This is a genomic window from Streptomyces sp. NPDC002776 (assembly GCF_053592195.1).
Window position 1 is genome coordinate 56751 of the sequence record NZ_JBSFVG010000001.1, and the last position, 54742, is coordinate 111492.

The window sequence follows — 54742 nt, forward strand, 5'->3', positions numbered from 1 at the left end:
AGCACCCACCAGCCGCCCTCGCGGCGCTCCGCGGCCCGCTTGACGACCAGCAGGTCCTGCTGGAAGGGATGACGGAGCACGACCACGTCACCGGGCCGGATCCGGGCCCCGTACTGCACCAGCAGCCGGTCCCCGTGATGCAGCGTGGGCACCATCGACGGCCCGGTCACCTCGGCCGGCCCGAAGGGCAGCAACGACCGCCCGCGCTCGGTCTCCTGCGACAGTTCCGGCATCACCGGCACCTCCCCGGTCCTATCCTCCACCAGTCTCAGTCTGACCCTGGACTTTTGTCCTAAGCCCATGGGGGCACTCGCGAAAACCCGTCCCGCAGGGAGTAATGTCCCACCTGAGAAGACGATCACGAGGAAGGAATGCTCCATGCTTTCCCGCCTGTTTGCCCCCAAGGTGAAGGTCAGCGCGCACTGCGACCTGCCCTGCGGTGTGTACGACCCGGCCCAGGCCCGCATCGAGGCGGAGTCGGTCAAGGCCGTGCAGGAGAAGATGGCCGCCAACGACGACCCGCACTTCCAGGCCCGTGCGACCGTCATCAAGGAGCAGCGCGCCGAGCTCGCCAAGCACCACGTGTCGGTCCTGTGGAGCGACTACTTCAAGCCCCCGCACTTCGAGAAGTACCCGGAGCTGCACCAGCTGGTCAACGACGCGCTCAAGGCCCTGTCGGCCGCGAAGGCGTCCACCGACCCGGCCACCGGCCAGAAGGCGCTGGACTACATCGCCCAGATCGACAAGATCTTCTGGGAGACCAAGAAGGCCTGATCCAGGACCTTTTGGGATCGCCCGGACCGGCGGTCGGTGCACCATCGCAGGTCGACGGGCATCCCCGGAGGGGCCCGGCCGCAGTACGCGGCCGGGCCCCTTCGGCCGTCCGTGCCATGCTGGCGGGGTGCACACCGAGGATCTGGTCCGGCTGCGGCGGGCCCGCGACCGCATGGACCGCGAGTACACCGAGCCCCTCGACATCACCGAGCTGGCCCGGACCGCGCTGATGTCCCCGGGCCACTTCCAGCGCAGCTTCCGCGCCGCCTACGGCGAGACGCCGTACGGCTATCTCATGACCCGCCGGATCGAGCGCGCCAAGGCGCTGCTGCGCCGCGGGGACCTGAGCGTCACGGAGGTCTGCATGGCGGTCGGCTGCACCTCCCTCGGCTCCTTCAGCGCGCGCTTCACCGAGCTGGTCGGCGAGACCCCGAGCGCCTACCGGGCCCGCTCGCACGAGGACGGCGCCGTGATCCCGGCCTGCGTGGCCCGCCGCTTCACCCGGCCGAAACGCTCGTAGCGGCCTAGCCTGCTGTCATGGAGATCAGACTCAAGAACTGTTTCCTGGCCGTGGACGACCATGACAAGGCGATCGCCTTCTACCGGGACGTCCTGGGCATGGAGGTCCGTAACGACGTCGGCTTCGAGGGGATGCGCTGGGTGACCGTCGGATCGCCGGCGCAGCCCGACGTGGACATCGTGCTGGAGCCGCCCGGTGCCGACCCGGACATCTCCCCCGCCGACCGGGAGGCGATGGCCGGTCTGCTCGCCAAGGGCGTGCTGCACGGGGTCAACTTCACCACCGACGACTGCGACGCCCTGTTCGCCCGGGTGCGGGAAGCCGGCGGCGATGTCATCCAGGAGCCGATGGACCAGCCGTACGGGGTGCGCGACTGCGCGTTCCGGGACCCGGCCGGGAACATGCTGCGGTTCATGCAGCCGAACAGCTGACCTACGATCGCGTCCATGACCATCCGCTGGACGTACGCCTTCGTCGACCGGCCCGCCGCCGGCTTCGCCGCCGCCTGTGACTTCTGGACCGCCGTCACCGGCACCCGGCTGTCCGAACTCCGGGGCGAACAGGGCGAGTTCGTGACCCTGCTGCCCGAGTCGGGAGACGCCTGCGTCAAGGTGCAGGGGGTCGTGGACGGACCCGGCGGCGCGCACCTGGACTTCGCCGTCGAGGAGGTGCCGGGCTTCGTGCGGACGGCGCTGCGCACCGGGGCGGAACTCGTCGCCGACCACGGCGACTGGGCCGTACTGCGGTCCCCGGCAGGGCAGTTCTTCTGCGCGGTGCCCTGGCACGGGGAGGCGACCCGGCCGCCGGTGGTCCGGGGGACGCGCCTCGACCAGGTCTGCCTGGACACCCCGCCCTCCCGCTACGACGCCGAAGTCGCCTTCTTCAGCGCCCTGTTGCCCGAGTGGACGTCGGCGCCGGGTTCCCTTCCGGAGTTCCACGTGGTCCGGCCCCCGGCGGGCCTGCCGGTCCGCATCCTGCTGCAACGCCTCGGCGAGGAACGCCCCGCCTCGGCCCATCTCGACCTCGCCTGCGCCGACATCGAGGCGAGCCGGGCCGCCCATGAACGGCTCGGCGCGCGGCTCGTGCACCGCGGCACCCACTGGCGTGTGCTGCGCGACCCGGCGGGCGGCACGTACTGCCTGACGGGCCGGGACCCGCACACCGGCGGCCTGCCCGCCTAACGCCACACCCAGGGCTCCACCCCGACCACCGCGGCCACCGGCAGCGGCCCGTAGATGTGCGGGAACTCCTCGCCGCCGGGCTCGGCCGCCTCGTACCGCACGGGCGCGCCGAGGCGGCCGGGGTCCACCACCAGGACCACCAGATCACTGAGGTCCGCGAACATCGCCTCGGCGATGCGCGGGAGTTGCACGCGCGTGGAGCAGTGGATGAACCCCTCGTCCTGGAGGGTCTTCCCGCGCGTCGAGATCTCGTACGTGCCCGCCGCCCGGGCCTCGTCCCACAGGGACCGCTGGGTGAGGTGCAGGATGGGTTCGCTCATGCGGTCACGTTACGGCGCCAGCCGCGCCGCCCGCCCCCGCAGACAGCGCTGCTCGGGCAGGCTCATGGTCTGCGCCGCCGCCGACTCGTGGGCGGCCCGGGCGGCGGCGTGATCCCCGGCGCGCTCCAGCGGATGCCCCCGTACGGCATCCCGCCGGTGCTCCAACTCCCCCTTCAGCGCCTCCACTTCCTCACGTCCCGCCTCCGGACCGCGCACCATGGCGACGGCGACCGCGCGGTTCAGGCGCTCGACGGGGCCGGGGACCAGGCGCACCAGCACGTCGTACAGGCCGAGGATCTCCCGCCAGTCCGTGGCGTCCGCGGACGGTGCCTCGTCGGGGACGGCGGCGATGGCCGCGCGGAGCTGGTACGGCCCCGCCGGGCCCGCGCTCAGCGCCCCGGTGACCAGCGCGGCGCCCTCCTCGATCGCCGCCTTGTCCCAGCGCTCGCGCTCCTGCTCGTCGAGCGGCACGAGGTCGCCGCCCCGGCCGGTGCGGCGTCGCGGCCGGAGGTCGCCGCGTAACCCTCGTTGAAGATCAGACAGAGGGTGTGCAGGACGGCGGGGAGCCGTTCCGCCCAGTTGTCGGGGCGCCCGAAGCCGGCCCCGCGCACCTTCTGCTTGGCACGGCTGATGCTCCCCCAGTGGGGGCACCCCCAGGAAAAGGCCGTACCGCCGCACGAGCGCACCGAGGACCTGCGGCGCGTGGTGGCGCAGCAGGTCCTCGAGGTGTCGCTCATGCGGTTCAGACGTCTCCGGTGCCCTCGTCGACGGGCCGGATCACCACCGGGTACGGGTCCTGGAGTGCGCGAGCCTGGAGCGGGTCACCGAGGTCGCCGCCCGAATCCTGGAGTGCCCGCAGCCGGCGGGCGCCCCGGTGTCTCCGACGCGCCGCCCTTCATCGCCTCGTAGTCCGCCTGGCTTCCCTGCACCATGACCAGGTACTTCATGACTCGCTCCTTTGTCTCGCGCCGCCCGTCGGGGCGGCTCTCACGGGGGACGTCGGAGCCGGGCCCGGGTTCTCGACATGGTGCGGGCCGACCTTTTCAGGAACTGCTCGAGGCGGGTTCCTCGGGCTCCTCCCGGCGCTCGGGATCTTCGGGGTGCTCGTGGCCTGCCGCGCACGTGGGGTTACGGCAGGGGCCGGCCACCCAGCGCGGTACCCATGCGCCCAGCGTCTTGTGGCGCCGGACGACCGTTTCGACGGACTGTCCGCAGACGGGACAGGCATGTTCGTCGCTGCTGTCCATGTCCCAAGGGTAGGCCGGTCAGCGCTTCCGTGCGTAGGTGCGGACCAGCACTCCGTTACCGAACGTGCGGACGCCTTCCAGGGTGAAGTCGCTGACGGCGAACCCGGTGCCGCCGAACATGGGCAGGCCCGCGCCGTAGACCTGCGGGTACGTCTTGATCACGAGTTCGTCGATCTCGTCGAGCAGTTGGCCCGCGATCTGGGAGCCGCCGCACAGCCAGATGTCCAGTTCGCTGTCCTCGGCCTTGAGCTCACGGACGCGGGCGACCAGGTCGCCGTCGATCACGGTGACGTTCGGGTCCGGGGAGGCGCCGAGGGTGCGCGAGGCGACGTATTCGCGCAGATGGCCGTAGGGGCTGGTGATGCCGAGATCGAGGGCGAGCTGGTAGCTGGCGCGGCCCTGGATCACCGTGTCGAAGCGGAGGTTCTCGGCGTCCTGGAGGCCGAGGTGCTCGCGGCCCTGCACCGCGACCGTCTCCGGCCAGGTCGAGGCGAGGTAGCCGAGGAACTCCTCGTCCAGGAACGCGAACATCGAGGAGGCGTCGCCCTTCGGGTCGCCGATGAACCCGTCGATGGAGCAGGCGATGAAGTACGTGAGCTTTCGCAAGCCGGGGCTCTTTCCGTAGGGTGTCGTTGAACAACTGCAGTTGTAGTACTTCGCTCGTAGTGGTTGCAAGTGTTTTCGGGGACGGGATTTAAGTGGGAGAGGAGATTCCGCATTGGCCAGGAATCCGGAACGGCGGGCGGCGCTGGTGGACGCCGGGGTGGCGGTGCTCGCGCGGGAAGGGGCGCGCGGGCTGACGTTCCGCGCGGTGGACGCCGAGGCGGGGGTGCCGGTGGGCACGGCCTCCAACTACTTCACCGGGCGCGACGACCTGCTGCGGCAGATCGACGCCCGGTTGCACGTACGGCTGGCCCCCGACCCCGAGGTGATCGCCGAGCTGCTCGAACGGCCGAAGGACCGGTCACTGGTGACGGCGTTCATGCACGACCTGATGGGCCGGGCCGTCCGCGACCGCACCGGCTATCTGGCGCTGCTGGAGATGCGCCTGGAGGCGACCCGGCGCCCGGAACTGCGGGCTTCCTACACGGAGTCGGTGCGCGGGGACCTCACGGAGGGCATGGAGTTCCACCGCGCCGCCGGGCTCCCGGGCGGCGACGAGACCGTCACGGTGCTCTATCTCGCCATGCTCGGCCTGATCCTGGAGCATCTGACGCTGCCGGGGGTGCTGGAGGGTGTACTGCCGGGTGTGGGGGTTCCGGAGGGGCTGATCGAGCGGATCGTGGAGATGGTGGTGCCGGGGCCGGTGCCGGGGCCGGAGGCGGGGGCGTAGGCGGGCTCAGCGCGGTTCGCGCCACATGGGGAACATCTGGGGGCCGCCGGGCAGGGTGAGCGGGGTGCCGAGGAGTTCGAAGCCGAGGCGTTCGTACAGCTTGCGGCTGCGGGCGCTGCTCGCCTCCAGGTAGGCGGGGACGCCGTCGCTGTCGCAGCGGTCGAGTACGGCGCCGATCAGGGTGGAGCCGAGGCCCTCGCCCTGCCGGCCGGGGGCGACGCCGATCATCCACAGGTATTCGTGGGCGCGGTCGGCGGGGTGGATGTCGGCGGTCAGGCGGGCGATCAGCTCGACGCGCTCGTTCTCCGGGTCCACGGCGTTCCGCAGTTGCACGGGGCCGTCGTCGTCGGGGTCGTGCTCCCCGGCGGGCGTCGGCAGCCACAGGGCGCAGGCCGAGCCGTCCTGGGTCAGGTCGATCCGCCCCTCGGCGAGCACGATGTCGGTGAAGGCCGCCATCAGCCGGTGATGGGTCGCCCGGCGGTACTCGGCACCGGGAAACACCCAGCCGCTGACCGGGTCGTCCTGGAACGCCTCGTCCAGCAGCCGCACCACCAGGTCCCGGTCCGCCTCACTCGCCGCCCGGATCACCACACCCATGTCCCGCCCCTTCATCTCGATCGGCCGTGATCGGCCTTGATCGTATGGCGGTCGGGCCACGCGGGGCGGTCATGGCCAAAGATTGACGGAATTCGACTCAGCACTGCGCGGTCATCGGCGCCGGGAAGAGCCTGGCGAGCGAACAGGCGCCGCACGCCAGGGGGTTGCTCGGGTTCCGGGTGGCCGGGACGGGGGCTGCACGGCCGCCCGACCCACCGGCCTACGGCTCCCCCGGCACCCTGGCGGCCCCGGTGAACCGCTCGCGGCGAGGATGCACGGCACCCCGGCGCGACGGTCGGACGAGCCCGCACGACCCGACGGGATACCGCTGCCCCGGCGCCCGGGCAGGCCTGGTGAACGAACCCCGGACATGCCTGGTGAATGAACAGGCCCCGCACACCCTGATGTGCGCAGGTGACCCCGGCGGCCGGGGCGGCGTCGTAGGAGCCCGCACGACCCGACGGGATACCGCTCACCCGGTGAATGAACAGGCCCCGCACACCGTGAGAATGCGCGCGTGGCCCCGGCGGCCGGGGCGGGCGTCGTACGAGGCCGCACGACCCGACGGAAGAACGCTCGGCCGGTGCATGAACAGGCCCCGCGCACCGTGGGGATGCGCGGGACCTGGCCGGGCCGGCGGTCGTGCGGGGTCAGGAGCCGCGCGATCGCCGGTCCGGGGTCTTCAGGTGCTGCGCCGGGTGACGAACTCGGCCAGCGCCAGCAGCCCGCCCGCCGCCTCCGGTTCGGGCACCGCGCGGGCCAGCTCCTGCATCGCGCGGGCCATCCGGTCGGCCGCCTGGACCTGCGCCCAGTCACGGCCGCCCGCCTGTTCCACGGCCAGCGCGGTGCGGGCGGTCTCCTCCTCCCCCGCCAGACCGCCCGTGCCGTACGGCACTTCGTACAGCTCGGCGAGCTCCCGCGCCGCCGGGGTGCCGGAGGTGAGCGCGGCGACGACCGGCAGCGACTTCTTGCGGGCGGCCAGGTCCGCGCCGGCCGGCTTGCCGGTGCGCCGGGGGTCGCCCCATATGCCGATGACGTCGTCGATGAGCTGGAAGGCGAGCCCGGCCTCACGGCCGAACGCGTCCATCGCCTCCACGTCCTCCCGCGGCGCGCCGGCATACAGCGCGCCGAGGGCACAGGCGCAGCCCAGCAGGGCTCCCGTCTTGGCCTCGGCCATCGCGAGCGCCTCGTCGAGGCCGATCTCGGCGCAGGCCCGCTTCTCCAGGGCCGTGTCCGCGTGCTGCCCCTCGCACAGCTCGACCACACAGGCGGCGAGCCGGGCGGCGGCCCCGGTGGACGCCGGATGCGGGTCCCCGGCGAGTAGTCCGAGGGCGAGGGCCTGGAGGGCGTCCCCGGCGAGGATCGCGTCGGCGTCCCCGAACACCGTCCAGGCGGTCGGCCGGTGCCGTCGGGTGGAGTCCCGGTCCATCACGTCGTCGTGCAGCAACGTGAAGTTGTGGATCAGCTCCACCGCCGCGGCGGCCCGTACGGCGGCCTTGCGGGCGGCCGGCCCGCCGAGCGCCTCCGCCGCGGTGAGGACGAGCGCGGGACGGATCGCCTTGCCCGCGTTGCCCGCGGCGGGTGTGCCGTCCGCGTGCTCCCAGCCGAAGTGGTAGAGCGCGACCCGGCGCATGGCCTTGGGCAATGAGTCGATGGCGGCGCGCAGTTCGGGGTCGACGGACCCCCGTGCGCGTTCCAGGATGGCCATCGCCTCCTGTCCGTCGAGCGCATCCGGCCCGGCGTGTGTCTGGGTCCCGATGGGCCTCCGCCTTTCCCGCGTCTCGGTCGGTAGCCGCCCTCCGGCGGGGTGTTGCTGCGTATCGGTCATGAACTCACCCACCGATCACCCCAGTTGGCCGACGCTGGCACTGGTCCCGCGGCCGGGCGCGTACTCCGAGGATGTACCCGCCCCGGAGGGCGGGGACACCGGTTGCCGGCGGGAGGCTCACTGCCAGCGCCCGATCTCGACGTTCTCCAGTACACCGAGCGCGTCCGGCACGAGGACCGCGGCCGAGTAGTAGGCGGTCACCAGGTACTTGATGATCGCCTGTTCGTTGATGCCCATGAACCGCACCGACAGGCTCGGCTCGATCTCGTCCGGGATACCGGCCTGCTGGAGCCCGATGACCCCCTGCTCGGCCTCACCGGTACGCATGGCGATGATCGAGGTCGTGCGAGCCTCGCTGACCGGGATCTTGTTGCACGGGAAGATCGGCACCCCGCGCCAGGTGGGCAGCCGGTTGCCGGCCATGTCGATGCTCTCGGTCACCAGTCCGCGCTTGTTGAGCTCGCGGCCGAACGCGGCGATCGCGCGCGGGTGGGCGAGGAACAGCTTGGTGCCGCGGCGCCTGCTGAGCAGCTCGTCCATGTCGTCGGGCCCGGGCACGCCGTCGTGCGGCTGGATCCGCTGGTCGTACTCGCAGTTGTTGAGCAGCCCGAACTCGCGGTTGTTGATGAGTTCGTGCTCCTGACGCTCCTTGAGCGCCTCGACGGTCAGCCGGAGCTGCTGCTCGGTCTGGTTCATCGGCTGGTTGTAGAGGTCAGCCACCCGGGAGTGGATGCGCAGGACGGTCTGGGCGATGCTCAGTTCGTACTCGCGGGGCTTGGCCTCGTAATCGACGAAGGTGTGCGGGATGTCCGGCTCCCCGCTGTGACCGGACGCGAGGTCGATCTCCTTCTCGCCGTGCCTGTTGGTGCGCTGGGCCGGGATCGAGCGCTGCCGGTCGAAATGCTCGCGCAGGGAGTCGGAGCGCTCGGCGACCTGCTCCACATCCTCGCGGGACAGGACGAGCACGGTGCACGCGGTGACCGTGCGGACCGTGTACTCCCAGATGGCGTCCGTGGCGAGCAGCGCCTGGTCGCCGACGTAGGCACCGTCGGCCAGCACGCCGAGGGACTCGTCCTCGCCGTAGGGACCGGTGCCGACCTTCTCCACCCGCCCGTGCGCCAGCAGGTACACCTCGTCGGCGGGGCTGCCGAAGGAGACAAGCACCTCGCCCGCGGCCAGCTCCCGCTGCTCGCAGCGCCGGGCGAGCTCGGTGAGCACCTCCTGGTCCTCGTAGTCGCGCAGCGCGGGCAGTTCGCACAGCTCCCCGGGGATGACCTCGACCCGGTCGCCGGTCTTCACAAAGGTGACCCTGCCGTCCCCCACGGCGTAGGTCAGGCGGCGGTTCACTCGGTACGTACCGCCCTGGACGTTCACCCACGGCAGCATGCGCAGCAGCCAGCGGGAGCTGATCTCCTGCATCTGCGGCGCGGACTTGGTCGTGGTGGCCAGGTTCCGCGCGGCGCTGGTGCCGAGACTCTGCTGCGGCCTGCCCTCATCAGTGCGGATCTCTTCGCCTACCGACATAAGGAATTGCCCTCCCGGTCATGCACCGGCGCCGTTGTGCGCCGGGCATCGAATCGCAGGGCCAAGCCTTCCTCACGGAGCGTGCCGGTGCTATTACACGAACGAGCGGGAATGGATCACGGGGTGACTGGGCACGTGAGCGGTTCCTGTCCAGCGGCCCGCTTCCGTTTGCTGTCCGAAACCAGCCGGTTGCCGCGGCTACGGCCGGGGTGCCGCCGACGCGGGGCGAGAATGGTCCGGTGACCAGTCCCGACGCCCTCCGCCCCCGGCTTCCCTCGCCGCTCCAGGAGCTCGTCGACGACCGCCTCGCCCGCTCCGGCACCCGTCTCCTCCTCAAGCGGGACGATCTGATCCACCCGGACCTCGTCGGCAACAAGTGGCGGAAACTCGCCCCCAACCTCGCCGCGGCGGCCGGCCGGACCGTTCTCACCTTCGGCGGCGCGTACTCCAACCACCTGCGGGCGACGGCCGCCGCCGGCCGTCTGCTGGGTCTCCGCACGATCGGCGTGGTCCGGGGCCAGGAACTGTCCGACCGCGCTCTGAACCCCTCCCTGGCCCGCTGCGTGGCGGACGGCATGCGCCTGCACTTCGTCGACAGATCGACGTACCGTCAAAAAGCGGAACCGGACGCCCTGGCGGCGATCCTCCGCACGGCGCACGCCGAGGACGCGTACGTCGTCCCGGAAGGCGGCAGCAACGCCCTCGCCGTGCTCGGCTGCCAGTCCCTCGGCCACGAACTCCGCGGCCACGCCGACCTCGTCGCCCTCGCCTGCGGCACCGGCGGCACCCTCGCCGGGCTGGTCGCCGGCCTCGCCCCCGGCCAGCGGGCCCTCGGCATCCCCGTCCTGAAGGGCGGCTTCCTCGGCGACGACATACGCGCCCTGCAGCACCGCGCCTTCGGCGGCCCCCGCGGCAGCTGGACCCTCGACGACCGCTTCCACTTCGGCGGCTACGCCCGTTCCACCCCCGAACTGGACGCCTTCGCCGCGGACTTCGAGCAACGCCACGGCGTCCCGGTGGAACGCCTGTACGTGGCGAAGCTGCTGTACGCGCTGGTCACCCTCGCCGGGGAAGGCGCCTTCCCGCGCGGGACGACGATCGCGGCGGTGATCACCGGCCGCCCGTTCCCGTAGGCCCCCTCACGCCGCTTCCCGGAACGCCGCCGCCTCCTCCAGGTCCAGCCTGCGCAGCAGCGTGCGGAGCATTTCGTCGTCGATGTAGCGGCCGTCCCGGAGCTTCACGAAGACCGCTCGCTCGGCGCTGATCATTTCCCGAGAGAGGCGCCGGTAGGTGTCGTCGACCGTTTCGCCGGTGACCGGGTTGACCTGGCCGAGGCGTTCCCAGACGGCGTTGCGGCGGCGCTCCAGGACGGTGCGCAGTCGGTCCGCGAGCGGGGGCGGGAGGGCGTTGCGCTCGTCCGAGAGGAGCTCGTCGAGGCGTCGCTCGGCGGCCCGGGACGCCTGCGCCTGGGCGTTGGCCTCGGCGAGGGTTTCGGCCCGCATGTCGCGGCCGGGCAGTTTCAGCAGGCGGATCAGCGGGGGCAGTGTGACGCCCTGGACGACCAGGGTGCCGATGACCGTGGTGAAGGTCAAAAACAGGATCAGATTGCGCTCGGGGAAGTCCTCGCCGCCGTGCACCGTCAGCGGGATGGAGAAGGCGATGGCGAGCGAGACCACGCCCCGCATCCCCGCCCAGGCGATGACGAACGGCCCCTTCCAGGTCGGGTTCTCCTCCCGCTCCCGGATCCGCGCCGACATCATGCGCGGCAGGAAGGTCGCCGGGTACACCCACACGAACCGTGAGACGACGACCACGAGGAAGACGGCGATCGCGTACCAGGCGGCGCGACCTCCCTCGTACTCCCCGAGTCCCTTGAGGACGACCGGCAGTTGGAGTCCGATCAGCGCGAAGACCGCCGACTCCAGGACGAAGGCGACCATCTTCCACACGGCCTCCTCCTGGAGGCGGGTGGCGAAATCGACCTCCCACGCGCGGTGTCCCAGCCACAGCGCGACGACCACCACGGCGAGCACCCCGGAGGCGTGCACCTGCTCGGCCACGGCGTAGGCGACGAACGGGATCAACAGCGACAGCGTGTTCTGAAACAGCGCTTCCTTCACATGGGTGCGCAGCCAGTGGATCGGCACCATGAGCACCAGGCCGATGCCGATGCCGCCGAACGCCGCGAGCAGGAACTCGCCGATGCCGCCGGCCCAGGTGGCGCCCTCGCCGACCGCGGCAGCGAGCGCCACCCGGTAGGCGGTGATCGCGGTCGCGTCGTTCACCAGGGACTCGCCCTGGAGGATCGTGGTGATCCTCGACGGCAGCCCCACCCGGCGGGCGACGGCCGTCGCCGCGACCGCGTCGGGCGGCGCCACCACCGCGCCCAGCACCAGGGCCGCCGTGAGCGGCAGACCGGGAACGATCAGGTACGCCGCCCAGCCGACCGCGAAGGTGGCGAAGAGCACGTACCCGACCGACAGCAGCGCCACGGGCCGCAGTTGGGCCCGCAGATCCAGATAGGAGCTGTCCGTGGCGGCCGTGTGCAGCAGCGGCGGCAGGATGAGCGGCAGCACGATGTGCGGGTCGAGCGTGTAGTCGGGCACGCCGGGCAGGTACGACACCGCGAGGCCCGCCGCCACCAGCAGCAGCGGCGCCGGAATCGGGGTGCGCCGGGCCGCCGCCGCGACCGCGGCGCTGCCCGCCACCAACAACAGCAGCGGCATCACGTCCATGAACCTCGCCCGCCCTCACCCATCGCCGTTCGCCCGCCCTCGGTTCTCCGCGCGGCCTTCCGCGCGCCCGTCGTAATCTGGCAATCATGAAACAGTGCACGCATGCCGACGGGCTGCCGCACCCGGAACCCGGCCCGCTGAGCGAGACGTGTGCCGAGTGCCTGGCGGACGGCACCCACCCGGTACAGCTGCGGCTGTGCCTCACCTGCGGTCACGTCGGCTGCTGCGACTCCTCACCGGGACGGCACGCGACCGGGCACCACAAGGATTCCGGACATCCGATCATGCGGACGTTCGAGCCGGGGGAGGACTGGCGGTGGTGCTTCGTGGACCACGTCCTGGTGTGAGGCGCACGACTCCGGATCGGGACGGTTCGACCGTCTGACCTCTGGGTACGTCAACCCGGCGCGCGCTCTTCCCATTTGGGCCCGCCGGACCCCTAGCCACGGAGCGTATCCGAAGGTTTACTATGAGTGACAGCGGGGGGTTGGGGTCCCGGGGACAGAAAGTTCGGAGCGCGATAGCGTCACCGCTGAACCACACATCGCGTTACCCCGGGGGGCGACCCTCGGCCCCGTAAAGCTTGTACCACCTTGGAGGTGAGGGTGTCCCAGATCGCAGGCGAGCCCGCGACCCAGGACTTCGTGGAAGTCCGACTGCCGGCTGCGGGTGCCTATCTGTCGGTGCTGCGTACGGCTACTGCCGGTCTCGCGGCGCGTTTGGACTTCACCCTCGACGAGATCGAGGACCTGCGCATCGCGGTGGACGAGGCGTGCGCGATCCTGCTCCAGCAGGCCGTGCCGGGCTCGGTGCTCAGCTGTGTCTTCCGGCTCGTCGACGACTCGCTGGAGGTCACCGTCTCGGCGCCGACCACCGATGGTCACGCACCGTCACGGGACACCTTCGCGTGGACCGTGCTGTCCGCCCTCGCGGGCAAGGTCTCCTCCGCCGTGGACGAGGACAAGACCGTGACGATCAGCCTCTACAAACAGCGCGGCGCGGGACCCGGGCCGGCGTGAGGGACGGGGACGGACCGGTGCGGGACGAAGAGCGCGGCACACGGGAGCTGCCGGCCGAGAACGCCGACGACGCAGTCGCTCCGGGCGGTTCCCGACACTTGGCGGACGGCATTGACGGCATTCCCGAGCAGGCCAGGCCGCATCCGGAGGACAATGCGTCCGCCGTGCGCGCGGGTTTGCCGGACACCGCCGTGCAGGGCTCGCCTCAAGAGAGGCGGATCGGGGGCACCCCCGGCCGGGCTGAGACGAGAGCTCGACAGAGGGCGACGGGCGGGACGATGAGCGAGCACGAGCGAGACGACGATCAGGGCGCGCCGGCCACGCGGCACGAGGTACAGCACCGTGAGCCGCAGGACCGCAGCGGAGCGCGCGCCCTGTTCATCGAGCTGCGCAAGATGAACGACAGCAGCCCGGAGTACGCGGAGCTGCGCAACCAGCTGGTCCGGATGCACCTGCCGCTCGTCGAGCACCTCGCCCGCCGCTTCCGCAACCGCGGCGAGCCGCTGGACGACCTCACCCAGGTCGCCACCATCGGCCTGATCAAGTCGGTCGACCGCTTCGACCCGGACCGCGGCGTGGAGTTCTCCACGTACGCGACCCCGACGGTCGTCGGCGAGATCAAGCGCCACTTCCGCGACAAGGGCTGGGCGGTGCGCGTTCCGCGCCGGCTCCAGGAGCTGCGGCTGTCGCTGACCACGGCGACGGCGGAGCTCTCCCAGCTGCACGGCCGCTCCCCCACGGTCCATGAGCTGGCCGAGAAGCTGGGCATCTCGGAGGAGGAGGTGCTGGAGGGCCTGGAGTCCGCGAACGCGTACTCCACGCTGTCCCTGGACGTCCCCGACACCGACGACGAGTCACCGGCCGTGGCGGACACCCTGGGCGCCGAGGACGAGGCGCTGGAGGGCGTGGAGTACCGCGAGTCCCTCAAGCCGCTGCTGGAGGATCTGCCGCCGCGCGAGAAGCGCATCCTGTTGCTGCGGTTCTTCGGCAACATGACCCAGTCGCAGATCGCGCAGGAGGTCGGCATCTCGCAGATGCATGTGTCGCGCCTGCTGGCGCGCACGCTGGCGCAGCTGCGGGAGAAGCTCCTCGTGGAGGAGTAACCCTACTTCTGGTCCTGCACGCTGCCGGGTCCTCGGATCCCGAGGGCCCGGGTGGTCTCGGCGTTCACCAGCAGAACCAGCGCGGTGACGGCCACCACCGCGAGGGCGATCCCGGCCGGGATGGCGATGCTGTCGGCCTGGAGCAGGTTGTAGGCCACCGGCAGCGCCATGATCTGGGTGATCACGGCGGGGCCGCGCGCCCAGCCGCGCCGGGCCAGCAGTCCGCGGGCGGCCAGCAGCGGCAGCAGCGCGAGCACGATCAGCGTCACTCCCCCGGTCACGGCCTGCTGACGATCGCCCGCGTCGCCCGTGAGACCCATGACGAGGATCCAGACCCCGCCGACCACCAGGGCGAGCCCCTCCAGCGCGGCGAGGGCCGCGGCGTAGATCAGCCGCCGCGGGAGGGGTCCGGTGTCCGGGGCGGGGTTCTGCTCAGCACTCACCCCTGAAGGGTAGCCGTCGCGGCGCCCGCCCCCTGGGGCGCCCGGGGCGCGGAACGCGCCCCCGTGGCGAGGTTCACGCACCGATTCTCCTACTGGATCACTATTCGGTGTGGGCCCGGTACCCCCCAGTAGGTACTCTGCAATCCATGCGTGCACTTCTCGTGGTCAATCCGGCGGCAACCACCACAAGCGCACGTACGCGCGACGTGCTGATCCATGCATTGGCCAGCGAGATGAAGCTGGAAGCGGTCACCACCGAATATCGCGGCCACGCGCGCGACCTGGGTCGGCAGGCGGCGGAGAGCCAGGACGTCGACCTGGTGGTGGCCCTCGGCGGCGACGGCACGGTCAACGAGGTCGTCAACGGCCTGCTGCACGCGGGCCCCGATCCCGAGCGCCTGCCGCGTCTGGCGGTGGTCCCGGGCGGCTCCACCAATGTCTTCGCGCGTGCGCTGGGCCTGCCCAACGACGCAGTGGAGGCGACCGGCGCGCTGCTGGACGCGTTGCGCGAGGGCAGTGAGCAGACCGTCGGCATGGGTATCGCCGCGGGGACACCGGGCACCGAGGACGAAGGGGTACCGGCACGCTGGTTCACCTTCTGCGCGGGACTGGGCTTCGACGCGGGCGTGGTCGGCCGAGTCGAACAGCAGCGCGAGCAGGGCAAGCGGTCCACGCACGCGCTCTACCTTCGCCAGGTGGTGCGCCAGTTCCTCCAGGAGCCCAACCGGCGGCACGGCACGATCACCCTGGAGCGGCCCGGCGCCGACCCGGTGACCGATTTGGTGCTTTCCATAGTCTGCAATACCGCTCCGTGGACGTATCTGGGCAATCGCCCGGTGTACGCGGCGCCTAAGGCGTCGTTCGATACAGGGCTGGACGTACTCGGTCTCAGCCGGATGTCCACGGTCGCGGTTGCCCGGTATGCGACCCAGTTGCTTACTTCGTCCCCCGAGCGGGGACCCCATGGAAAGCACGCCGCCTCACTGCACGACCTGGACCAGTTCACCTTGCATTCGAAGGTCCCGCTGCCCCTTCAGATGGACGGCGACCACCTGGGGCTGCGAACGAGCGTGACGTTCACAGGCGTACGCCGTGCACTGCGTGTGATTGTGTGAGCAGAAGACGCGAAAGTCCTTTCACTCGAACGTTTAGGCCAGGATCCACCCCATGGAAGTACGGCTGTGACCTAGTCGACACCGAGGAATCAAAAAAAACTTTCCAGAAGGGGTTGTATCCGCCGCTGAGGTTTGCGAGTCTCTACGTGGCGATCGGGACGGCCCGCAAGACCGGCATCCACAGATCACCGGAACCCCTCTCCACTCAAAGGACCACGGCAGGGAAACCTGACGGTCGGCCCTTCACTTGTTGAGGGATTCGTGAAAGCGTTCACATTCACAAGCAACAGCATGTAATACCAAGGAGAGGTAGCAGCCATGGACTGGCGTCACAACGCCGTTTGCCGCGAGGAAGACCCCGAGCTCTTCTTCCCCATCGGCAACACCGGTCCTGCGCTGCTGCAGATCGAGGAAGCCAAGGCCGTCTGCCGTCGCTGCCCGGTTATCGAGCAGTGCCTGCAGTGGGCGCTCGAGTCCGGTCAGGACTCCGGCGTCTGGGGTGGTCTCAGCGAGGACGAGCGTCGCGCGATGAAGCGCCGTGCCGCCCGCAACCGGGCCCGTCAGGCCTCCGCCTGATACTCCCGCCCCACAACGGCCTCAGCTTGGCGGCGCGTGCAGCGAGTACGCATCTCCCGCCCCCGAGCCGCAGCGCGCAGTACCCCCGATGCGCATAGCACGAGCACTGGCCTCGGACCGAACCGGTCCGGGGCTCTTTGCTTGTCCGGACGCGATGCGCGTGGGGCGCTGTGTACGCGGGCAGCTCCTCGCGCGGGCCGCTACTTGTGCGGCCGTACCGGAATGTCCAGGATCACCTGGGTGCCCCGCTCCGGTGCCGGGACCATGTCGAACGTTCCGCCCAACTCCCCCTCCACCAGGGTTCGTACGATCTGGAGGCCGAGGTTGCCGGCGGTGTGCGGGGCGAAGCCCTCGGGCAGCCCCACGCCGTCGTCCTGGACGGTGACCAGCAGCCGGACCTCCTTGGTGGTGCCGCCGCGGACCGCGGACACCTCGACGGTTCCGGTCTCGCCCTGACGGAAGCCGTGCTCCAGGGCGTTCTGGAGCACCTCGGTCAGGACCATCGACAGCGGGGTGGCGATCTCGGCGTCCAGGATGCCGAAGCGGCCGGTGCGCCGGCCGGTGACCTTGCCGGGTGAGATCTCGGCGACCATCGCGAGGACCCGGTCGGCGATCTCGTCGAACTCCACGCGCTCGTCCAGGTTCTGGGAGAGCGTCTCATGCACGATCGCAATCGAGCCGACCCGTCGCACCGCCTCCTCGAGCGCTTCCCGGCCGCGGTCGGACTCGATGCGCCGGGCCTGGAGGCGGAGCAGGGCCGCCACCGTCTGGAGGTTGTTCTTCACCCGGTGGTGGATCTCCCGGATGGTGGCGTCCTTGGTGATCAACTCGCGCTCGCGGCGACGCAGTTCGGTGACGTCGCGGAGCAGGACGAGGGAACCGATGCGGGTGCCCTTGGGCTTGAGCGGGATCGCCCGGAACTGGATGACCCCGTCCTCCGACTCGATCTCGAACTCCCGGGGCGCCCAGCCGCTGGCGACCTTGGCGAGCGCCTCGTCCACCGGCCCGTGGGTCGGGGCGAGTTCGGCGGTGGTCTTGCCCAGGTGGTGGCCGACCAGATCGGCGGCGAGGCCGAGGCGGTGGTAGGCGGAGAGCGCGTTCGGGGAGGCGTACTGGACGATGCCGTCCGCGTCGAGCCGGATCAGGCCGTCGCCGACGCGGGGCGAGGCGTCCATGTCGACCTGCTGGTTCGCGAACGGGAAGGAACCGGCCGCGATCATCTGCGCGAGGTCCGAGGCGCTTTGCAGATACGTCAGTTCGAGCCGGCTCGGGGTGCGCACGGTCAGCAGGTTGGTGTTGCGTGCGATGACACCGAGGACGCGCCCCTCGCGCCGTACCGGAATCGACTCGACCCGGACCGGGACCTCCTCGCGCCACTCGGGGTCGCCCTCGCGCACGATGCGGCCCTCGTCGAGGGCGGCGTCCAGCATGGGGCGGCGGCCGCGCGGGACGAGGTGGCCGACCATGTCGTCCTGGTAGGAGGTGGGGCCGGTGTTGGGGCGCATCTGGGCGACGGACACATAGCGGGTGCCGTCGCGGGTGGGGACCCACAGGACGAGGTCGGCGAAGGAGAGGTCGGAGAGCAGCTGCCACTCCGAGACCAGCAGATGGAGCCACTCGAGGTCGGACTCGTCGAGGGCGGTGTGCTGGTGGACCAGCTCGTTCATGGAGGGCACGGGTGCGAGCGTACCTGGCGGTTTGTACGGCTCCGAAATGGGCGGCCGCCGCCGGCCGGGCCCGAAGACACCCGCGGGCCGCGGCGCCTGAGAGGGACCCTCAACCCTCCCGGCACCGCAGCCCGGAGCAATATCGGCCGTGGGGTGTGCGGTCCCGGTCGGCCGAAGGATGAGGATCCGGAGCAGTCAGGGCAGAGAGCACCGGTTCCTCGGTCCGTCTTCCTGTGCGGGGAAGACGGAAGTGCGCGTCCTCGTATCACATGGACTCTTACCGCCATTGTGGACTAGACCACTCGGCGTGTCCATGCGTCTGAGGCTGTTTGTTGTTGTGCCGTTCGATGCGGTCACGCCAGATGGTCGGACGTCCCAGCATGCATCACGCAGCCTAACCCTTGCGGGTTCATGTGCGGGGCCAGATGGACAGGGCAATTTCCGCGAGCGCCGCCAACTCCGCCCGGCTCGCGCCGTCGCGCGCCTGCTGGGACATGCCCTGGATCATCGCGCCGGTGTACCGGGCGAGGGTGCCGGCATCGGTGCCGACGGGGAGTTCACCTGCGGCGACGCCGGCGCGGATACGGCTCTCCACGGCGGCGATGGTGGCGTTGCGCCGGTCCCGGAGGGTCTGCTCCACCTCGGGGCTCGCGCAGTTGGTGGCCGCGTGGATGTAGAGGCAGCCTTGAGGGAGACCCGGGGTGGTGTACCGCTCGGCGGCCTCGCGCAGGATGCGGTCCACGGCGGCCCGGGCGGTGGGCTCCTCGGCCAGGGCGCGCTCTCCGAAGGCCGCGTACCGCTTGCCGTACTCCACCACGACCTCGTCGAACAGCGCCCGCTTGTCCCCGAAGGCCGCGTACAGGCTGGGGGCGCCGATGCCCATGACCCGGGTGAGGTCGGAGACGGAGGTCGCCTCGTACCCGTACTCCCAGAAGGCCATGATCGCCTTCTCCAGCGCGGTCTCCCGGTCGAAGGAGCGGGGGCGGCCGCGGCGGGCCGCGGCCGGCTCTGAACCCTTGGTGCTCACCATGGAGTGCATTTTATAGCGGGCACTAGAGAAATGGGTCCGCACTGCCGTACAGTCTTTTCTGTAGCGACCGCTAGGTAATTCCGACGGTGGGACATGGGGGTGTGGCATGGGCGTGCTCACAGGCAGGACAGCGCTGGTCACGGGGGCGAGCAGGGGGATCGGGCGGGCGGTGGCCGAGCGGCTGGCGCGCGACGGCGCCCGGGTCGCCGTGCACTACGGCAGCGATGAGGCGGCGGCGAAGGACACCGTCGCCGGGATCGAGGCGGCCGGCGGCAGCGCGTTCGCGATCCGCGCCGAGCTGGGGGTGCCGGGGGACGCGGGGACTCTCTGGGCAGCCTTCGACCGGCACGCGGACGAGGTGGACATCCTGGTCAACAACGCGGGAGCGGCGCTCTTCGCGACCATCGGCGACACGGACGAGGAGCTCTACGAGCGGGCCCACGCCCTCAACGCCAAGGCACCGTTCTTCATCGTCCGGCAAGGCCTCGGCCGGCTGCGCGACCACGGCCGGATCATCAATGTCACGGCGGCCACGGACGCCGGCATACCCGGCATCGCCGCCACCCACATGGCCAAGGGCGCGGTCACCGCTCTGACCCGCTCCCTCGCGGTCGAACTGGCGCCGCGCGGCATCACCGCCAACTCCGTCGCACCCGGCTTCATCGACACCGATCTCACCAGCGCGGTCCTGGCCGACCCCGGCGTCCGGGCCCACGCGGAGGCGGTCTCGGTCTTCCGGCGGGTGGGCACGGCGGCCGAGGTCGCCGATGTGGTGGCGTTCCTGGCGTCACCGGACTCCCGCTGGGTGACGGGGCAGCACGTCGACGCGACGGGAGGTTCGCTGCTGAGCTTGCAGTAGCCGCCGGACCAGGGGGCGGTGGCCCTGCGCCCCGGTTCCCGGTGGGCCTGTATCCCCGTGTCCCGGTTCCCGGTGGGTCTGGGTCTGGGTGTGCCTCCCCGTACGCCGGTTCCTGGTGGGCATGGATCCCCCTAGGCCCGTTCCCGGTGGGCCTCGATCCCCGCACCCCCGTCTCCTCGCGACCTCAGCGCGTCTCCGTCACCTTCGCCAGGGCCCGCGGGGCGTCCGGGTCCTGGCCGCGGGCGATGGTGACCTCGTGGGCCAGGAGCTGGAGCGGGATGATCTCCAGCACCGGCTGGAGCTCCTCGGCGACGCCCTCGGTGGGCAGGACGAAGCCTGCCGAGGCGCGTTCGACCTGGGCCGCCGGGCCGATGACGACCAGGTCGGCGCCCCGGCCGCGGAGGCGGTCGAGGACGGGCTGCAGGGCCTCGCCACCCTTGCCGTCGGTGACGACCGCGATGACCGGGGAGACGTTGTCGACCATGGCGAGCGGGCCGTGCAGCAGGTCGGCGCCGGAGTAGGCGAGGGCCGGGATGTAGCTGGTCTCCATCAGTTTGAGGGCGGCTTCCTTGGCCGTGGGGTAGCCGTAGCCGCGGGAGGTGATCACCATGCGCTCGGCGAAGCGGTAGCGGGCGGCAAGGGCGCGGACCTCGTCCCGGCGGGCGAGCAGTTGTTCCGTGAGGTCCGGGAGCGGCTTGGCGGCGGCCCCGTCACCGCCGCGCAGTCCTTCGACGAAGAGATAGAGGGCGAGAAGGGAGGCCGTGTAGGTCTTGGTCGCGGGCAGGGCCTTCTCGGGTCCCGCCATGATGTCGATGTGGTACTCGGACACTCCGGCCAGCGGGGAGTCGGGGTTGTTGGTCACGGCGAGGGTGAGGGCGCCGGCCGCGCGGGCGGCCCGGGTGGAGGCCACCAGGTCCGGGGAGCCGCCGGACTGGCTGACCGTGACGACCAGGACGTCGGTGAGATCGGGACGGGCGCCGTAGGCGGTGAAGGTCGACATGGAGGTCAGGCCGCAGGGCAGGCCCAGGCGGATTTCCAGGGAGTACTTGGCGTAGAGCGCGGCGTGGTCGGAGGTGCCGCGGGCGGTGAGCAGCACGAAGCGGGGCTTGCGGGCGGCGATGTCCTGCGCGACCTGCCGGATGCGGGGGGTGCCCACCTCCAGGAGCCGGCGCAGGACGGCGGGCTGCTCGGCCATCTCACGGGACATGATCCGGCCGGGAAGCTCGCTCAGGGGGTGCGGAGTCGCGGGGCTGGTCATGGGCGTCCTCTCGGGCCGGGAGCGGAACCGCGTCTGCTGGAGCCACCCCCATTGCACTCCCCCGCGGGTGACCTCGCCTGTTAGATTGGTCTAAACCACATAGCCCTCTCGGGTACCGGTTGAGTCCCCTCTCCAGATCGGCAGGCCCAGCGTGGAAGTTGTCATCGTTCCGGATGCCAAGGCGGGTGGCGAGCTCATCGCCGAGGCCATGGCTCAGCTCCTGCGGCGCAAGCCCGACGCCCTGCTCGGCGTGGCCACCGGCTCGACGCCGCTGCCCGTCTACGAGGCACTGGCGGCGAAGGTGCGCTCCGGTGCCGTGGACGCCTCCCGGGCGCGGATCGCTCAGCTCGACGAGTACGTGGGGCTGCCGGCCGAGCATCCGGAGTCGTACCGCTCGGTCCTGCGGCGCGAGGTGCTGGAGCCGCTCGGGATCGGCATGCCGGCCTTCATGGGGCCGGACGGGACCGCGGACGACGTCCAGGCGGCGTGCGAGGCGTATGACGGGGCGCTGGCGGCGGCCGGGGGCGTGGACCTCCAGTTGCTGGGGATCGGGACGGACGGGCACATCGGGTTCAACGAGCCGTGTTCGTCGCTCGCCTCACGGACCCGGATCAAGACGCTGACCGAGCAGACCCGGGTGGACAACGCGCGGTTCTTCGACGGGGACATCGCGCAGGTGCCGCATCACGTGATCACCCAGGGGATCGGGACGATCCTGGAGGCGCGGCATCTGGTGCTGCTGGCGACGGGTGAGGGCAAGGCCGATGCCGTCGCGGCGACCGTGGAAGGGCCGGTGGCGGCGGTGTGTCCGGCCTCGGCGTTGCAGCTGCATCCGCACGCGACGGTCGTCGTCGACGAGGCGGCCGCGTCCAAGCTGAAGCTGTCGGACTACTTCCGCCACACCTACGCCAACAAGCCCGACTGGCAGGGCATTTAGGCCCGGGGTCCCAGCCCCTCGCGCAACGACACCGGGGCCTCCCTGTCTCCGTGTGGGCGGCTCGGCCTGCGACGGGGCCACCCCCGGCACGAAGGCGCCGGTTTCCCCCCGGGAACCGGCGCCTTCGTCGTCGTACCCCCTACGGGCCCTTACTGGCCCGCGATGATCTCCGCCGCCGCTCGGCCGCACACCCGGGCCGCGCCGTGGGTGGCGATGTGCAGGGCGCCGCGGGGCGGGGACTGGGGCACGCCCATCTCGACCACGATCGTGTCGGGGCGTTCGCTCAGGAGGGTGTCCAGGGTCTTGGCCATCCACTCGTGGCGGTGTTCGTCGCGGACCACGGTGACGATCCGGCGGGTGCCCGCCGCGTCCAGGGTCGCCTGGGCCGCCGACTCGTCGGTGTGGGTGGCGGTCTCGGTGCCGGGGAGCAGTCCGGCGAGTTCCGCCGCGACGCCCCACGGGGTCTCGTCGCCCACCGCGATGTTCGCCACCGGGCTGAGCGCGACCACATAGGGAGGCTCGGTCAGCGGCGTGTGGGCGTCCGTCCTCGTCACCCGTACCGCGCGGCGGGCCGCCAGCAGGCCGATGTCGGACGGGACCCGGTCCTCGGAGACGGCCGCGGAGACGGCCGCGGACCGGGTCCAGCGGGCCAGGGCGCGGACGCGTTCCGCGGCGTCCGCGAGGCGCTCCTCGGGGAGTTCGCCGGTGCGGACGGCGGTGACCAGGGCGTCGCGCAGGCGGCGGACGGTGTTCTCGTCGTTCAGCCCGCCGCCCACGCAGATCGCGTCGGCGCCGGCCGCCAGGGCGAGGACGCTGCCGCGTTCGATGCCGTAGGTGGCGGCGATGGCCTGCATCTCCATGCCGTCGGTGACGATGAGGCCGTCGTAGCCGAGTTCACCGCGCAGCAGGTCGCGCAGGACGGGGCGGGAGAGGGTGGCCGGGCGCGTCGGGTCGAGGGCCGGGACCAGGATGTGCGCCGTCATGATCGCGCGGGAGCCCGCGGCGATGGCCGCGCGGAACGGCGTCAGGTCGCGCTTGGCCAGCACATCGCGTCCGACCTCGATACGGGGCAGGGCCTCGTGGGAGTCGATCGCGGTGTCGCCGTGGCCCGGGAAGTGCTTGGTGCAGGCCGCCACGCCCGCGGCCTGGAGGCCGGTGACATAGGCGGCGGTGTGCCGGGCGGCCAGGTCGGTGTCGGCGCCGAAGGAGCGGACGCCGATGACCGGGTTGGCCGGGTTGGAGTTGACGTCGGCGGAGGGCGCCCAGTTGAAGTTGACGCCGCAGGCCGCGAGGCGGCGGCCGAGTTCCTGGGCGACCTGCCGGGTGAGGCCGGTGTCGTCGACGGCGCCGAGGGCGTGGTTGCCGGGGAAGGAGGAGCCGGTGCGCACTTCGAGGCGGGTGACGTCACCGCCCTCCTCGTCGATGGCGACGAGGACGTCCTCGCGCTCGGCGCGCAACTGGGCCGTCAGCGCGGCCACTTGCTCGGGCGTGGCGATGTTGCGGCCGAACAGGCCGACGGAGGCGAGGCCCTCACCGAGGCGGCGCAGCAGCCAGTCGGGGGCCTCGGTGCCGGGGAAGCCGGGCTGCAGGACGGTCAGCGCGTCCCGGGTCAGGGTGTCGCTGGCGAATGTCGTCATCGGTGGGCGTTATCCCTTCACGGCACCGTCGGTCAGACCGCTGACCGCCCGGCGCTGGAGGAAGACGAAGAGGATGAGGATCGGTACGGCGAAGAGCGAGGAGGCGGCCATGGTGGCGCCCCAGTCGTCGCCGAAGACGGTGCGGAAGCTGGTCAGCCACAGCGGGAGGGTCTGTGCCTCGGCCTCCTTGTTGAGGACCAGGACGAGGGCGAACTCGTTCCAGGCGGTGATGAAGCCGAACAGCGAGGTGGCCATCAGTCCGGGGGCGAGCAGCGGCAGGATGACGCGCCGGAAGGCCTGCGCCCGGGTGCAGCCGTCGACCATCGCCGCCTCCTCCAACTCGGCCGGGACGGCGGCGACGAATCCGCGCAGGGTGAGGATGGTGAAGGGGAGGATCATCATCGTGTAGAAGGCCGTCAGCGGGACGAGGCTGTTGAGCATGTCCGCGTCCCGGACGATCATGTACATCGCGATGATCATGACCTCCCAGGGTGCCATCTGGGCCAGCATGAAGCCGACAATGAAGCCGCGCCGCCCCTTGAACTTCATCCGCGCCAGGGCGAAGGCGCCGGCCAGCGCGATGACCAGGGAGAAGACGACCGCGAGGACCGTCACCGTCAGGGAGTTCCGGACCAGGTTCCAGAAGTTGTCGACGCCGGTGGCGGTCTTGAAGTGCTCGAAGGTGATGTCGGTCGGGAACCAGACGGGGTTCTCCGAGATGATGTCGCCGGTCGGCTTGAAGGCCGTGGCGAACATCCAGTACACGGGGAAGACGAACCCGATGAACAGGACGACGGCCGTGGCGTTGGGCCAGATACGGCCGAAGAGCGAGCGCTTCACAGCCCGGCCTCCTCTTCCTTCTCTTGCTTGAGCACGATCCGCAGGTAGTAGGCGGTGAGGCCGAGCAGGATCAGGATGGTCAGCAGGGCGATGGCGGCGCCCATGCCGTAGTGCTGGTTGCCGACGCCCTCGATGTAGGCGTAGACCGGCAGGATCTCGGTGAGGCGGTCGGGGCCGCCCTGGTTGAACGTGTACACCTGCACGAACGCCTTGAAGATCCAGATGACCTCGAGGAACGTGGTGGCGTAGAGGAAGGGCCGCAGGAACGGGAAGGTGACCGTGGCGAAGCTCTTCCAGGGGCCGGCGCCGTCGAGGGCGGCGGCCTCGTAGAGCTCGGCGGGGATGGTGGTGGTGGCCGCGTAGAGGTTGATCGCCACGAACGGGATCGACATCCAGACGATCAGCAGGGTGACGACGAAGAACGTCGACATCTGGTGGCTGGTCCAGCTGTAATCGGCCATCGAGTGCCAGCCGAGCTTGTCCAGCACCCAGTTGACCACGCCGAAGCGCTGGGCGAAGAGCCACTGGTAGACGGTGGTGGCGGCGACCACGGGCATCGCCCAGGCCAGCACCAGGCCGACCAGCAGGGTGAACCGCATCCGCCGGCCGAGGCGGGCGAGCAGCAGGCCGACGAGCGCGCCGAGAACCATGGTCAGGACGACGTTGACCGCCGTGAACAGGATCGAGCGCACGGTGACGCGCCAGAAGTCCTCGCTGCCGAGGACCTCGGTGTAGTTGTCGATGCCGTTCCACTCGGTGACGTGCTGGATCAGCTGCGCCATGTTGAGGTTCTGGAACGACAGCAGCGCGTCCTTCAGCAACGGCCAGCCGAGCAGCAGCACGGAGGCCACGCAGGCGGGCAGCAGCAGGAGGTACGGAGCCAGCGCGCCGATGCGGGAGGCGGCTCTCGGGGTGGGCCCGCCGGAGCCCGAGGAGTCCTTGTGGACGTCCGCCGGGCCGGAGGGCGGCCGTTCGGTCTGCACGGTCATGCTCGCGTTCTCTTCCTCCTAGACCTGCCTGAACGCGGGAAGGGGGCCGCTGCGAGCGGCCCCCGGCCCGGCGCGTCTACTGCTGCTGCGACAGACGCTTGTTGAACTCCTCCTCGACCTGGGCTGCCGCCTCGGCCGGGGACTTTCCGTTCAGCACGGCGGTCATGTAGGTCTTGATCGGGTTGGGCGCGTTCTCGACGGCGGCCCATTCGGCGATCAGCGGCGTGGTGCCACCGCCCGCGGCGGCCGGCGCGGCGGCCTCGGCGACGACGTTGCCCTCGAGGTTGCTCTGCAGCGACTCCTTGTTGGGGATGACGCCGTTGAGCTTGGCGAGCTGGCCCTCGTGCTTGTCGGACAGCGCGATCCGCAGGAACTCCTTGGCCAGTTCCTGCTTCTTGCTGCCCGCGGCGACGGCGAGGTTGGAGCCGCCGAGGAAGACGCCCTCGGGCTTGTCGGCCGTGGGACCGGGGATGGTGAAGTAGCCGATCTCCTTCTCGATCTTCGGGTTGGCCTCGATGGCGATGCCGGCTTCCCAGCCCATGCCGATGAAGGCGCCGACGTTGCCCTTGCCGAAGACCTCGCCCTGCTGCGGGGTGGCCTCGTCCTTGTCCTTGGGGGCCTCGGAGAGGGACTGGAACTTCTTGTACGTCTCCATGGCGGCGGCGACCTTGGGGTCGTCGAGGTTGGAGACGTACTTGTCGCCGTCCTTCTTCACCAGTTCGGCACCCTCACCGATGGTGAGGCCGACGAAGTGGTACCAGTTCTGGCCGGGCAGGTAGATCGGCTCGGCGTCGGTCTTCTCGCCGATCGTCTTCAGGTCCTTGTAGAACTCGTCGCGGGTCTTGGGGGTGTCCTTGATGCCCGCGTCGGCCCAGACGCTCTTGTTGTAGAGGACGACACGGTTGGCGAAGTACCAGGGCGCCGCGTACTGCTTGCCCTCGAAGACCGAAGAGTTGTTCAGCGACTCGGTCCACTCGGCGCCGATCTCGGCCTTCAGGTCGGCCAGGTCGGCGAGGCCGCCGGTCTTGGCGTAGGCCGGGGTCTGGGTGTTGCCGATCTCGAAGACGTCCGGCGGGTTCTCCTCCGACAGGGCGGTGGTGAGCTTCTGCTGGATGCCGTTCCACTGCTGGATCTCGAACTTGACCTTCGCCTTGGTCTTCTTCTCGAAGGCGGCGGCAACGTCCTTCTGCCACTGGTCGGGGGAGGAACCGTCCATCACCCAGACGGTGAGGGTCTGGCCCGCGTAACCGTCCGCGCCGGCCTTGCCGCCCTCGTCGCCGTCGTCGCCCCCGCACGCCGCGATGGAGACCATCATTGCCGCGACACCGATCGCGGATATCAGCTTGCGCTTCACGCCACCCTCCTCAGGGATGCCCATGAACCCCCCGCCCATGGGCCGGGACCTGGACCAATGGTGTAGACCAGTACCCGGAGCTTGGACCAGACCAAAAATCCTGTCAAGGGGGCCGGAACCCGCTCTGACCAGCCGTTATGTGACCTACATATGCAGGAACCTTTAAGTAAGAAGGCAGCGAAAACACCGGCGCCGGAGTACTCTCGTCCGCTAGACCACTTGGCTCTATGGACTAGACCAAAAGTGGTGGTGAGGGTATACAGAGGGGATCACGAGGTGAGCCGCATCCGGAGCCGGGAAGGCAGAGCATGAGCACCGACGTCAGCAGTGCGGAGAACGAGGTTGGGGCGACCGTCCGTACCGCGCGCGTGCCCAAGTACTACCGCTTGAAGAAGCATCTGCTGGACATGACGGAGACACAGGCGCCGGGCACCCCCGTCCCGCCCGAGCGCACGCTGGCGGCGGAGTTCGACACCTCCCGCACGACGGTGCGTCAGGCCCTGCAGGAACTGGTCGTCGAGGGCCGCCTGGAGCGGATCCAGGGCAAGGGCACCTTCGTCGCCAAGCCGAAGGTCTCCCAGGCGCTCCAACTCACCTCGTACACCGAGGACATGCGCGCCCAGGGCCTCGAACCGACCTCGCAGCTGCTGGACATCGGCTACATCACCGCCGACGACCGCCTCGCCGGTCTGCTCGACATCACCGCGGGCGGGCGTGTGCTGCGCATCGAGCGCCTGCGCATGGCCAACGGCGAGCCGATGGCGATCGAGACGACCCACCTGAGCGCCAAGCGCTTCCCGGCACTCCGGCGCAGCCTGGTGAAGTACACGTCCCTCTACACCGCGTTGGCCGAGGTCTACGACGTCCATCTCGCCGAGGCCGAGGAGACCATCGAGACCTCGCTGGCCACACCCCGCGAGGCGGGCCTGCTCGGCACGGACGTGGGCCTGCCGATGCTGATGCTCTCCCGCCACTCCCTGGCCCGGGACGGCCGGCCGGTGGAGTGGGTGCGGTCGGTGTACCGGGGCGACCGCTACAAGTTCGTGGCGAGGCTGAAGCGGCCGCAGGAGTAGTGCCGTCGCGAGGCTGAAGCGGCCGCAGGAGTGAGCCCGGGCGGCAGCGGCGTCGGCCGGGGGCTGGGGGTCGCCCCCGGGACAACACAGCGTGGCGAGGCTGAGCGGCCGTAGTAATAAGCCGGTTGAAGCTTCGACCGAGTCAGCGCCCGCGGTACAGCGCCCCTTCCCCTGCGGCACTACGGTCCTCCCCGTCATCGCATGGACGGGAGGTCGACCCGGTGCGCACCGCGAACACTCGAACCATCGTCATGGACCCTCGTCGGACTGGTCGGCGCCACCGGCTGGGCGGTACTCGCGCCGGCCCGCGGGGCGGACGTCTCCGCCGCCTGGATGATCGCCGCGGCCCTCGGCTCGATCGTCGCCCCGGCCGGGCTGTTCCCGCCGCCGCTCCTTCGAGCGGATGCGGACGGACCGGCAGGAGTCGGACCCGCGCCAGGGTTTCCGGTGCTGCTGAGGCCAGTTGGCCGGACCGATATACGGACGAGGGGTTCCGTTTCTGCGACACCGTGACCTAGATTGCCTGCGCGTTTTCAGGTGATCAGCGAGGGGACGGAGCCGTCAGATGTCACAAGCCCCAGAGGCGAGCGGAGAGCCGGTGGTGACGCCCGCGCGCGTCGTCATCGCCCTCTGCCTGTTCGCGCCCTTCGTGGCGATGCTGTGGGTCGGGTCGTACGCGAAAACCGACCCGGCCTTCATCGGCATCCCGTTCTTCTACTGGTACCAGATGGCCTGGGTGGTCCTGTCGACCGCGCTGACGATGGTCGCGTACAAGCTGTGGCAGCGTGACCAGCGCGCACGTCGTGGAGGCGGCAAGTGAACGACGGCGTGAACGGCGTCGCACTCGCCGTCTTCATCTTCTTCTTCCTGGCCGTCACGGTCATGGGCTTCCTCGCCGCGCGCTGGCGCAAGGCCGAGAACGAGCACAGCCTCGACGAATGGGGCCTGGGCGGACGGTCGTTCGGCACCTGGGTCACCTGGTTCCTGCTCGGCGGCGACCTGTACACGGCGTACACCTTCGTGGCGGTCCCGGCGGCGATCTACGCGGCCGGCGCGGCGGGCTTCTTCGCTGTGCCGTACACGATCCTGGTCTACCCGCTGATCTTCACGTTCCTGCCCCGCCTGTGGTCGGTCTCCCACAAGCACGGGTACGTGACGACGTCGGACTTCGTGCGCGGCCGCTTCGGCTCCAAGGGCCTGTCGCTGGCGGTGGCCCTGACCGGCATCCTCGCCACCATGCCGTACATCGCGCTGCAACTCGTCGGCATCCAGGCGGTGCTGGACGTGATGGGCGTCGGCGGCGGGGAGGACACCAACTGGTTCATCAAGGACCTGCCGCTGCTGATCGCGTTCGGTGTGCTGGCCGCGTACACCTACTCCTCGGGGCTGCGCGCCCCGGCGCTGATCGCCTTCGTCAAGGACACCCTGATCTACCTGGTGATCGCGGTGGCGATCATCTACATCCCGATCAAGCTGGGCGGGTTCGACGACATCTTCGCCGACGCGGGCGAGAAGTTCACCACCACCGGGGTGGGCGGTCTCGTCCCACCGGAGGCCGGCCAGTGGACGTACGCCACCCTGGCGCTGGGCTCGGCGCTGGCGCTGTTCATGTACCCGCACTCGATCACCGCGACCCTCTCCTCCGGGAGCCGTGAGGTGATCCGCCGCAACACCACGATCCTGCCGCTGTACTCGCTGATGCTCGGTCTGCTCGCGCTGCTCGGCTTCATGGCGATCGCGGCCGGGGTGAAGGTGGACAACGGCCAGCTGGCGATCCCGCAGCTGTTCGAGAACATGTTCCCGGACTGGTTCGCGGGCGTGGCCTTCGCGGCGATCGGCATCGGCGCCCTGGTGCCGGCGGCCATCATGTCCATCGCGGCGGCGAACCTCTTCACCCGCAACATCTACAAGGACTTCATCAGGCCGGACGCCACCCCGCAGCAGGAGACCAAGGTCTCCAAGATCGTGTCCCTGCTGGTGAAGGTGGGCGCGCTGGCCTTCGTCCTGACGATGGACAAGACGGTCGCCATCAACTTCCAGCTGCTGGGCGGCATCTGGATCCTGCAGACCTTCCCGGCCCTGGTCGGCGGCCTGTTCACCCGCTGGTTCCACCGCTGGGCGCTGCTCGGCGGCTGGGCGGTCGGCATGCTCTACGGCACGGTGGCGGCGTACGGTGTCGCCTCGCCGACGCAGAAGCACTTCGGCGGCTCGTCGAAGGAGATCCCCGGCATCGGGGAGATCGGCTACATCGGCCTGACGGCGTTCGTGCTGAACCTGGTCGTCACCGTGGTCCTGACCTTCGTCCTGAGGGCGGCGAAGGCCCCCGAGGGCATCGACGAAACGAGCCCCGAGGACTACACGGCGGACGCGGGCGATCCGGGCGTGCAGAAGGAACTGAAGCCGATTCCCTGACCGGGAACCCCACCCGCAGCGGGCCGCCGAAATGCAGGACATCGGCGGCCCGTCGTCGTCCACACTCGACCGCATGGACTTCCAGATCCGGCCGGTGGAACCCGCCGAACACGACGAACTGGGCGAGATCACCGCCCGCGCCTACCTCCAGGACGGCCTCCTCACCTTCGGCGAGGCCGACTGGTACCTCGGCGAACTCCGCGATGTCGCCAAGCGGGCGGCGGCCGCCGAGGTCCTGGTGGCCGTGGAGTGCGACCGGCTCCTCGGCGGCGTCACCTTCGTGCCGGCCGGCGGCCCCATGGCCGATCTCGCCCGCCCCGGGGAGGCGGAGATCCGCATGCTGGCGGTGGCGCACGCGGCCCGCGGCCGGGGCGTGGGAGAAGCCCTCGTGCGCGCCTGCGTCGACCGGGCGCGCACGACGACGGGGTGCACGGGCATCGTCCTGTCCACCCAGGCCCTGATGCACACCGCCCACCGCATCTACGAGCGCCTCGGCTTCCGGCGCGCCCCGGAACGCGACTGGAACCCCATCCCGGAGCACGGCGACTTCACTCTCCTCACCTATGAGTTGACGCTCTGAAGCCGACGCGACACAACATCTGGGGGTGACATCGCGGGGCGGCACAAGATGTATGCTCGTGCTCGCTGTCGCCGCAGGGGAATCCGGTGCGAATCCGGAACTGTCCCGCAACGGTGTACTTGGGCACATCTGTGCCCGATCGTCAGTCCGAGGACCTGCCGACAGCGCACCCGGCCGTCCGGTCCGGGTGCCAGACGTCCGGGCCTCGGGGAATGGGCCGGTGGACGCGACGCCGCGTGCGCTCGTGAGCTGCCTCCTGCCCTCCGCAAGGCCCCGTGCCGAGCGAGGGAGAGCCCCCAGTGACCATCGCGCCAGCCGACCCGGCTTCAGCTTCAGCCGCCCAGGTGGAGACCGACGGTCCCGGAACCGCGCTGCTGCGGACCCTGACCGAGCTGACCGCCGACCTCCCCGACGCCGACCCCGGCCGGGTCGCCGCCGCCGCGCTGCGCGGCCGGTCCGCCCGCGCGGACGAGGCGGAGTTGCGCGAGCTGGCCACCGAGGCGGCGGCCGGGCTCATCTCCGAGGACCCCGCCTACTCCCGGCTGGCCGCCCGGCTGCTCACCCTCGGCATCCGCGAGGAGGCCGCCTCCCAGGGCGTCACGTCCTTCACCGGGTCGGTCGCGGTCGGCCACCGGGAGGGACTCATCGCCGACCGGACCGCGGAGTTCGTACGGATCCACGCCGAGCGCCTGGACGCGCTGGTCGACCCGGGCGCCGACGACCGCTTCGGTTACTTCGGACTGCGCACCCTGCACAGCCGGTACCTCCTGCGGCACCCCCTCACCCGCAAGGTCGTCGAGACCCCCCAGCACTTCCTGCTCCGCGTCGCCGCCGGTCTCGCCGAGGACGACACCGTCCGCGCGCTGGACGAAGTCGCCGCGCTCTACCGGCTCATGAGCCGTCTCGACTACCTCCCCTCCTCCCCCACGCTCTTCAACTCCGGCACCCGGCACCCCCAGATGTCGTCCTGCTACCTCCTCGACTCCCCCAAGGACGAGCTGGACTCCATCTACGACCGCTACCACCAGGTCGCCCGGCTCTCCAAGCACGCCGGCGGCATCGGGCTGTCGTACTCCCGCATCCGCGCCCGGGGTTCGCTGATCCGCGGCACCAACGGGCACTCCAACGGCATCGTCCCGTTCCTGAAGACCCTCGACGCCTCCGTCGCCGCCGTGAACCAGGGCGGCCGCCGCAAGGGAGCCGCCGCGGTCTACCTGGAGACCTGGCACTCCGACATCGAGGAGTTCCTGGAGCTGCGCGACAACACCGGCGAGGACGCCCGCCGTACGCACAACCTCAACCTCGCGCACTGGGTGCCGGACGAGTTCATGCGCCGGGTGAACGCCGACGAGCCGTGGAGCCTGTTCTCCCCCGCCGACGTGCCCGAGCTGGTCGACCTGTGGGGCGAGGAGTTCGACGCGGCGTACCGCAAGGCGGAGGCCGGCGGGCTCGCCCGCCGGACCATCCCCGCCCGTGACCTGTACGGCCGCATGATGCGCACCCTCGCGCAGACCGGCAACGGCTGGATGACCTTCAAGGACGCCGCCAACCGCACCGCCAACCAGACCGCCCTGCCGGGCCATGTGGTCCACTCCTCCAACCTCTGCACCGAGATCCTGGAGGTCACCGACGACGGGGAGACCGCGGTCTGCAACCTGGGGTCGGTGAACCTCGGTGCCTTCGTCGACCAGGGCGGCATCGACTGGGAACGCCTGGACGAGACGGTCCGTACGGCCGTCACCTTCCTCGACCGGGTCGTCGACATCAACTTCTACCCGACCGAGCAGGCGGGCCGCTCCAACGCCAAGTGGCGCCCCGTGGGCCTGGGCGCGATGGGCCTGCAGGACGTCTTCTTCAAGCTGCGGCTGCCCTTCGACTCGCCGGAGGCCAAGGCGCTCTCCACCCGGATCGCCGAGCGCGTGATGCTCGCCGCCTACGAGGCCTCCGCCGACCTCGCCGAGCGCAACGGCCCGCTGCCGGCCTGGGAGAAGACCCGTACCGCGCGGGGCGTCCTGCACCCCGACCACTACGACACCGAACTCACCTGGCCCGAGCGGTGGTCGGCGCTGCGCGAGCGGATCGCCGAGGTCGGGATGCGCAACTCCCTCCTCCTCGCCATCGCGCCCACCGCCACCATCGCCTCCATCGCCGGCGTCTACGAGTGCATCGAGCCGCAGGTGTCCAACCTGTTCAAGCGCGAGACGCTGTCCGGCGAGTTCCTCCAGGTCAACTCCTACCTGGTGCGGGAGCTGAAGGAGCTGGGCGTCTGGGACGCCCGCACCCGCGAGGCGCTGCGCGAGGCGAACGGCTCGGTGCAGGACTTCGGGTGGATCCCGGAGGAGGTACGGCGGCTGTACCGCACGGCGTGGGAGATCCCGCAGCGCGGACTGATCGACATGGCCGCGGCCCGGACCCCGTTCCTGGACCAGTCCCAGTCCCTGAACCTCTTCCTGGAGACGCCGACCATCGGCAAGCTCTCCTCGATGTACGCGTACGCCTGGAAGTCCGGGCTGAAGACGACGTACTACCTGCGCTCGCGCCCGGCGACCCGCATCGCCCGCGCGGCCCAGGCCACCGTCCCCGTCCCCGTCCAGCAGGCGACCTCCGAAGAGGCCGTCGCCTGCTCCCTTGAGAACCCCGAGTCCTGCGAGGCCTGCCAGTAATGACTACCCGTAACCAGAATCTCCTCGACCCGGGCTTCGAGCTGACCCTGCGCCCCATGCGCTACCCCGACTTCTACGAGCGCTACCGGGACGCCATCAAGAACACCTGGACCGTGGAGGAGGTCGACCTCCACTCGGACGTCACCGACCTCGCCAAGCTCACACCCTCCGAGCAGCACCTGATCGGCCGGCTGGTCGCCTTCTTCGCGACGGGTGACTCGATCGTGGCGAACAACCTGGTGCTGACGCTGTACAAGCACATCAACTCCCCCGAGGCGCGGCTGTACCTGAGCCGCCAGCTCTTCGAGGAGGCCGTGCACGTCCAGTTCTACTTGACGCTGCTGGACACCTACCTCCCCGACCCGGAGGACCGGGCGGCGGCCTTCGACGCGGTGGAGAGCATCCCCTCCATCCGCGAGAAGGCCGGGTTCTGCTTCAAGTGGATCAACGAGGTGGAGAAGCTGGACCGCCTGGAGACCCAGGCCGACCGCCGCCGCTTCCTGCTCAACCTGATCTGCTTCGCCGCCTGCATCGAGGGCCTGTTCTTCTACGGCGCCTTCGCGTACGTCTACTGGTTCCGCAGCCGGGGCCTGCTGCACGGCCTGGCCACCGGCACCAACTGGGTGTTCCGCGACGAGTCGATGCACATGAGCTTCGCCTTCGACGTCGTCGACACCGTCCGCAAGGAGGAGCCGGAGCTCTTCGACGACCAGCTCCGGCAGCAGGTCACCGACATGCTGCGGGAGGCCGTCGAGGCCGAGCTGCAGTTCGCGCGCGACCTGTGCGGTGACGGCCTCCCGGGCATGAACACCGACTCGATGCGGCAGTACCTGGAGTGCGTCGCCGACCAGCGGCTGACCCGGCTCGGCTTCGCCCCGGTGTACGGCTCGGAGAACCCCTTCTCCTTCATGGAGTTGCAGGGGGTTCAGGAGCTCACCAACTTCTTCGAGCGGCGCCCTTCGGCGTACCAGGTCGCGGTGGAGGGCACGGTCGACCTGGACGAGGACTTCTGAGCACCGGCCTGCCGGAGCTGGCGGTCGGTCCGGCGCTCGTGGCGCAGGCCCACGAGCGCCGGGGCGGCGAGCAGAAAGAGGAGAACGGTCACGGTCAGAGTTCCGAGGAATGCGTCCATGAGGTAATCGTCGTACCAGGCAGACACTCCTGACAGTGGCAGGACTGCCGTACACCATCGAATTACTGCCAGCTCCGTGCGACACTGACCGCATGCTGAGAAACGTGGCGGTGGCCCTGCTCGACGGCGTGCATCCCTTCGAACTCGGGGTCGTCTGCGAGATCTTCGGCCTCGACCGCAGTGACGAGGGGCTCCCGGTGTACGACTTCGCGGTCGTCTCGGCCGAGGGCCCGGCGCTGAGCACGCACATCCCCGGGTTCACGGTCTCCACCCCGTACGGCCTCGACCGCCTGGAGGAGGCCGACCTGATCGCCGTGCCGGCCGGCAGCGGCTACCTCGGCCGGGAGTACCCGCCCGCGCTGCTCGACGCCCTGGTACGGGCCGTTGACCGGGGCACCCGGGTGCTCAGCGTCTGTTCCGGCGTGTTCGTGCTCGGCGCGGCCGGGCTGCTGGACGACCGGCGCTGCGCGGTGCACTGGCGGCAGGCCGACGAGCTCGCCCGGCGCTTCCCGCGCGCGGTGATCGAGCCCGACGTGCTGTACGTGGACGAGGACCCGGTGATCACCTCGGCGGGCACGGCCGCCGGCATCGACGCCTGTCTGCACCTGGTGCGCAAGGAGGAGGGCGTGGAGGTCGCCAACGCCATCGCCCGGCGCATGGTGGTGCCGCCGCACCGGGACGGCGGGCAGGCGCAGTACATCGACCGCCCGCTGCCCCGCTCCCAGTGCGACACGGTCGGCGATGTCCTGACCTGGATGGAGCGGCATCTCGACGAGGAGGTCACCGTCGAGCAGCTCGCCGACCTCGCGCACATGTCGCCGCGCACCTTCGCCCGCCGCTTCCAGCAGGAGACGGGCACCACGCCCTACCGCTGGATCCTGCGGCAACGCGTACTGCTGGCGCAGCAGTTGCTGGAGACCACGGACGAGACGGTGGACGCCGTCGCGAGCCGGGCCGGGTTCGGCACCGCGGCGGCGCTGCGCCACCAGTTCGTCCGTACCCTCGGGACCACCCCGAACGCCTACCGGCGCACCTTCCGGGGCCCCGAGGCGGCCTGAGCCGTCACCTGGGCACCGGCTTGAGCAGCAGGTTGTGCGGCCGGAGCGTGATGCCCACCCGGGTGCCGTCCTGGGATCCGGGCACCTGCTCGAAGCGGTACTTCGAGGCCACCGCCGCCGTGATCAGCGTCAGCTGCGCCATGGAGAAGTGGTCGCTCGGGCACTTGCGGTTGCCCACGCTGAACGGGCTCATGGCGTATTTCGGGACCTCCTTCGCGCGTTCCGGAAGCCAGCGGTCGGGGTCGAAGCGAAGGTTGTCCCGGTACGACTCCGGGTCGCGCTGGATCGCATACGGGCTGTAGATGATGTCCGCCCCCGCCGGAATGCGATACCCGCCGAGCTGGGTGTCGGTCACCGCCCGGCGCGTCAATATCCAGACGGCCGGACGCAAACGCATCGCCTCGACGACGACATTGTTGGTGTGCCGCAGCGCCCGGACATCCGCGAATGCGACGGGTCGGCCGCCGGTGACGGATTCGACCTCCGCGGCCACCCGGTCGGCTTGCTCAGGATGTTCCGCGAGCACCTGCAGCAGCCACATGACCGTGGACGCGACGGTTTCGCTGCCGGGGGTGAGTATCGCGACGACCTGGTCGTGGATCTCCTGTTCCCCGATCGGTTCGCCATTGTCGTCCGTCGCCTCCAGCAAGGCCGTCAGCAAATCGTCCGGCTTTTGACCAGATGCCCGTCGCTCGGCCACGATCTCGTCGACGAGGAGATGCAAATCGGCCAGCGCCCGGTTGAATTTGCGGTTCGGCGGGAGAGGCAGCCGGTAGAGCGGCCCGGCCGGTATCACCATCCGGCGGTACATACCGCGGAAGACGGTGGCGAGCGCAATGCACAGCCGCTCGGCCCGCTCATCCATGAAGTCGCCGCGCAGCAGACAGCGGGCGGCGATCCGGACGGCCACCCGGAAGGACTCCGAGGTGCAGTCGATCGTCTCGCCGGGCCGCCAGCGCACGGCCAGCGCATGCGCCTCCTCCTCCATGATCGGCCCGTACGCGGGGATCGCGTCGAGCCGGAACGCGGGCTGGATGGTGCGCCGCTGGCGCCGGTGCCGGGGGCCGTTGGCGGTGGCCACGCCCTCCTTGCCGAGCAGCCCTTCGAGGGACTCCCACAGCGGCCCGTCGATCTTGAAGTCGGGGCTGAGGGCCAGGGCACCGGTGAGATGCGGAGCGGTGACGGCGTACACCGTCTTGGGGCCCAGCCGCAGCCGGACGACATCCCCGTGCGCGCGCAGCGCCGCCATGAAAGCGAGCGGGTCGCGCACCAGTTTCCAGCCGTGTCCGAGAAGCGGGACACCACCGCCGGCGACAGGCGGTTCACGGAGTTCCGATTCCGCATATATCTGCGCTTCGGGCTTAGCAGACTCGACGGTCATTTCTCACCTGCCGCTTCGTTGTTGACGTACGGGGGCGTGGACCGGTCGTCCCAGCTGTCGACCATGTACCGGCCGGACTCGTGGTGGAACCAGTAGACGGTGCTGAACCAGTTGCGCATATTGCAGACGCAGGCCCGCACCGCGGCACTCATTTCCTTTCCCTGCAGGGTGCCGTCGGCGAGACCGTCGGCGAGGCGGAGGGCGGCCCGCTCGGCGACCAGGAATTCGGATATGCATTCCTCTATGCGCCGCCGGAGTTCCACCACCGCTTCTTCCAGAGTCAGTCCGTGATGCTTGATGAGACTGATTCCGAGATTGTGCACCTCATCGCCCGCTATTTCCTTGGGCAGTGAACAGAGGTCGTTGTACCAGGCGGCGAATTCCTGGCTCAGCAGCGCCGCCCGCCGATATGCGGGGTGTTTCCGCACCGAATCCGGGAGTTCACGTCCGGCGCTCGGCTCCAGCAGATCGGTCCAGATCCAGTGCGCGAAGGTGAGGCGGCGCAGGGCGAGGTAGTCCTCGACCGTGGGGATGATCCCGTGCGTGCGGTTGTGGAATTCCCGGTCGTAGGCCTCGATCACCGTGTGGAAGTGCCGGGCGAACCGGGCGTTCCACGTCGGCGGCAGGAAGGAGTACAGCCGCACCATGCTGTCCGCGAACCCGGCCACCAGCGGGTCCTCGTGGTGCAGGTGGTCCTGGGGGGAGTCGAGGGCCGTGTGCAACCGGAATCTCAGCCGCCGCCAGGCGGACGGGCGGCGGTGCACGATGTCGCGGTCATGCCGGTCGTCCCAGACGAAGAACCACGCGCTGTAGTCCGCAATGGCCTGGAGGACCTCCTCGGGGGCGCCGATGTAGTACCCCGCCATGAGGTCGGTGTAGCAAAGACCGTCGGCATATTCCGCCACCTTGTCCGCCGGCATGAGCCGTTTTTCCAGCAGCCAGGTGCGCGTGTTCTCCTGAAGCCGCGGCCAATACGGGTGCAGTTGCCTCGGAAACGCCGACTCGATCACCGGAAGGGACAGCGATGGTGGGACCGCGACCGCCGTCGGCGTCGATGTGGTGCTGTGTGAGAAAGCATGCACGAACAAACCCCTCTCAGCCGCGAGTTGGCACACCCCTCCCGCCGTGCCGGGCGTGCGCCGTTGCGTATCCCCGCACTTCCCATTCAGCACCACAACTGACTGATCTGGGAACGGATTTGCTCCATTCACTACCCCACAGTGCCGAGAATCTCCCCTTGTGTGACTGATTATGGATCAGTAGCTGCACGGATGGGATCGAATGTGCGACGCACAGACGAACGGCGCCTGGTCAGGAAGGGGTTCCTGACCAGGCGCCGTGCGTTTGTGACGGGGGAAACCTCGCGGGACGTCAGCCGTTGGCGACGACCGGGTAGCGGGGCTCGTTCTCGGCCATCTGCCGCAGCGCGTCCTTGCGTTCACGCTTGGAGAGCCGGTCGATGTAGAGGTAGCCGTAGAGATGATCGGTCTCGTGCTGGAGGCAGCGCGCGAAGTAGCCGGTGCCGCGCACCTTGATGGGGTTGCCCTTCTCGTCCTGCCCGGTCACCTCGGCGTAGTCGGGACGGGCGAGCGGCGCGTACGCGGTCGGCACGGACAGGCAGCCCTCGTTGCTGTCGTCGAGCCGGCGCTTGTCCGCGGGCAGATCCACCAGCCTGGGGTTGCAGACGACGCCGACGTGCCGCGCCCCCTGGTCGTCCTGACAGTCGTAGACGAAGACCTTGCGGTCCACGCCGATCTGGTTGGCGGCCAGGCCCACGCCCTCCGCGGTGCGCTGCGAGGCGAACATGTCCGCGATCAGCTGCTCCAGCTCGGGGCCGAAGTCGGTGACGTCCTGGCACTCCTTGTGGAGCACCGGGTTGCCCACCACGGTGATCGGCCGCGAGACACCCCGCTCGCGCCAGGCGCTCTCGCGCTCCTCGGTCTCCTCGGTGTCGATGACGAAACCCTCGTCGTCCACGGGGAGCACGCCCGCGTGCTGCTGATCGGTGTCCTGCTGCGCCATGACCGACGTACGCCTTCCTGGAAAACTGGGATTCGGTGCGGATACAGGGTACGGCGCTGTGTCAGCAGACCTCTTCCAGATCCCGCCAGTCCCGCGAATCCGGGCTGTCCGCGACCCAGCCGTCCAGCAGCCCCCGCACCAGGGAAGCCGGCGCGGCCACCCCGCACTCGCGCTCCGGCACCCACAACTGCCCGTCCGTCCGGTGCCCGAGCGGTCCCGGGTGCCCCGGCTCGCTGTGGTCGTGCGGATCCAGGTGCTCCCCGTCGCCCTCGTCGGAGGGCATCCGGGACTCGGAGCAGGTCCGGCACAGCAGCCGTACCGAGGACGACCAGTCCTCCGCCGCGAACCCGGCGTCCGCCGCGAGCTGCTCCAGCGCGTCCCGGTCCTCCTCGGTCGCCGCCTCCAGCAGCACCACCCAGGTCGGCACCGGCGAGGGCGCCCACAGCTCGATCTCGTCGAAGACGGGGTAGGCGTGCCCCGCGGTGGTGGTCCGCTCCCCGTGCGGTACGCCGTCGTGCAGGACGACCTCGCCCCAGCGCCGCCCGGACGACGGCAGCGGGATCGACAGCACCTCGATCCGCGCCGGATCCAGCCGCCGCCCCCACACCACCTCGGCCTCCCCCTCCGGCGACAGCCGTACGGCCGCGCTGCCGAGGTCCATGCCGAGGGGCTCACCGGAGTCGGTGGCGCCGCCCGGTACCCGCAGCCCGTAGGCCTGCCAGGCCCGCCGGGCCAGCGGCCAGTCCTGGAGGGCGGTGGCGGCGATGCCGACGTTCCACCAGTCGGGCGCGCCGGTCTCCCGGTCGAGCAGTGCCACGGCCCTCAGGCCCGCCGCCCGCGCCTGCTCCCAGTCGTGCCGGAACTTGTGCAGCAGGGCGAGATTGAACCAGGACTCGGACAGCCAGGGCTCCAGATCGGCGGCTCGTGTCAGGAGCGCGCCCGCGTCCTCGTACCGACCGTCGCCGATCAGCGTGAACGCACGGTCGGTGGCCTGCCGCCAGGAGGCGGAGGGCCGGTGACGTCCCTTGCCGAAGATCCTCACGATTCCCGCCTGCCAGTTCCGTGGAGTGGGCCGGCTGTGCCCCCGGACAACCTCTCGGAGACCCTCTCCCTTTCGCATCCAACCACGGACCGCTGGAGGGGCGCTCATTACCCATGGGTTACCCCACCGGACCCAGGGTCAGACAGTCTCTTGACAGCACTCTGGCCAGCGCCTCCACGACCTCGGGCGCGTAGTCGCCCGCGGTGCCCAGTCTCAGCTCCTCCAGCGCCGTCAGCGGCCCGCCCGGCCCGGCGCCCTGGGCCTTCTCCTCGTAGGCGTTCACCGCCCGGACGATCCGCGCGGCCACCGGCTGCTCGGGGTAGGGGTCGGCCTGCCGCTCGACGACCACGGCGACCGAGCCGTCGACACCGGTCTGGCGGACGACGGCACCGCCGAGCAGGGCGATCCTGCGCTGTTCGGCGGCGGGCAGGCCGGCGGTGGCGCCGCCCGGGACCGGGTCGACCAGGCTGAGCTGTCCGATGTCGTGCATCAGCGCCGCGTACTCCAGCACGGTGAGGTCGGCCCCGGCCAGGCCCAGGTCCCGGCCGACGGCGACGCTGAGCGCGGCGACCCGGCGGGCGTGACCGGGCGGGGTGCAGCCGGCGACCTCGGTGGCCCGGGCGAGGGAGGCGATGGTCTGCCGGTAGGTGGCGCGGACGGCGGCGTAACGGCGGAAGGAGAGCTGGGTGAGCAGCAGCGGCAGACAGAACACGGGCAGCGCCCACAGCCCGACGACGGCCACCGCGAGGGCCATCACCGCGCCGGTCGCGCAGACGGCGGAGCCGATGCCGATGAGCGCCCGCAGTTCGTCCCGGAGCAGCGGGCCGAACGGCCATCCGGTCCTGGAGTGGGCGAGCGCGGCAACGAGCACGGCGTCGCACAGGGCGGTGAGGGCCAGCAGAGCGAGCAGCAGCAGCGCGTAGGCGGCGCCGCTCCACTCGTCGAAGACGCCCCGGTTGTACAGGGGCTGGAAGCAGACCGCGGCGAAGCCCACGGTGAGCACCCGCCGCGCCAGCTGGTCGGGGTCCGCGCTGCGGCCGCGGGCGATGTGCGGGGCGCTGCCGAGGAGGGCGGCGAGGACGACGATGGTGACGACCTGGAGCACGCCGTGGTGCGTGGGGTGCCCCGCCTCCTCGCCGAGCAGGGCGTAGGACAGGGCGCCCGCGGCGCCGAGCGGGGCGGCCTCGCGGACCTGGGCGCCGGTCCACCGGGCGACCTCGCCCACCGTGATGAGCAGCCCGAAGGCGAGGGCGGCGGGACGTTCCTCCAGACCGCTCCAGAGGGTGCCGGCGAGGGCGACGGCGGCCAGCAGGACGGCCGAGCCATGGATGAGGACGCGGATCCACCCGGGCCGGGACGAGTTCACCGGTGCGCTCCCGGCCGGCCGGCGACCGGCGAGCCCTGCGCCGGCACCCGCCCCTCGTCCGCGGTGACCTCCGGATGCCATCCGGACCGCTCGATCACCCGCACCAGGGCCGACACCATCGCCGGATCGAACTGCGACCCCGCGCACCGCCGCAGCTCCGCCAGGGCCGCGGGGACGGGCCGGGCCCGCCGGTAGGACCGGGTGGACGTCATCGCGTCGAAGGCGTCGGCGACGGCCACGACCCGCGCGGGCTCGGGAATCTGCCCGCCCACCAGCCCGTACGGGTATCCGCTCCCGTCGAGCCGCTCATGGTGGTGGAGTACGGCGGCCCGCGCCTCGCCGAGGAAGGAGATGCCCCGCACCATCTCGTGGCCGTACTCCGGGTGCAGCTCGATGACCCGCCGTTCCTCGGGGGTGAGGGGCCCGTCCTTGCGCAGCAGCCGGGTGGGCACCCCGAGCTTGCCCACGTCGTGCAGGATCCCGGCGAACCGCAGCACCTCCACGCGCTCCGCGTCCATGCCCAGCTCGCGGGCGATCATCATCGAGGCCTGCCCGACGCGCTCGCTGTGTCCGCGGGTGTAGCCGTCCTTGATGTCGACGGCCTGCACCAGCGCCCGGATGGTGGCCTGATGGGCGGCCCGCTCCCGGTGGTACTGCGCGAACACCCACCAGGACACGCACATCGGCAGCAGCACGAGCAGCGCGGCGACCGGCCCGTAGGGGCTGCGCCACAGGACGGCCATCATCAGCCCGGCGAGACCGTGCACGGCGACGGGTGCGAGGGAGCGCAGGAACAGCCCGCGCCAGGCCCGGCGCACCGGCACCCGCTCGGCCAGCGCGCGGATGCCCCCGTCGAGCAGGGCGAGCACCAGGCAGAAGGCCAGGACCGCGGCCCCGGCGGGCGCCAGGGCGTACGGGAAGTCGGGGGCGACGACCGCGTCCCGCCCGTCCAGCGCCCAGTGCACCCGGCCGGCGGCCCAGACGGCGAGCGCCAGCTGGGCGGCCCGCCACACCCGGCGCAGCACCGCGCCCTGGGAGAGCAGGGCGCCGGGTACCGCCACCAGGGCGGCGGCGGGCGCGGGCAGCAGGAAGGCGGCGGCGAGCAGGACCGGGTAGCAGGTGCCGGCGAACCGCCGACGGGCGATCTGCTCGCAGCCGGCGTACAGCGCGGCCAGGAGGGCGACGGCCCACCAGGGCGTACGGAGAGCCGGCAGCGGCAGCAGACAGAGCAGGGCGCCGAGGGCGACGCAGGCCACGTACACACGCGCCCGCGCGGGAATCCCCTCCATGTGCCCCTCCCCTGACCATGCCTGTCCGGGCTCCGGAGCCTAGGACGGCCAGGGGGGAGAGTGCGGGCGTATCACCCGCCGATTAGCACGTTCGAGTGACGGCCGTCTGTTCCGGGGCAGGAGGTCAGGAGTCCTGCGGGGTCACGGTGACATCGTGCTCGGGCACGGCCTGACCTGAGCGGATCAGGTCCAGCCGCCCCAGGACCTTGGCCCTGAGGTCGGTCGGCACGTCGTCGTGACCGCAGCAGCGCTTCACGAGCTTCTTCACGGCCTCTTCTAGCCCGTACTTCTCCAGGCACGGCGAGCACTCCATGAAGTGCTGCTTGAACTTGTCGCGGTCGACGTCCGGCATCTCACTGTCGAGGAACTCGTACAGGTGGTCCAGGACTTCACTGCAGTCCGTCTCGTGCGGCTCTCCGCAGCTCATGAGCCCGAGCCTTTCGCTTCGTTCGACTCTCCGGCGCCCGCCGGGACCAGCCCGCGCTCACGGGCGTAGTCCTCCAGCATGCCGCGCAGTTGACGGCGGCCCCGGTGCAGCCGGGACATCACCGTACCGATGGGTGTCCCCATGATGTCCGCGATCTCCTTGTACGCAAAGCCCTCGACATCCGCGAGATAGACGGCGATGCGGAATTCCTCGGGGATCGCCTGGAGTGCTTCCTTCACGTCCGAGTCGGGCAGGTGGTCGAGCGCCTGCGACTCCGCCGAGCGCAGACCCGTCGACATGTGCGACTCGGCACGCGCGAGCTGCCAGTCCTCGATCTCCTCGGCCGCGGAGCGCTGGGGTTCACGCTGCTTCTTGCGGTAGGAGTTGATGAAGGTGTTGGTGAGGATCCGGTACAGCCAGGCCTTGAGGTTGGTGCCCTCGCGGAACTGGTGGAAGGACGCGTACGCCTTGGCGTAGGTCTCCTGCACCAGGTCCTCGGCGTCGGCCGGGTTGCGCGTCATGCGCAGGGCGGCCGAGTACATCTGGTCGAGGAACTCGAGCGCGTCCCGCTCGAAGCGCGCGGTGCGCTCGGCGCCGGTCTCCGCGGGCGTGTCCGTGCTCGCGCCCTGGCCCTCGGGCAGCTCCGCCTGGCCGTTGTCGGTCCCTGCGTCGGTACCGGTGACCGGACCCACCTCCTCAAGATTCCGGGCAGCACCGAGACCGGTGCCACCAGAATCGGAGGATAGACGACTACCCGTTGCCGCCGCCCCTCGAATAGGAGCGGTCTTGCCCGCGTGCAGCACGGTCCAGTCCAGATCGCTGCGACTGCTGCGGGCCGGGCAGAAGGTGGAACCCATGCGGCGGACTTCCTCTCCTACGAACGTCGGTGCTGGTCGCCAGCACTCATGTCCGCCTCAACAGTGGTCCGGAGCCCGACATTCCCGAAGCTTTACCCGCGTGACCTGGTCCACTGCACCACGGCGCCGGTGACCGCCTCGACGGCCTGCTCCTGGGTGATGCCCGCCCGCTTCGGCACGGCGAAACCATGGTCGCCGTACGGCACCTCGACCAGTTCGTAGGAGCCGTCGGGGAACTCCTCGGGCCTGCCGAAGGGGTCGTTGCCGCCCTGCACGACCAGGGTGGGGACCCCGGCGCCGAGCAGCTCCGCGGCCCGGGACTTCTCGGGCCGGCCCGGCGGGTGCAGCGGGAAGCCGAGCGCGAGAACGGCGTGGGCGCCGAGTTCGGTGGCGGTACGGCAGGCGACACGGGCGCCGGCGCTGCGGCCGCCGGAGATCACCGGCAGGCCGGGCGCGGTCAGCGCGGGCCAGACGCCCCGCCAGCCGGTGTCGAGGGTCTTCGGGGCGGGGGCGACCTTCTTTCCGGCCACCCGCCAGGGCTGCTCCACGAGGGCGACGGTCATGCCGTGCTCGGGCAGGACCTCGGCGAGCGCCTTCAGGTCGCGTGCCTCGATGCCGCCGCCCGCGCCATGGCCGACGGCGAGCACGAGCCGTGCCTGCTTCGCGGGGTGCCAGGTGATACGGGCGTCCCCCGCGTCGGTGCTGATGATCTCGGTCGTCACATCAGAAGAGTGTGCCCTCAACGGGGCCCTCCAGCTCCTTCAGCAGCTCGGGGCCGTTGTTGCGGACGCTGCTGACGGCGGTGGTCACCGGGTAGGCGCGCATCAGCCCGGCGGGCGGCGGGGCGAGCAGCTCGCGCAGGTCGTCGACGTCGGTGCGGGCCGGGTCGAGCCAGGCGTCCCAGCGGTCCGGGGTGAGCATCAGCGGCATCCGGGGGTGGATCTCGGCCAGCGCGTGCGGGCCCTCGGCGGGGGCCACGGCGAGCTGGGTCGTCTCCGCCTCGGTGGTGATCACGGAACAGGTGACCCACCAGGCCCCGGGATGGTCGTCGGGGAGGGTCTTGTCGCGCCAGAACTCGTAGAGACCGGCCATCGCGAACACCGACCCGTCGGCGGGGAGCACGAAGTACGGCTGCTTGCGCGGCCGCTTCTTCCGGCCCTCGACCTCCAGGTCCCGCTCCTGCTTGCCGGTGACCCACTCGTAGTAGCCGTCGGCGGGCAGGATGCAGCGGCGGGTGGCGAAGGCCCGGCGGTAGGACGGCTTCTCGTGGACCGTCTCGGCCCGCGCGTTGATCATCCGGGCGGCGCCCTCGGGTGTCTTGGCCCAGGACGGGACGAGCCCCCACTTGAGCTTGCGCAGCTGCCGAACCGGCCGCGGGTCCTCGGCGTCCTTCACCGGGCGGTCGAGGACCGCGTAGACCTCTTTGGTGGGAGCGACGTTGTAGTCCGGCTCCAGGGTCTCCTCGGGCTCCCACTTCTCGATCTCAAAGACTCCTGCGAGATCCTCGGGCCTACGACTCGATGCATACCGTCCGCACATACGTGCCACACTGCCAGACTCCGCAGGAACACAGGGAGCACCCCGGACACATGGACAGCAGCACAGCGACCTCTCTCTGGGACGAACTCGTCGGTACCCAGAGCGAACCGGACCTGTGGGTCGTGATCGCGACCCTGGCGGCCGCCGTGGCCGTGGTCGTTCCGCAGGGCCTGTGGCGCCTCGCCCGCAACGCGATCACCATCGCCCACGAAGGCGGACACGGCCTGGTGGCTCTGCTCACCGGCCGCCGGCTGACCGGGATACGGCTGCACTCCGACACCAGCGGCCTCACGGTCAGCAGGGGCAAGCCGCACGGCCTCGGCATGATCCTCACGGCGGCGGCGGGCTACACGGCTCCCCCCTTGCTGGGCCTGGGCGGCGCGGCCCTGCTGGGCGCGAGCCGCATCACCCTGCTGCTGTGGGTGGCCACGGCCCTGCTGCTGGCGATGCTGATCATGATCCGCAACGCGTACGGCGCCCTGACGGTCGTCCTGACGGGCGGCACCTTCGTGGTGGTCTCGTGGCTGGCGGGGCCCCAGGTGCAGGCGGCGTTCGCCTACGCGGTGGTGTGGTTCCTGCTGATCGGCGGGGTGCGTCCCGCTTTCGAGCTACAGGCGAAGCGGGCGCGGGGCGGGGCGGGGGACTCGGACGCGGACCAGTTGTCGAGGCTGACGCACGTACCGGCGGGCCTGTGGCTGTTCCTCTTCCACGCGGTGTCGCTGTGTTCGCTGATAGGGGGCGGACGCTGGTTGCTGGAGGGGTGACCGGCCGGCTGAGGACGCCGGGACCGGGGCTCGACCAGCCACAACGGCGCCGCACCCGAACAACCGCGTCCTTATAGAGTGGGTCCATGGCCCCGAACGACGCACACACCGCCCTCTGGCCCGCCCCCCACGCGCGCGGGGCCGTCGACGCGACCGTCCACGTGCCCGGGTCCAAGTCGGTCACCAACCGAGCCCTCGTGCTCGCGGCCCTGGCCAGCGAACCCGGCTGGGTCCGCCGCCCGCTCCGCTCCCGCGACACCCTCCTGATGGCCGGCGCGCTGCGCGCCATGGGCATCCAGATCGAGGAGGGCGTCGGCCCGGACGGCTCCGGGGAGGCCTGGCGGATCCTCCCGGCAGGGCTGCGCGGCCCCGCCACCGTCGACGTCGGCAACGCCGGCACCGTGATGCGCTTCCTGCCCCCGGTCGCCGCCCTGGCCGACGGCACCATCCGTTTCGACGGCGACCCGAGGTCGTACGAGCGCCCCCTGCACGGTGTGATCGACGCCCTGCGCGCCCTCGGTGCCCGGATCGACGACGACGGCCGCGGCGCGCTGCCGCTGACCGTGCACGGCGGCGGTGCCCTGGACGGTGGGCCGGTGGAGATCGACGCCTCGTCCTCGTCGCAGTTCGTGTCGGCGCTGCTGCTGTCCGGCCCCCGCTTCAACCAGGGCGTGGAGGTCCGGCACACCGGCTCCACGCTGCCCTCCGTGCCGCACATCCGGATGACGGTGGACATGCTGCGCGCGGTCGGCGCCCAGGTGGACACCCCCGAGTCGGGCGGTGAGCCGAACGTCTGGCGGGTCACGCCCGGCGCGCTGCTCGGCCGTGACCTGACCGTCGAGCCGGACCTGTCCAACGCCCAGCCGTTCCTGGCGGCCGCCCTGATCACCGGCGGCAAGGTGCTGATCCCCGCCTGGCCGTCCCGCACCACCCAGCCCGGTGACCGGCTGCGCGAGATCTTCACCGAAATGGGCGGTTCCTGCGAACTGACCGAGTACGGCCTGGAGTTCAACGGCTCGGGCGCCGTGCACGGCATCGACGTGGACCTGAGCGACGTCGGCGAGCTGACGCCGGGCATCGCGGCGGTCGCCGCCCTCGCGGACTCCCCCTCGACGCTGCGCGGGGTCGCGCATCTGCGGCTGCACGAGACGGACCGGCTGGCCGCGCTCACCAAGGAGATCAACGAGCTCGGCGGTGACGTCACCGAGACCGCCGACGGTCTGCACATCCGGCCGCGCAGGCTGCACGGCGGCATCTTCCACACGTACGAGGACCACCGCATGGCGACCGCCGGCGCGATCATCGGCCTCGCGGTCGAGGGCGTGCAGATCGAGAACGTGGCGACGACGGCCAAGACCCTGCCGGACTTCCCCGAACTGTGGACCGGGATGCTCGGGAACTGACGGGCGGACCGGGATCATGCGCCGTTACGGCAAGCACACCGACGAGGACGACATCCGCAGCCGCCCGAACCGCAAGGGCAACCGGCCGCGTACGAACATCCGTCCCAAGCACGAGGAAGCGGTCGAGGGCATGGTCCTCACCGTGGACCGGGGCCGGCTGACCTGCCTGGTCGACGACCGGATCGTGATGGCGATGAAGGCCCGCGAGCTGGGCCGCAAGGCCGCCGTCGTCGGCGACCGGGTGGCCATCGTCGGCGACCTCTCCGGCGAGAAGGACACCCTGGCCCGGATCGTACGGATCGCGCCGCGCACCTCGTTGCTGCGCCGCACGGCGGACGACGACGACCCCTTCGAGCGCGTGGTCGTCGCCAACGCCGACCAACTGGCCATCGTCACCGCCCTCGCCGACCCCGAACCCCGCCCGCGCCTGATCGACCGCTGCCTGGTGGCCGCGTTCGACGGTGGGCTGACCCCCCTGCTGGTCCTGACCAAGTCGGACCTGGCCCAGCCCGACGAACTGCTGGAGCTCTACGGCCACCTGGACATCCCGTACGTCGTCACCAGCCGCGAGGAGCTGGAGAACGGCGACGCGGCGGACCGGGTGCGCGCCGAACTGGACGGCAAGATCACGGCGTTCGTGGGGCACTCGGGGGTGGGCAAGACAACCCTGGTGAACGCGCTGGTCCCGGAGGAGCGGCGGCGGCTGACCGGTCATGTGAACGCGGTGACGGGCCGTGGCCGGCATACGACCACCTCGGCGCTGGCGCTGCCGCTGGCAGGCGGCGACGGCTGGGTGGTCGACACCCCGGGCGTGCGGTCCTTCGGGCTCGCCCACATCGATCCGTCCCGGGTCATCAACGCCTTCCCGGACCTGGTGGCGGGAACCGAGGGCTGCCCGCGCGCGTGCAGTCACGATGAGCCGGACTGCGCGCTCGACGCCTGGGTGGCCGAGGGACACGCGGACCCGGCCCGGCTGTACTCGCTGCGCCGGCTGCTGGCGACGAGGGAGCGCACGGAAGGCGACTGACCTCCGCGTTGTTTGTCCGCACCCGAGTCCGGTAAGGGCATAATCGCACCGAGCCTGAAGAGCGACCCTGACCAGAGCCTGACGAAGCGGTCACAGTATGCGGGGATACGGGAGGACAGCACATGGCGTGGCTGCTGGTCGTTGTGGCGGGACTGCTCGAAACCGGGTTCGCCGTCTGTCTGAAACTCTCCCACGGCTTCACGAGACTGTGGCCGACGATCGCGTTCTGCGTCTTCGCGCTCGGCAGCTTCGGTCTGCTGACCCTGTCGCTGAAGAAGCTCGACGTCGGCCCGGCGTACGCGGTGTGGACCGGCATCGGCGCGGCCGGCACCGCGATCTACGGAATGATCTTCCTCGGTGACATCGTCTCGACGCTGAAGATCGTCTCGATCAGCCTGGTGATCGTGGGCGTCATCGGACTTCAGCTGTCGGGCTCGGCGCACTAGACGAGACGCGTCAGACCGGCAACTGCCGGGGCAGGGCGCCTCGTACGAGGTCGGCCACTGAGCCCTCCCCCGGCGGGGCCGCCACGCAGGACAGCGCTATCCGGACGACGAGTTCGCAGGAGCGCGCGAGTTCGCCGTGGTCCGACACGCCCGCGCCGGGTGCGGACAGGGCGGCCACGGCACGGTCGCGGACGATGCCGACGAAGTCGCCGGGCGAGGGCAGCGGGCCGTCGGCGCGGCGCTGGGCCGGTACGGCGGAGGAGGACGGGACGGCCGAGAGGGCCGGCGAGGGCAGGCGCTCACCCCAGCAGCCGGTGAGCATGGCCCGGACGAGGGCGTTGTCGCGGGCGGCGGAGGCGGTCCACTCCGCGGTGGCGGTGAGCCGGTCGCGCGGGTCGGACGGGGTGTTCAAGGCCCGCTCCACACCGGCGAGATAGGAGTCGGCCTCCCGCCGCACGAGCGCCCGGGCGAGCCCCTCCTTGCTCCCGAACTCGTTGTAGAGGGTCTGCCGCGACACTCCGGCCGCGGCGGCCACGTCCACCATCCGCACCGCCGACCACGACCGGCGTGCAAGCGCCGTATAAGCGGCATCCAGCAGAGATTCCCGCGCTGCAGGCATCGTCGCCTCCCAGGGCCCCGGCTCTGCGCCCCAGATTTGACGCGCCCGGCGGCACTGTCAAGGGGTGCGGAGCGGTGTGCCGGGAGGTGGGGGGCGCGTGACCGCCCTCCGCCCCCGGTGGCCCCGCGCGACGACCGGCGGATACCGTTCACCACATGCCCGACTACCTCGACGACCTCCGCCTCGCCCACGTCCTCGCGGACGCCGCCGACGCCGCCACCATGGACCGCTTCAAGGCGCTCGACCTCAAGGTCGAGACCAAGCCGGACATGACCCCGGTCAGCGAGGCGGACAAGGCGGCGGAAGAACTGATCCGCGGCCAGCTCCAGCGCGCCCGCCCCCGTGACGCGATCCTCGGCGAGGAGTACGGCATCGAGGGCACCGGACCCCGCCGGTGGGTCGTCGACCCGATCGACGGCACCAAGAACTACGTCCGGGGCGTCCCCGTCTGGGCCACCCTCATCTCCCTGATGGAAGCGGGCGAGGGCGGTTTCCAGCCCGTCGTCGGTGTCGTCTCCGCTCCCGCCCTCGGCCGCCGCTGGTGGGCGGCGAAGGGCCACGGCGCGTTCTCCGGCCGCAGCCTCTCCGCCGCGAGCCGCCTCCAGGTCTCCCGCGTCTCCCGGATGAGCGACGCCTCCTTCGCGTACTCCTCGCTGAGCGGCTGGGAGGAGCAGGGCAGGCTGAACGGCTTCCTGGACCTCACCCGCGAGGTCTGGCGCACGCGCGCGTACGGCGACTTCTGGCCGTACATGATGGTCGCCGAGGGCTCCGTGGACATGTGTGCCGAGCCCGAGCTGTCCCTGTGGGACATGGCCGCCAACGCCATCGTCGTCACGGAGGCCGGCGGCACCTTCACCGGCCTCGACGGCCGACCGGGCCCGCACAGCGGCAACGCCGCCGCCTCCAACGGCCTGCTCCATGACGAGCTCCTGGGGTACCTGAACGAGCGCTGCTGAGCCTCACGCGCCCTCTTGTTGACCCCCTCTTTGCCTGCCACTCTGAAGACCCCGCCCCTTGTGAATTTGTGAAACGGTGAACAAGGTGAACTCAGAGCGGGGACCCCACAGGAGGTGGCTGCATCCATGCTCGTCCGCGACGCCATGAGCACCGTGGTCCTCACCATCGGCCCCACCCACACCCTTCGCCAGGCCGCCGCGCTGATGTCCGCCCGCCGGGTGGGCGCGGCCGTCGTCCACGACCCCGACGCCGGCGGCATCGGCATTCTCACCGAACGAGACGTCCTCAACTCCGTCGGCCTGGGTCAGGACCCGGACACGGAACACGCCCACGCCCACACCACCAACGACGTCGTCTTCGCGGCGCCGTCCTGGACCCTGGAGGGAGCGGCCCAGGCGATGGCGCACGGCGGCTTCCGCCATCTGATCGTCCTGGAGCACGACGAGCCCGTCGGGATCGTCTCGGTCCGCGACATCATCCGCTGCTGGGCGCCGCTGCGGCAGCAGGTCCCGGCCTGACGGACACGCGAACGGGCCGGACCCCCTTCCTCAGGGGTCCGGCCCGCTTCGACAAGCGATCCAGTGCTGGTGGGTGTATCAGCCGCGCAGGGCCTGGACCGCGGCCTCCAGCCGCTTGCCGAAGTCCTCGTCCGCGTTGCGGAAGTTGCCGATCGCCCGCTCGACGATGTCCTCGCGCGAGACCTTCGAGATGAAGCCCGCCAGGTTCTCGATCAGGCGCTCCTTCTCGTCGTCGGACATCAGCCGGTAGAGGTTGCCGGCCTGCACGAAGTCGTTGTCCTCGGCGTGCAGGGGCGTGGGGTGGTTGCCCGTGCCCCCGCTGAAGCCGTCGTAGGGCTGCCACAGCGGTCGGCCGGTCTGCGCCGGGCCGCCGAAGCTGTTCGGCTCGTAGTTCTTCGCACCGCCGTGGCGGCCGTCGTACAGGAGGCCGTCGCGGGAGTGGGTGCGCGCCTCGGTGGCGTGCGGGCGGTTCACCGGCAGGTGGTCGGCGTTGATGCCGACGCGGTAGCGGTGGGCGTCGCCGTAGGCGAAGAGGCGGCCCTGGAGCATCTTGTCCGGGGACGGGCCGATGCCGGGCACGAAGTGGGCGGGGCTGAAGATCGACTGCTCGACCTCGGCGAAGATGTTCTCCGGATTGCGGTTGAGCTCCAGCTTGCCGATCTCGATCGGCGGGTAGTCCGCGTGCGGCCACACCTTGGTGAGGTCGAACGGGTTGAAGCGGTACGTCGCCGCCTCGGCCGCCGGCATGATCTGCACCTGCACGGTCCAGCTCGGGAAGTCGCCGCGCTCGATGGCCTCGCGCAGATCGCGCTGGTGGGAGTCGGGGTCGTCGCCGGCGAGCCGGTTGGCCTCGGCCTGGGTGAGGTTCTTGATGCCCTGGTCGGTCTTGAAATGGTACTTGACCCAGAAGACCTCGCCGGCCTCGTTGTTCCACTGGTAGGTGTGCGAGCCGAAGCCGTCCATGTGGCGGTACGAGGCGGGGATGCCGCGGTCGCCGAAGAGCCAGGTCACCTGGTGCGTGGACTCCGGGCTCAGGCTCCAGAAGTCCCAGACGTTGTCCGCCTCGGTGGAACCCGTGTACGGGTCGCGCTTCTGGGTGTGGATGAAGTCCGGGAACTTGATGGCGTCCCGGATGAAGAACACCGGGGTGTTGTTGCCGACGAGGTCGTAGTTGCCCTCCTCGGTGTAGAACTTCAGCGCCCAGCCGCGCGGGTCACGGACGGCGTCCGCGGCACCGAGGTTGCCGGCCACGGTCGAGAACCGCAGGAACGTCTCGGTCCGCTTGCCGACCTCGGAGAGGAACTTGGCGCGCGTGTACCGCGTGACGTCGGCGGTCACCGTGAAGGTGCCGTAGGCACCGGCGCCGCGGGCGTGGACCACGCGCTCCGGGATGCGCTCACGGTTGAAGTGGGCCAGCTTCTCCAGGAGGAGCTGGTCCTGCACGAGCACGGGGCCACCGACGCCCGCGGTCTCGCTGTTCTGGTTGTCGGCCACCGGTGCTCCGGCCTCCGTAGTGAGCGGTCCCTGCGTCACGTCTGCCTCCTGCGCCATTCCTTGCCCTACCTGTCCCTTGGCCAAAGCCGTTCCCGATCCTATCCTAGACAATGTCTAAGTCAAATAAGGTTCCAAAGTCACACCTATTCGGGATCTGGTCCTCTTGCTGTTAGGCTGGTGGCCATGAGCGACCTTCTGGAACGGCTGCGCGGACGTGGATGGCGGATGACCGCGCAGCGGCGCGTCGTGGCCGAGGTCCTCGACGGCGAACACGTCCATCTGACGGCCGACGAGGTTCACTCCAGGGCTGTCGCCAAGCTGCCCGAGATCTCTCGCGCGACCGTCTACAACACCCTGGGCGAGCTGGTCACCCTCGGTGAGGTGATCGAGGTCGCCACGGACAAGCGCGCCAAGCGGTACGACCCGAACGCGCACCGTCCGCACCACCACCTGGTCTGCGCCCAGTGCGGCGCGATCCGGGACGTCCACCCGACCGGCAACCCGCTCGCCGATCTGCCCTCTTCGGAGCGCTTCGGCTTCACGGTCTCCGACGTCGAGGTGACGTACCGCGGCCTCTGCCCTGACTGCGCGGCGGTCGCGTAACCAGACGCCCGCGAGGAACCCCGGCACCGTGCGAACGGTGCCGGGGTTTTTTCGGCTGCCGCCGGACTGCACCAGCCGGGCAACACCGAGGGCCGGAACCCTGATGGGTTCCGGCCCTCGGTCTTCAGTAGCGGGGACAGGATTTGAACCTGCGACCTCTGGGTTATGAGCCCAGCGAGCTACCGAGCTGCTCCACCCCGCGTCGGTGAATGCAACGTTACGTCAAGGACGCGGACAGAAGCAAATCGCTTTACGCGGGCGCGGGCCCGGAAGATCTCCAAAGCCGCGCTACGCCGACAGTTCCTCCCGCAAGGCGTCCCGCAACCGGGCCGCCCGCTGCGCGACCTCCCGCGGCCCCAGGGCCACCGCCCGGTCGGCCCACCGCTGCCCCTCCGCCAGCTCACCGCGACGCGCGTAGACCAGGGCGAGCCGCAACGCCGCCCGACCGTGCCCGGCGTCCGCGGCCCGGGTCCACCACACGGCGGCCTCCGGCTCACTCCCCTCCCGGGCGAGCAGCAGCCCGAGGTTGAAGGCCCCGTTGCGGGAACCGGCCTCCGCGGCCTCCCGGTACCACCGGGCCGCCTCCACGACATCGCCCCGCGCGGCGGCCAGCATGCCCACCCGCACCTGCGCCTTCCGGTGCCCCTGCCCGGCGGCCCGCTCGTACCACTCCTCGCACTCGCTCTTCTCGTGCACGGACTCCCCGAGCTCATGCGCGGGCGCCGGCGGGCGCCGGGCGTCGAGCACGGTGGCCAGCCGGTACGCGGCCTCCGCGCTGCCGCCGCCCGCGGCCCACCGAAGATGCCGCTCGGCCCCGCTCTCGTCCCCGTCCCGCAGCCGGGCGATACCGGCCTGGAGCGCCGCCTCCGTGTGACCGGCGGCGGCGGCCCGCTCGTACCACCGCAAGGCGACGCCGTCCTCACCCCGCCCGGCGAAGAGGATCCCCAGGTTGAAGGCGGCGTCCACGCTGCCCGCCTCCGCGGCCTTGGAGAACCACGGTTCGGCGCCGGCGGTGTCCCCGCCCTGGAGCAGCAGGATCGCGAGCGCGTTGGCCGCCTCCCGGTGCCCGGCGTACGCCGCGCGCCGGTACCACTGCTCGGCCTGCACGGTCCGCCCCTGCTCGGCGCAGAGCAGCCCGAGGTTGTACGCGCCGTTCACATCACCGGCGTCCATCGCGGCCCGGT

56 protein-coding genes, 1 tRNA gene, 1 pseudogene and 1 riboswitch (2 of these 59 only partly in view) are annotated in these 54742 nt (G+C 70.7%); of the genes and pseudogenes, 27 read left to right on the plus strand and 31 right to left on the minus strand.

Going from position 1 to position 54742, the window contains the following annotated elements:
• Positions 1-233, minus strand: partial view of a nickel-type superoxide dismutase maturation protease gene (gene sodX, locus ACWD11_RS00260; RefSeq protein ID WP_389415618.1) — the 5' portion only. 202 nt of this gene lie to the left of the window's left edge; only the first 233 of its 435 coding nucleotides appear in the window; its start codon is at positions 231-233; its stop codon lies beyond the left edge, outside the window.
• 145 nt (positions 234-378) lie between these two features.
• Here sodX and sodN point away from each other — a divergent pair, with 145 nt between their 5' ends.
• The 4 genes from sodN (at position 379) to ACWD11_RS00280 (ending at position 2475) form a co-directional block, all read left to right on the plus strand.
• Positions 379-774 (plus strand): superoxide dismutase, Ni, encoded by a 396-nt coding sequence (sodN, locus tag ACWD11_RS00265; protein WP_020123534.1) that lies wholly within the window; start codon positions 379-381, stop codon positions 772-774.
• Positions 775-901: 127 nt separating this feature from the next.
• The gene (locus ACWD11_RS00270; RefSeq protein WP_389414983.1) at positions 902-1294 is read left to right on the plus strand and encodes a helix-turn-helix transcriptional regulator; all 393 of its coding nucleotides are present in this window, start codon (positions 902-904) and stop codon (positions 1292-1294) included.
• Positions 1295-1311: 17 nt separating this feature from the next.
• Positions 1312-1725, plus strand: coding sequence for a VOC family protein (locus tag ACWD11_RS00275; protein ID WP_383312158.1), 414 nt, complete (start codon positions 1312-1314; stop codon positions 1723-1725).
• A gap of 15 nt (positions 1726-1740) precedes the next feature.
• Positions 1741-2475, plus strand: a complete 735-nt coding sequence (locus ACWD11_RS00280) for a VOC family protein (RefSeq protein ID WP_451280386.1) — start codon at positions 1741-1743, stop codon at positions 2473-2475.
• On the opposite strand, the gene ACWD11_RS00285 is transcribed toward ACWD11_RS00280, so the two are convergent.
• The 4 genes and pseudogenes from ACWD11_RS00285 to ACWD11_RS00300 all read right to left on the minus strand — a co-directional run bounded on the left by ACWD11_RS00285 (position 2472) and on the right by ACWD11_RS00300 (position 4648).
• Positions 2472-2795 (minus strand): DUF952 domain-containing protein, encoded by a 324-nt coding sequence (locus ACWD11_RS00285; protein WP_389414986.1) that lies wholly within the window; start codon positions 2793-2795, stop codon positions 2472-2474. The genes ACWD11_RS00280 and ACWD11_RS00285 overlap by 4 nt on opposite strands.
• Before the next feature lie 9 nt (positions 2796-2804).
• Positions 2805-3427 (minus strand): annotated as a pseudogene (locus ACWD11_RS00290) (DUF6596 domain-containing protein); the annotation flags it as partial.
• A 411-nt stretch (positions 3428-3838) separates the two neighbouring features.
• The gene (locus tag ACWD11_RS00295) at positions 3839-4042 is read right to left on the minus strand and encodes a hypothetical protein (protein ID WP_389414987.1); all 204 of its coding nucleotides are present in this window, start codon (positions 4040-4042) and stop codon (positions 3839-3841) included.
• 18 nt (positions 4043-4060) lie between these two features.
• Positions 4061-4648: a dihydrofolate reductase family protein gene (locus ACWD11_RS00300; protein ID WP_451280388.1), complete on the minus strand. Its 588-nt coding sequence runs from the start codon at positions 4646-4648 to the stop codon at positions 4061-4063.
• A gap of 112 nt (positions 4649-4760) precedes the next feature.
• Between ACWD11_RS00300 and ACWD11_RS00305 the strand changes: the two genes are divergently transcribed.
• On the plus strand, positions 4761-5375 hold the full coding sequence (locus ACWD11_RS00305) for a TetR/AcrR family transcriptional regulator (RefSeq protein WP_451280390.1): 615 nt from the start codon (positions 4761-4763) through the stop codon (positions 5373-5375).
• Between the two features lie 6 nt (positions 5376-5381).
• Here the strand turns inward: ACWD11_RS00305 and ACWD11_RS00310 are convergent, their stop codons facing one another.
• The 3 genes from ACWD11_RS00310 to ACWD11_RS00320 form a co-directional block, all read right to left on the minus strand.
• Positions 5382-5972 (minus strand): GNAT family N-acetyltransferase, encoded by a 591-nt coding sequence (locus ACWD11_RS00310; RefSeq protein WP_451280392.1) that lies wholly within the window; start codon positions 5970-5972, stop codon positions 5382-5384.
• 682 nt (positions 5973-6654) lie between these two features.
• On the minus strand, positions 6655-7800 hold the full coding sequence (locus ACWD11_RS00315; protein WP_451280394.1) for a family 2 encapsulin nanocompartment cargo protein polyprenyl transferase: 1146 nt from the start codon (positions 7798-7800) through the stop codon (positions 6655-6657).
• A 117-nt stretch (positions 7801-7917) separates the two neighbouring features.
• Positions 7918-9324, minus strand: a complete 1407-nt coding sequence (locus ACWD11_RS00320; RefSeq protein WP_389414992.1) for a family 2B encapsulin nanocompartment shell protein — start codon at positions 9322-9324, stop codon at positions 7918-7920.
• A 239-nt stretch (positions 9325-9563) separates the two neighbouring features.
• Between ACWD11_RS00320 and ACWD11_RS00325 the strand changes: the two genes are divergently transcribed.
• Complete coding sequence (locus ACWD11_RS00325) at positions 9564-10457, plus strand: 1-aminocyclopropane-1-carboxylate deaminase/D-cysteine desulfhydrase (RefSeq protein ID WP_451280396.1); 894 nt, start codon at positions 9564-9566, stop codon at positions 10455-10457.
• 6 nt (positions 10458-10463) lie between these two features.
• Here the strand turns inward: ACWD11_RS00325 and ACWD11_RS00330 are convergent, their stop codons facing one another.
• Positions 10464-12059, minus strand: coding sequence for a Na+/H+ antiporter (locus tag ACWD11_RS00330; protein ID WP_389414994.1), 1596 nt, complete (start codon positions 12057-12059; stop codon positions 10464-10466).
• 86 nt (positions 12060-12145) lie between these two features.
• Here ACWD11_RS00330 and ACWD11_RS00335 point away from each other — a divergent pair, with 86 nt between their 5' ends.
• The 3 genes from ACWD11_RS00335 (at position 12146) to ACWD11_RS00345 (ending at position 14181) form a co-directional block, all read left to right on the plus strand.
• A complete protein-coding gene (locus ACWD11_RS00335; protein ID WP_389414995.1) occupies positions 12146-12406 on the plus strand; it encodes a UBP-type zinc finger domain-containing protein in 261 nt (86 codons plus the stop codon).
• Between the two features lie 258 nt (positions 12407-12664).
• Complete coding sequence (locus ACWD11_RS00340; RefSeq protein WP_020130755.1) at positions 12665-13078, plus strand: ATP-binding protein; 414 nt, start codon at positions 12665-12667, stop codon at positions 13076-13078.
• 17 nt (positions 13079-13095) lie between these two features.
• Positions 13096-14181, plus strand: coding sequence for an RNA polymerase sigma factor SigF (locus ACWD11_RS00345; protein WP_451280399.1), 1086 nt, complete (start codon positions 13096-13098; stop codon positions 14179-14181).
• 2 nt (positions 14182-14183) lie between these two features.
• On the opposite strand, the gene ACWD11_RS00350 is transcribed toward ACWD11_RS00345, so the two are convergent.
• Complete coding sequence (locus ACWD11_RS00350) at positions 14184-14624, minus strand: hypothetical protein (protein ID WP_389414997.1); 441 nt, start codon at positions 14622-14624, stop codon at positions 14184-14186.
• Positions 14625-14770: 146 nt separating this feature from the next.
• Here ACWD11_RS00350 and ACWD11_RS00355 point away from each other — a divergent pair, with 146 nt between their 5' ends.
• Positions 14771-15739, plus strand: coding sequence for a diacylglycerol/lipid kinase family protein (locus ACWD11_RS00355; RefSeq protein WP_451280400.1), 969 nt, complete (start codon positions 14771-14773; stop codon positions 15737-15739).
• Between the two features lie 318 nt (positions 15740-16057).
• Positions 16058-16315 (plus strand): WhiB family transcriptional regulator, encoded by a 258-nt coding sequence (locus ACWD11_RS00360; protein ID WP_003992873.1) that lies wholly within the window; start codon positions 16058-16060, stop codon positions 16313-16315.
• Between the two features lie 200 nt (positions 16316-16515).
• Here the strand turns inward: ACWD11_RS00360 and ACWD11_RS00365 are convergent, their stop codons facing one another.
• A complete protein-coding gene (locus tag ACWD11_RS00365; RefSeq protein WP_451281111.1) occupies positions 16516-17982 on the minus strand; it encodes a PAS domain-containing sensor histidine kinase in 1467 nt (488 codons plus the stop codon).
• Between the two features lie 409 nt (positions 17983-18391).
• Entirely contained in the window at positions 18392-19021 is a 630-nt protein-coding gene (locus tag ACWD11_RS00370; RefSeq protein ID WP_389414999.1) for a TetR/AcrR family transcriptional regulator, read from the minus strand.
• 97 nt (positions 19022-19118) lie between these two features.
• On the opposite strand from ACWD11_RS00370, the gene ACWD11_RS00375 reads away from it, so the two are divergent.
• Positions 19119-19871 carry an SDR family oxidoreductase gene (locus tag ACWD11_RS00375; RefSeq protein WP_451280402.1) on the plus strand — a complete coding sequence of 251 codons (753 nt, stop codon included), beginning with the start codon at positions 19119-19121 and terminating at the stop codon, positions 19869-19871.
• Positions 19872-20055: 184 nt separating this feature from the next.
• Here ACWD11_RS00375 and ACWD11_RS00380 read toward each other — a convergent pair whose 3' ends face one another.
• Positions 20056-21129: an SIS domain-containing protein gene (locus ACWD11_RS00380; protein WP_451280404.1), complete on the minus strand. Its 1074-nt coding sequence runs from the start codon at positions 21127-21129 to the stop codon at positions 20056-20058.
• A 151-nt stretch (positions 21130-21280) separates the two neighbouring features.
• On the opposite strand from ACWD11_RS00380, the gene nagB reads away from it, so the two are divergent.
• Complete coding sequence (gene nagB / locus ACWD11_RS00385) at positions 21281-22066, plus strand: glucosamine-6-phosphate deaminase (protein ID WP_389415002.1); 786 nt, start codon at positions 21281-21283, stop codon at positions 22064-22066.
• Between the two features lie 149 nt (positions 22067-22215).
• Here nagB and ACWD11_RS00390 read toward each other — a convergent pair whose 3' ends face one another.
• The 4 genes from ACWD11_RS00390 to ACWD11_RS00405 form a co-directional block, all read right to left on the minus strand.
• The gene (locus ACWD11_RS00390) at positions 22216-23703 is read right to left on the minus strand and encodes a glycoside hydrolase family 3 protein (protein WP_451280407.1); all 1488 of its coding nucleotides are present in this window, start codon (positions 23701-23703) and stop codon (positions 22216-22218) included.
• A gap of 9 nt (positions 23704-23712) precedes the next feature.
• Complete coding sequence (locus ACWD11_RS00395; protein WP_451280409.1) at positions 23713-24543, minus strand: carbohydrate ABC transporter permease; 831 nt, start codon at positions 24541-24543, stop codon at positions 23713-23715.
• Entirely contained in the window at positions 24540-25532 is a 993-nt protein-coding gene (locus ACWD11_RS00400) for a carbohydrate ABC transporter permease (protein WP_451280411.1), read from the minus strand. Before ACWD11_RS00400 ends, ACWD11_RS00395 begins: the two co-directional genes overlap by 4 nt.
• Before the next feature lie 76 nt (positions 25533-25608).
• The gene (locus tag ACWD11_RS00405) at positions 25609-26886 is read right to left on the minus strand and encodes an extracellular solute-binding protein (RefSeq protein ID WP_389415006.1); all 1278 of its coding nucleotides are present in this window, start codon (positions 26884-26886) and stop codon (positions 25609-25611) included.
• Positions 26887-27194: 308 nt separating this feature from the next.
• Here ACWD11_RS00405 and ACWD11_RS00410 point away from each other — a divergent pair, with 308 nt between their 5' ends.
• From ACWD11_RS00410 to ACWD11_RS00440, 7 genes are all read left to right on the plus strand, one after another.
• Entirely contained in the window at positions 27195-27959 is a 765-nt protein-coding gene (locus ACWD11_RS00410; protein WP_389415007.1) for a GntR family transcriptional regulator, read from the plus strand.
• A 565-nt stretch (positions 27960-28524) separates the two neighbouring features.
• Positions 28525-28779: a DUF3311 domain-containing protein gene (locus ACWD11_RS00415; RefSeq protein WP_389415008.1), complete on the plus strand. Its 255-nt coding sequence runs from the start codon at positions 28525-28527 to the stop codon at positions 28777-28779.
• A complete protein-coding gene (gene mctP / locus ACWD11_RS00420; protein WP_389415009.1) occupies positions 28776-30371 on the plus strand; it encodes a monocarboxylate uptake permease MctP in 1596 nt (531 codons plus the stop codon). The genes ACWD11_RS00415 and mctP overlap by 4 nt, the downstream gene beginning before the upstream one ends.
• A 73-nt stretch (positions 30372-30444) precedes the next feature.
• On the plus strand, positions 30445-30951 hold the full coding sequence (locus tag ACWD11_RS00425) for a GNAT family N-acetyltransferase (RefSeq protein WP_451280415.1): 507 nt from the start codon (positions 30445-30447) through the stop codon (positions 30949-30951).
• 52 nt (positions 30952-31003) lie between these two features.
• A riboswitch (cobalamin riboswitch) is annotated at positions 31004-31128 on the plus strand.
• Between the two features lie 122 nt (positions 31129-31250).
• Complete coding sequence (locus ACWD11_RS00430) at positions 31251-33614, plus strand: ribonucleoside-diphosphate reductase subunit alpha (protein ID WP_451280417.1); 2364 nt, start codon at positions 31251-31253, stop codon at positions 33612-33614.
• Positions 33614-34627: a ribonucleotide-diphosphate reductase subunit beta gene (locus ACWD11_RS00435; protein WP_389415012.1), complete on the plus strand. Its 1014-nt coding sequence runs from the start codon at positions 33614-33616 to the stop codon at positions 34625-34627. The genes ACWD11_RS00430 and ACWD11_RS00435 overlap by 1 nt, the downstream gene beginning before the upstream one ends.
• Before the next feature lie 211 nt (positions 34628-34838).
• Positions 34839-35804, plus strand: a complete 966-nt coding sequence (locus ACWD11_RS00440; protein WP_389415013.1) for a GlxA family transcriptional regulator — start codon at positions 34839-34841, stop codon at positions 35802-35804.
• A 4-nt stretch (positions 35805-35808) separates the two neighbouring features.
• Here the strand turns inward: ACWD11_RS00440 and ACWD11_RS00445 are convergent, their stop codons facing one another.
• The 10 genes from ACWD11_RS00445 to ACWD11_RS00490 form a co-directional block, all read right to left on the minus strand.
• On the minus strand, positions 35809-37185 hold the full coding sequence (locus tag ACWD11_RS00445; RefSeq protein ID WP_451280420.1) for a bifunctional albaflavenone monooxygenase/terpene synthase: 1377 nt from the start codon (positions 37183-37185) through the stop codon (positions 35809-35811).
• Entirely contained in the window at positions 37182-38267 is a 1086-nt protein-coding gene (cyc1, locus tag ACWD11_RS00450) for an epi-isozizaene synthase (protein WP_389415015.1), read from the minus strand. The genes ACWD11_RS00445 and cyc1 overlap by 4 nt, the downstream gene beginning before the upstream one ends.
• A gap of 289 nt (positions 38268-38556) precedes the next feature.
• The gene (gene def / locus ACWD11_RS00455) at positions 38557-39207 is read right to left on the minus strand and encodes a peptide deformylase (protein ID WP_389415016.1); all 651 of its coding nucleotides are present in this window, start codon (positions 39205-39207) and stop codon (positions 38557-38559) included.
• A 61-nt stretch (positions 39208-39268) separates the two neighbouring features.
• Positions 39269-40249 (minus strand): tetratricopeptide repeat protein, encoded by a 981-nt coding sequence (locus ACWD11_RS00460; protein ID WP_351980020.1) that lies wholly within the window; start codon positions 40247-40249, stop codon positions 39269-39271.
• A 118-nt stretch (positions 40250-40367) separates the two neighbouring features.
• Positions 40368-41696 carry an HD-GYP domain-containing protein gene (locus tag ACWD11_RS00465; protein WP_451280423.1) on the minus strand — a complete coding sequence of 443 codons (1329 nt, stop codon included), beginning with the start codon at positions 41694-41696 and terminating at the stop codon, positions 40368-40370.
• Positions 41612-42904, minus strand: coding sequence for an HD-GYP domain-containing protein (locus ACWD11_RS00470; protein WP_389415018.1), 1293 nt, complete (start codon positions 42902-42904; stop codon positions 41612-41614). The genes ACWD11_RS00465 and ACWD11_RS00470 overlap by 85 nt, the downstream gene beginning before the upstream one ends.
• Before the next feature lie 124 nt (positions 42905-43028).
• Positions 43029-43331 carry a mycothiol system anti-sigma-R factor gene (gene rsrA, locus ACWD11_RS00475; RefSeq protein ID WP_389415019.1) on the minus strand — a complete coding sequence of 101 codons (303 nt, stop codon included), beginning with the start codon at positions 43329-43331 and terminating at the stop codon, positions 43029-43031.
• Entirely contained in the window at positions 43328-44023 is a 696-nt protein-coding gene (locus ACWD11_RS00480) for a sigma-70 family RNA polymerase sigma factor (RefSeq protein ID WP_389415020.1), read from the minus strand. Before ACWD11_RS00480 ends, rsrA begins: the two co-directional genes overlap by 4 nt.
• 257 nt (positions 44024-44280) lie before the next feature.
• Positions 44281-44910: an alpha/beta hydrolase family protein gene (locus ACWD11_RS00485; protein WP_389415021.1), complete on the minus strand. Its 630-nt coding sequence runs from the start codon at positions 44908-44910 to the stop codon at positions 44281-44283.
• Between the two features lies 1 nt (position 44911).
• Entirely contained in the window at positions 44912-45727 is an 816-nt protein-coding gene (locus ACWD11_RS00490) for an SOS response-associated peptidase (RefSeq protein WP_451280426.1), read from the minus strand.
• A gap of 50 nt (positions 45728-45777) precedes the next feature.
• Here ACWD11_RS00490 and ACWD11_RS00495 point away from each other — a divergent pair, with 50 nt between their 5' ends.
• From ACWD11_RS00495 to ACWD11_RS00510, 4 genes are all read left to right on the plus strand, one after another.
• On the plus strand, positions 45778-46491 hold the full coding sequence (locus ACWD11_RS00495; RefSeq protein ID WP_389415023.1) for a M50 family metallopeptidase: 714 nt from the start codon (positions 45778-45780) through the stop codon (positions 46489-46491).
• Positions 46492-46577: 86 nt separating this feature from the next.
• Positions 46578-47894, plus strand: coding sequence for a 3-phosphoshikimate 1-carboxyvinyltransferase (gene aroA / locus ACWD11_RS00500; RefSeq protein WP_389415024.1), 1317 nt, complete (start codon positions 46578-46580; stop codon positions 47892-47894).
• A 16-nt stretch (positions 47895-47910) separates the two neighbouring features.
• On the plus strand, positions 47911-48921 hold the full coding sequence (gene rsgA, locus ACWD11_RS00505; RefSeq protein ID WP_389415025.1) for a ribosome small subunit-dependent GTPase A: 1011 nt from the start codon (positions 47911-47913) through the stop codon (positions 48919-48921).
• Between the two features lie 122 nt (positions 48922-49043).
• The gene (locus ACWD11_RS00510; RefSeq protein ID WP_250075801.1) at positions 49044-49367 is read left to right on the plus strand and encodes a DMT family transporter; all 324 of its coding nucleotides are present in this window, start codon (positions 49044-49046) and stop codon (positions 49365-49367) included.
• 10 nt (positions 49368-49377) lie between these two features.
• Here ACWD11_RS00510 and ACWD11_RS00515 read toward each other — a convergent pair whose 3' ends face one another.
• Positions 49378-49986: a TetR/AcrR family transcriptional regulator gene (locus ACWD11_RS00515; RefSeq protein WP_389415026.1), complete on the minus strand. Its 609-nt coding sequence runs from the start codon at positions 49984-49986 to the stop codon at positions 49378-49380.
• A gap of 155 nt (positions 49987-50141) precedes the next feature.
• Between ACWD11_RS00515 and hisN the strand changes: the two genes are divergently transcribed.
• Both hisN and ACWD11_RS00525 read left to right on the plus strand, forming a co-directional pair.
• The gene (gene hisN, locus ACWD11_RS00520; RefSeq protein ID WP_389415027.1) at positions 50142-50942 is read left to right on the plus strand and encodes a histidinol-phosphatase; all 801 of its coding nucleotides are present in this window, start codon (positions 50142-50144) and stop codon (positions 50940-50942) included.
• A gap of 126 nt (positions 50943-51068) precedes the next feature.
• The gene (locus ACWD11_RS00525; RefSeq protein WP_389415028.1) at positions 51069-51461 is read left to right on the plus strand and encodes a CBS domain-containing protein; all 393 of its coding nucleotides are present in this window, start codon (positions 51069-51071) and stop codon (positions 51459-51461) included.
• Between the two features lie 78 nt (positions 51462-51539).
• Here the strand turns inward: ACWD11_RS00525 and ACWD11_RS00530 are convergent, their stop codons facing one another.
• A complete protein-coding gene (locus tag ACWD11_RS00530) occupies positions 51540-52994 on the minus strand; it encodes a catalase (RefSeq protein ID WP_451280430.1) in 1455 nt (484 codons plus the stop codon).
• A gap of 144 nt (positions 52995-53138) precedes the next feature.
• Here ACWD11_RS00530 and ACWD11_RS00535 point away from each other — a divergent pair, with 144 nt between their 5' ends.
• A complete protein-coding gene (locus ACWD11_RS00535) occupies positions 53139-53558 on the plus strand; it encodes a Fur family transcriptional regulator (protein ID WP_389415030.1) in 420 nt (139 codons plus the stop codon).
• Positions 53559-53686: 128 nt separating this feature from the next.
• Here the strand turns inward: ACWD11_RS00535 and ACWD11_RS00540 are convergent.
• Positions 53687-53760: transfer RNA gene (locus ACWD11_RS00540), tRNA-Met, on the minus strand.
• An 86-nt stretch (positions 53761-53846) separates the two neighbouring features.
• Positions 53847-54742: the 3' portion of a tetratricopeptide repeat protein gene (locus tag ACWD11_RS00545; protein ID WP_389415031.1), read on the minus strand. Its footprint extends 925 nt past the window's final position; 896 of the gene's 1821 nt are visible here — the last part of the coding sequence; its start codon lies beyond the right edge, outside the window; it ends in the stop codon at positions 53847-53849.

Excerpts from the sequence above, each read along its gene's own strand:
- sodN (WP_020123534.1), top strand. The coding sequence starts at position 379 with ATGCTTTCCCGCCTGTTTGCCCCCAAGGTGAAGGTCAGCGCGCACTGC.
- ACWD11_RS00275 (WP_383312158.1), top strand. The coding sequence starts at position 1,312 with ATGGAGATCAGACTCAAGAACTGTTTCCTGGCCGTGGACGACCATGAC.
- ACWD11_RS00280 (WP_451280386.1), top strand. The coding sequence starts at position 1,741 with ATGACCATCCGCTGGACGTACGCCTTCGTCGACCGGCCCGCCGCCGGC.
- ACWD11_RS00285 (WP_389414986.1), bottom strand. The coding sequence starts at position 2,795 with ATGAGCGAACCCATCCTGCACCTCACCCAGCGGTCCCTGTGGGACGAG.
- ACWD11_RS00295 (WP_389414987.1), bottom strand. The coding sequence starts at position 4,042 with ATGGACAGCAGCGACGAACATGCCTGTCCCGTCTGCGGACAGTCCGTC.
- ACWD11_RS00310 (WP_451280392.1), bottom strand. The coding sequence starts at position 5,972 with ATGGGTGTGGTGATCCGGGCGGCGAGTGAGGCGGACCGGGACCTGGTG.
- ACWD11_RS00315 (WP_451280394.1), bottom strand. The coding sequence starts at position 7,800 with ATGACCGATACGCAGCAACACCCCGCCGGAGGGCGGCTACCGACCGAG.
- ACWD11_RS00320 (WP_389414992.1), bottom strand. The coding sequence starts at position 9,324 with ATGTCGGTAGGCGAAGAGATCCGCACTGATGAGGGCAGGCCGCAGCAG.
- ACWD11_RS00330 (WP_389414994.1), bottom strand. The coding sequence starts at position 12,059 with ATGGACGTGATGCCGCTGCTGTTGTTGGTGGCGGGCAGCGCCGCGGTC.
- ACWD11_RS00335 (WP_389414995.1), top strand. The coding sequence starts at position 12,146 with ATGAAACAGTGCACGCATGCCGACGGGCTGCCGCACCCGGAACCCGGC.
- ACWD11_RS00355 (WP_451280400.1), top strand. The coding sequence starts at position 14,771 with ATGCGTGCACTTCTCGTGGTCAATCCGGCGGCAACCACCACAAGCGCA.
- ACWD11_RS00360 (WP_003992873.1), top strand. The coding sequence starts at position 16,058 with ATGGACTGGCGTCACAACGCCGTTTGCCGCGAGGAAGACCCCGAGCTC.
- ACWD11_RS00365 (WP_451281111.1), bottom strand. The coding sequence starts at position 17,982 with ATGAACGAGCTGGTCCACCAGCACACCGCCCTCGACGAGTCCGACCTC.
- ACWD11_RS00370 (WP_389414999.1), bottom strand. The coding sequence starts at position 19,021 with ATGCACTCCATGGTGAGCACCAAGGGTTCAGAGCCGGCCGCGGCCCGC.
- ACWD11_RS00375 (WP_451280402.1), top strand. The coding sequence starts at position 19,119 with ATGGGCGTGCTCACAGGCAGGACAGCGCTGGTCACGGGGGCGAGCAGG.
- ACWD11_RS00380 (WP_451280404.1), bottom strand. The coding sequence starts at position 21,129 with ATGACCAGCCCCGCGACTCCGCACCCCCTGAGCGAGCTTCCCGGCCGG.
- ACWD11_RS00390 (WP_451280407.1), bottom strand. The coding sequence starts at position 23,703 with ATGACGACATTCGCCAGCGACACCCTGACCCGGGACGCGCTGACCGTC.
- ACWD11_RS00400 (WP_451280411.1), bottom strand. The coding sequence starts at position 25,532 with ATGACCGTGCAGACCGAACGGCCGCCCTCCGGCCCGGCGGACGTCCAC.
- ACWD11_RS00410 (WP_389415007.1), top strand. The coding sequence starts at position 27,195 with ATGAGCACCGACGTCAGCAGTGCGGAGAACGAGGTTGGGGCGACCGTC.
- ACWD11_RS00415 (WP_389415008.1), top strand. The coding sequence starts at position 28,525 with ATGTCACAAGCCCCAGAGGCGAGCGGAGAGCCGGTGGTGACGCCCGCG.
- ACWD11_RS00425 (WP_451280415.1), top strand. The coding sequence starts at position 30,445 with ATGGACTTCCAGATCCGGCCGGTGGAACCCGCCGAACACGACGAACTG.
- ACWD11_RS00435 (WP_389415012.1), top strand. The coding sequence starts at position 33,614 with ATGACTACCCGTAACCAGAATCTCCTCGACCCGGGCTTCGAGCTGACC.
- ACWD11_RS00440 (WP_389415013.1), top strand. The coding sequence starts at position 34,839 with ATGCTGAGAAACGTGGCGGTGGCCCTGCTCGACGGCGTGCATCCCTTC.
- ACWD11_RS00445 (WP_451280420.1), bottom strand. The coding sequence starts at position 37,185 with ATGACCGTCGAGTCTGCTAAGCCCGAAGCGCAGATATATGCGGAATCG.
- def (WP_389415016.1), bottom strand. The coding sequence starts at position 39,207 with ATGGCGCAGCAGGACACCGATCAGCAGCACGCGGGCGTGCTCCCCGTG.
- ACWD11_RS00465 (WP_451280423.1), bottom strand. The coding sequence starts at position 41,696 with ATGGCATCCGGAGGTCACCGCGGACGAGGGGCGGGTGCCGGCGCAGGG.
- ACWD11_RS00470 (WP_389415018.1), bottom strand. The coding sequence starts at position 42,904 with ATGGAGGGGATTCCCGCGCGGGCGCGTGTGTACGTGGCCTGCGTCGCC.
- rsrA (WP_389415019.1), bottom strand. The coding sequence starts at position 43,331 with ATGAGCTGCGGAGAGCCGCACGAGACGGACTGCAGTGAAGTCCTGGAC.
- ACWD11_RS00490 (WP_451280426.1), bottom strand. The coding sequence starts at position 45,727 with ATGTGCGGACGGTATGCATCGAGTCGTAGGCCCGAGGATCTCGCAGGA.
- ACWD11_RS00495 (WP_389415023.1), top strand. The coding sequence starts at position 45,778 with ATGGACAGCAGCACAGCGACCTCTCTCTGGGACGAACTCGTCGGTACC.
- aroA (WP_389415024.1), top strand. The coding sequence starts at position 46,578 with ATGGCCCCGAACGACGCACACACCGCCCTCTGGCCCGCCCCCCACGCG.
- rsgA (WP_389415025.1), top strand. The coding sequence starts at position 47,911 with ATGCGCCGTTACGGCAAGCACACCGACGAGGACGACATCCGCAGCCGC.
- ACWD11_RS00510 (WP_250075801.1), top strand. The coding sequence starts at position 49,044 with ATGGCGTGGCTGCTGGTCGTTGTGGCGGGACTGCTCGAAACCGGGTTC.
- ACWD11_RS00515 (WP_389415026.1), bottom strand. The coding sequence starts at position 49,986 with ATGCCTGCAGCGCGGGAATCTCTGCTGGATGCCGCTTATACGGCGCTT.
- hisN (WP_389415027.1), top strand. The coding sequence starts at position 50,142 with ATGCCCGACTACCTCGACGACCTCCGCCTCGCCCACGTCCTCGCGGAC.
- ACWD11_RS00525 (WP_389415028.1), top strand. The coding sequence starts at position 51,069 with ATGCTCGTCCGCGACGCCATGAGCACCGTGGTCCTCACCATCGGCCCC.
- ACWD11_RS00535 (WP_389415030.1), top strand. The coding sequence starts at position 53,139 with ATGAGCGACCTTCTGGAACGGCTGCGCGGACGTGGATGGCGGATGACC.